Genomic DNA, 56303 nt, shown 5'->3' with positions numbered 1-56303 from the left:
CGGCAAGGCCGAGGCCCTCGGCCGCCTCGCGGCCGCGGCGGCCGGTCACTGCCGGCTCCCCTCGGCGCGGCAGCCCGTGTAGCGCCCGGACATGGGAGTGGGGCCGGACAGAACCCCCCGGCCTGCCCGGCCCCACTCCGTTTTTCCCCCGTGGATCCCCGTGTCCCCCGTGGATCCTCTTTCCCGTGGATCCCCGTGTCCCCCGTGGATCCTTCCGCTGTCTCCCCCGAAACAGCGGTCTCTGCCGTCTCCCCCGAAACGGCAGCCCCCGTACTTCCCCCGTGTTTCCCCCGTTGCCTTCAGGCCACCAGCTCGCCGAAGGACTCTTCTTCGTCACGGCCGAAGCTGAGGACCTCGTCCTCACGCAGCCGGCGGAGCGACCGCCAGATGCTCGACTTCACCGTGCCGACGCTGATGTCCAGGATCTCCGCGATCTCCGGGTCGGTGCGGCCCTCGTAGTAGCGAAGGACCAGCATCGTCCGCTGGAGTTCGGGAAGCCTGGCGAGCGCCTGCCACAGGACGGCGCGCAGCTCGGTGCCCCGCATCGCGTCGGTGTCGCCCGCCGTCTCCGGCAGCTCCTCCGTGGGGTACTCGTTGAGCTTGCGCCGACGCCAGGCGCTGATGTGCAGATTCGTCATCGTGCGGCGCAGATAGCCGCCGACCGCGGCCTTGTCACTGATCCGCTCCCAGGCCCGGTAGGTCGAGAACAGCGCGCTCTGGAGCAGGTCCTCCGCCTCGTACCGGTCACCGGTCAGGTGGTAGGCGGTCGCGTACAGGGAGGCCCGGCGCTCCTGGACGTAGGCCGTGAACTCGGCCTCCGAGCAGGACGCCCGCTCCCCCGTCGGCTTCGGCTCCCCGTACGCGGCGCCGCTTCCCCCCGTGGGTGCGTCAACCACCGCCATGTACGGCGGCCTTTGCTGACGCCCGGCGCCGCGAACGCACCCCCGCCCGTTCACGGCGCCGGACTTCTCGGTGCTCCGCGCGACGTCGTGGAGACGCGTCACAACTGCGCTTGAGGTGGTGCTGTGCAGTGCGTTCATCTCGCGCCCCCCGTCGAGTGGAGTCTGGTTTCGTTCGTGTGAGAAGAAGCTTGCCCGGGCTCTTTCATCGCGGTGTCCGCCGACTGTCACAGGCGCGTCACAAGGGAAGAAGTGGTGTGAGTACGGGCCTGGGGGGTACGGGGAGTCGAACTGGGGCTCCCCATGGGCCAGAATGACCCCCGTGCCTTTCCTGTTGCTGATCGAGGACGACGACGCCATCCGCACGGCCCTCGAACTCTCGCTGTCACGCCAGGGCCACCGAGTGGCCACCGCGGCGACGGGCGAGGACGGCCTGAAACTGCTGCGTGAGCAGCGGCCCGACCTGATCGTGCTGGACGTGATGCTGCCCGGGATCGACGGTTTCGAGGTCTGCCGCCGTATCCGGCGCACCGACCAGTTGCCGATCATCCTGCTGACCGCCCGCAGCGACGACATCGACGTCGTCGTCGGGCTCGAGTCCGGCGCCGACGACTATGTCGTCAAGCCGGTGCAGGGACGGGTCCTCGACGCCCGTATCCGCGCCGTACTGCGCCGTGGCGAGCGGGAGTCCACCGACTCGGCGACGTTCGGCTCGCTGGTGATCGACCGTTCCGCGATGACGGTCACCAAGAACGGAGAGGATCTGCAGCTCACGCCGACCGAGTTGCGTCTCCTCCTGGAGTTGAGCCGGCGCCCTGGGCAGGCCCTGTCCCGCCAGCAGCTGCTGCGGCTGGTGTGGGAGCACGACTACCTCGGCGACTCACGCCTGGTGGACGCCTGTGTGCAGCGGCTGAGGGCGAAGGTGGAGGACGTGCCGTCCTCACCGACCCTGATCCGTACGGTGCGTGGTGTCGGCTACCGGCTGGACGTCCCGCAGTGACCGGAACGCACATCGCGGGCGGGACCGTTCGGTGAGCGACGGCACGAACGGCGGCGGCGCTCCACGGCGCGGCATACTCACCGGAATCCGCCTGACCAGCCTGCGGCTGCGCCTCGTGGTGGTGTTCGCGCTCGTCGCGCTCACGGCCGCCGTGTCCGCCTCCGGCATCGCGTACTGGCTCAACCGCGAGGCGGTGCTGACGCGTACGCAGGACGCTGCCCTCGACGACTTCCGGCAGGACATGCAGAACCGTGCCGCGTCGCTGCCGCTGCGGCCCACGCAGGACGAGCTGCAGCGCGTCGCCGAGCAGATGGGGAACGGCGGCAGCGGCTACAGCGTGCTCCTCATCGGTGAGCGTGCGGAGGGCAAGCCGATCGTCGGCGTGTCCGACCCCGACATGTTCACCAAGGAGGATGTCCCGCAGTCGCTCCAGGACGCGGTGAACGAACGGCAGGAGATCGGCGCCGGCAACACCGTGCCCTACCACCTCTACTGGCAGCGGACCGAGCGCGGCGGCAAGCCGTATCTGGTCGGTGGCACCCGGATCGTGGGCGGCGGGCCGACCGGCTACATGTTCAAGTCCCTCGACCAGGAGCGGCAGGACCTCAACTCGCTCGCGTGGTCGCTCGGCATCGCGACACTGCTCGCCCTGGTCGGCTCCGCGCTGCTCGCGCAGGCGGCCGCGACGACCGTGCTGCGGCCGGTGCACCGGCTGGGCGAGGCGGCCCGGCGGCTCGGCGAGGGCAAGCTCGACACCCGGCTGCGTGTCTCCGGCACGGACGAACTGGCCGAGCTGGCACGGACCTTCAACAAGACCGCGGCGTCGCTGGAGAAGAAGGTCGCCGACATGAGCGCCCGCGACGAGTCGAGCCGCCGCTTCGTCGCCGACATGTCGCACGAACTGCGCACGCCGCTGACCGCGCTCACCGCGGTCACCGAGGTGCTCGAGGACGAGGCGGACAGCCTCGACCCCATGATCGCGCCCGCCGTGAACCTCGTGGTCAGCGAGACCCGGCGGCTGTACGACCTGGTGGAGAACCTGATGGAGGTCACCCGCTTCGACGCGGGCACCGCGAGGCTCGTGCTGGACACGGTGGATGTCGCCGACCAGGTCACCGCCTGCATCGACGCCCGTGCCTGGCTGGACGCGGTGGAGCTGGACGCGGAACGGGGCATCATGGCGCGCCTCGACCCGCGCCGGCTCGACGTGATCCTGGCCAACCTGATCGGCAACGCGCTCAAGCACGGCGGCTCGCCGGTGCGGGTCTGTGTCCGGCCCGTCGACGGCGAGCTGGTCATCGAGGTGCGGGACCATGGACCCGGTATCCCCGAGGAGGTCCTGCCACACGTGTTCGACCGTTTCTACAAGGCGAGCGCCTCACGGCCGCGTTCCGAGGGCAGCGGACTCGGCCTGTCCATCGCCATGGAGAACGCCCATATCCACGGCGGCGACATCACCGCGTCCAACTCGCCCGAGGGCGGCGCCGTCTTCGTGCTGACGCTGCCGCGCGACGGGTCCTCGATCGAGGACTGCGAGGCGGTCGGGACGGGCGACGCGGACGCCCCCGGGGCAGCGGGCGCCGAAGGCCGCGCGGCGGCGGACGACAGCCGCCCGCAGGGAGAGGAAGACACGCTGTGACAGCGGTCGGCGGTGAAGCGGTACGCGTCACGGCACGCACGGGAAGCCCACAAGCGCGTCCGGTGAGGGGTACGGGCGGCGGCCGCAGGGCCCTCGGGGCGCTCGTCGTGCTCGCCGGCTCCCTGGCTCTCGCGGGCTGCGGCATCAGGACCACCCAGGTGCCCGTCGACGCCGGGGCCGCGCCCTCACGGGTGCCGTGCGAGGTGTCCGGCGGCAGCATCGCCCCGCAGGCGCAGGAGCAGGGCGTACCCGTCCGCGTCTACATGGTGTGCGCCTCGCAGCTGGAGTCCGTGGACCGTACGGCGAGGATCTCCGAGAGCAAGGCTGCCGACAGCGCGCCCGAGTTCGCCCAGGCGCTCCTGGACGAGCTGCTGAGGGAGCCGTCCACGCCGGAGCAGGAGGCGGGCTTCACCACGTATGTGCGGGGGCCGCTGCTGGTGAACGGCGCCAGGGAGGGCGATCCCAAGGGCACCCTGCGGCTGAGCCGTCAGCCGGAGGACCTGCCGACACCGGCTCTCGCCCAGATCGTGTGCACCCTGGCGGAGAGCAGGGCCATGGACGCCGGCGGGGCCGTGGTGCTCGGCGGTCCCGGGGACTACGCGCCGCACGCCTATGTGTGCTCGGCGCGGACCAAGGAGCGGCCGGAGGGCGCGGTTCCGACGCTCGATGCGCTGCCCTCACCGGGGCCGGGCGCCTCGTAGGAAGTCCGCCGAAAGAACCCCGCCGGCGGCACGGGCCAGACCCTCCGAGAGGGTCCGGCCACCCTCTCGGAACAACGGCGGAACCGATTCCCGGCGGGCTTGCGTCTTGGGGTGCGTGCAGCGTCAAGGTTCGGGCGGCAGTGCCGCCATTCGCTTCCGCGTGGCGGGCGTCGTCCTCGTCCTCGCCCATCTGCTGCTCGTCTCTTGGCTGACGCTGCGACCACTCGACGTGATGTGGGTGACGGCGGCGAACCTGGAACCCCTGGCCGGGATCAAGGCCGCCCTGGAGCTCGGACCCGTCGAAGCCGCACGGCACATCGGCGGCGGACTGCTCCTGCTGGCGCCGCTCGGGGTCCTTCTGCCGATGGCGAGCGGCCGTCTCGCCGTGTCCCCGTGGGCATCCCTCGCCCGTACGGTCGCGGCCGGCGCCCTGCTGTCGCTCGGCATCGAGCTGTTGCAGACCGGGGTGCCCGGTCAGGTCGTCGACATCGACTCGCTCCTGCTGAACACCACCGGCGTGGCGCTCGCCCACCTCGCGGTCGTGCCCGCGGGCCGTGCCCGGCTGCGCCGCAGACTGCTGCGTGCACGCGGCGGGACCGCGCTGCGCGGCCACGGACGCGGGGTACGACGCGGGGCCGTGCTCAGGGACGAGGGTTCTCAGGGGGCGACCCCGACGATTCCCAGGGTCGGGATCGCCCCGTAGAGCGACGCTTCGTCCCCCTTCGCGAAGCCACCATGGAGTCATCGGGAGCACACCGAGAGGCTCCCGGCGACAGCTCTCGTGAAGGAGCCCACCATGGCCGCAATTGCCCGCCCCCGTGACGGACGCATGATCGGCGGAGTGTGCGCAGCGCTGGCCCGGCGCTTCGGTACGTCCGCCACCACGATGCGCGTGATCTTCGTGGCCTCCTGCCTGCTGCCGGGCCCGCAGTTCCTGCTCTACCTGGCGCTGTGGATACTGCTGCCCGCCGAGAAGCCGGCCGCCGGCGCCTGGTGACCCGTTTCCTGGGCTGTCAGCCGGCGAGCACCTGCGCGACCTTCGCCAGCTGCTTGTCCGCGACAGCCCCGGGGACCCTTGGCGGCTTGCGGCCCGCGAGGTCGAACGCCATGAAGCGGGCCACCGTCGCGCCCTTGCGGACGACGACCAGATGGACGGGCGACGCGCCGTGCTCGCCGGTGGCGACCGTGGTCCAGCCGACCGTCTCGTCGCCGCCCCGGACGGTGAGCGGCGCGGCCTTCACCTCGCGGTAGGAGGCGCCGCGGCCGTCGAGCGTCGCCTCGAAGCCGCCGCCGCAGGCGGCGATCGCCGCTTCGAGGCCGTCCATCAGCTTCTTCGCGTCGGTCTCGCTGTACGAGCTGAGCGACGCCGAGATCGCGAGGCCGAGCTCGTCGAGCGACCCGAGGCCACGGTTGACGGTGTGCCGGGCGCGCCCGTCCGGCGCGTCGCCCATGGCGTCGGCCAGTGGCCGGCACCGGGCCTTGTCGGCCGTCGGCTGCCCGGAGGCGGCGAGCGCGCTCTTCCCGGTGGAGACCTGGAAACCGGTCAGGTCCTTGGTGGTGAGCGCCGCACGCTCCAGCTCCGGCGCGGTGAGCGGTACGGAGGCGTCACCGCCGGGGCCGCCGCCCTTGCCGCTGTCGGTCGCGGCGCTCGTTCCCGAGGGCGGTGCGCCCTGGGACCTGCCGGGCCCTTCGTCGTCACCGCTCGTACAGGCGGCCGTGGTCAGGAGCAGCGCGCAGACGGCGCCGAGCGCGGGGATCCGGCCGGTCTTGGCTCGCATGGCGGCGATCCTGGCACAAACACCGTGGGGCGCACACCCGGTTCGGGAGTGCGCCCCACCGGCGTGAGCAGGTCCGTGGGCCGGCTGCGGGGTCAGGCGCCGATCGACAGGCCACCGGGGAGGCTGCCGAGGGGGCCGCCACCGGTCACCGGGAGCCCGCCGAGCAGACCGCTGACCGGGTCGGTCGCGGTCGAGGGAACGGCCCTCTCGACAGCATCCTGGACGGTGGCGGGCGCCGCGGCCGCAGCATCCTGGACGGTGGCGGGTGCCGCGGCCGCGCCCGCCGGCAGCTTTTCGGTGACCTCGTCGAGCGGCAGCGTCGTGGAGAGGTTGCCGGGTGCAGCCGTCAGGTCGGGTACGGCGGGGGCCGCGGAGGCGGTACCCGCGGCGGCAGCGGCGAAAGCGGCACCGAGAGCGGCGACACCGAGGGTCTTTGCAGCAGACTGCTTCATCAGGAACGAATCCTTGGGGACGGGAACATGAGCGGCTCTGCAAGCTAGTCAGGCTTGCACATGCCCCGCAAACACCGCGAAGCGGCCGGAGATTGACGGCTCCGGCCGCTTCGGTGTAGGTGCCGTCGGGTGACGACGAGGTGTCAGTTCCCGCCTGTGGCGGTCTGCCGGAACAGCCATTCGGACTTGAGTTCGGCATAGCCCGGCTTGATGACGTCGTTGATCATCGCCAGTCGTTCATCGAAAGGGATGAACGCGGACTTCATCGCATTGACGGTGAACCACTGCATGTCGTCGAGCGTGTATCCGAACGCCTCGGTCAGCAGCTCGAACTCGCGGCTCATGCTGGTGCCGCTCATCAGCCGGTTGTCGGTGTTGACCGTGGTCCTGAAGTGCAGTTTCCGCAGCAGCCCGATGGGATGGGCCGCGATGGAGTCGGCGGCGCCCGTCTGCAGGTTGGAGGTGGGGCACATCTCCAGGGGGATGCGCTTGTCCCGTACGTACGCCGCGAGCCGGCCCAGCTTCACCGAGCCGTCGTCCGCCACCTCGATGTCGTCGATGATCCGCACGCCGTGCCCGAGCCGGTCGGCGCCGCACCACTGGAGCGCCTGCCAGATCGACGGCAGCCCGAACGCCTCGCCCGCGTGGATGGTGAAGTGGTTGTTCTCGCGCTTCAGGTACTCGAAGGCGTCGAGGTGCCGGGTGGGCGGGAAACCCGCCTCGGCGCCGGCGATGTCGAACCCGACGACGCCGTTGTCGCGGTAGCGGTTGGCGAGCTCGGCGATCTCCAGCGCACGGGCGGCGTGCCGCATCGCGGTGAGCAGCGCGCCGACCCGGATCCGGTGCCCGCTCTCGCGGGCCAGCCGCTCACCTTCGCGGAAGCCCTCGTTGACCGCCTCGACGACCTCCTCGAGGCTCAGGCCGCCTTCGAGGTGCTGCTCGGGGGCGTAGCGGACCTCGGCGTAGACGACCCCGTCCTCCGCCAGGTCCTGTGCGCACTCCGCGGCCACGCGGAACAGCGCGTCACGGGACTGCATCACGGCACAGGTGTGCGCGAAGGTCTCCAGGTAGCGCTCCAGCGAGCCCGAGTCCGCGGCCTCCCGGAACCAGATGCCGAGCTTGTCGGGTTCGGTCTCCGGAAGGGCCTCGTACCCGGCGTCGCGGGCGAGTTCGATGATCGTGCCCGGCCGCAGACCGCCGTCCAGGTGGTCGTGGAGCAGCACCTTCGGGGCGCGGCGGATCTGGTCCGCGGTGGGCGAATTGAGGGTCTGGCTCGTCATCTGCGCACTCTAGCCCCTACGCGCGTAGAGCGCGCCCCCTCGGATCGCCTGTCGATACGTAACAGTGACCGTGCGTACGGGTGGAGTACACCTCGGCTTCTGAGACTGTTCTGCCATGGCACACCACGCACTGCCCCGGTGGTGGGGGCGTCCGGCCGCTGAGGCCGCAGCGGCGAACGACCTCGGTGGGACGACCGTCGCACGGGCGGAACAAGGGGGCCGGACACCGCGGGCGAAGCTCGGCAGCCTGCCGGGGCGTTCCGGCGTCCGGAACGACGGGAGGGACCCGGCGGTGGCGGGGGCGGTGCTGCTGCTGCCGGACGGCGAGCCGGAGTCGGCACGCCGGGCGTCCGCGTGGTCGTACGCCGCCGTGCTGCCGCTCGGCCGGACGCTCGCGAAGGCGGGGCGCGACGACGGGTTGGTCGTGCACAGCGTCCGCTACCGCGGCCGGGGCTGGAACGGGGCGGACGCCCGGCTCGCCGCGGACGCGACCTGGGCGGTGGAGGAGGTCGTACGCCGCTACGGAGATGTGCCCGTGTGCCTGGTGGGCCATGGCATGGGCGGGCGGGCGGCGCTGCACGCGGCCGGGCACCCGGCCGTCAACTCCGTGCTGGCGCTGGCACCTTGGCTGCCGGACGAGGACATGGCGGCGGACCCCGAGCCGGTACGGCAGCTCGCCGGCCGCCAGGTGCTGATCGTGCACGGCACCAATGACGCGCGCACGGACCCGGAGCTCTCCTACCGGCTCGCCGAGCGCGCCAAGAAGTCCAACCGCGACATCTGCCGCTTCGAGGTCCACTCCGACGGGCACGCCCTGCGCCAGTACCAGGAGGAAGTGCAGGCGCTGGCCGTGGACTTCGTCCGCGGCTCCCTCTTCACGAGGTCCTACGCCCGCCCGGTCGCCGACGCCCTCGCGGCGCCGCCGCCGCTCGGGCTGCGGATGCCGCTGGCGGCGGGATTCGGGCGGTCGCTGCGGGCCTGACGGGCTTGACTTGAAGTGCGCTCCAAAATCCAGACTCCCTTGCGAGCCCGTGGACTTCGGGCCTGAAGGGGAGGCGACCCATCATGAAGTACCGCACCATCGGCACCGACCGGAGCACCGGGCGCAAGGTCAGCGTGCTGGCGCTGGGCGCCATGCTGTTCGGCACCTTGACCGACGAGAAGACCTCGTTCGCCGTCCTGGACCGCTATGTCGAGGCCGGTGGGAATTTCATCGACACTTCCGACAACTACGCGTTCTGGGTCGGCGGTGACATCGGCGGGCAGAGCGAGGCGCTGCTCGGCCGCTGGCGCCGGAGCCGCGGCATCGGGGACGAGGTGGTCATCGCCACCAAGCTGGGCGCCGCGCCGCTCGCGCCCGGCACCGGTTACGTGGACAACGCCGAGGGCCTGTCCGCCAAGGCGGTCCGCGAGGCCGCGGAGCGCAGCCGGGAGCGGCTCGGTGTCGACCGGCTCGACCTGCTCTACGCGCACATCGAGGACCGGACCGTCCCGCTCGCGGAGACCGTGGAGGCCTTCGGCGAGCTGGTGGCAAAGGGCACGGTCGGCCTGCTCGGGGCGAGCAACCACGCGATCTGGCGCGTCGAGCGGGCACGCGCGCTCGCCGCTGCCGCCGGTGTGCCCGGATACGAGGTTCTGCAGTACCAGCACAGCCATCTGCGGCCGCGTCTCGACGTGCCGTTCGAGCTCTTCGAGGACGGCAGTCTCGGCCACGCCGGTGCGGAGCTGCTGAGCTATCTGCGGGCCGAGCCCGCTCTGACCCTGGTCGCGTACTCGCCGCTGCTCGGCGGGGCGTACTCCCGCGAGGACAAGCCGTTGCCGCCGGACTACGACCACCCGGGCACGCCCGCCCGGCTCGCGGTGCTGCGCGAGGTCGCGAAGGAGAGCGGCGCGAGCGTGAACCAGGTGGTCCTCGCCTGGCAGATCGGCGGCACGATGCCGGTGATCCCGCTGGCGGGGGCGTCCTCCGTGGCGCAACTGGAGGAGAACCTGGCGGCGGTGGACCTGGAACTGACCGAGGACCAGCGCGCCAGGCTGGACGCGGCTCACTGACGCCCGGCGGTCCCGGCGGAGTTCTTTCGCCGCACGGTCCCGGCCGGCCGGTCGCCGCGACGGGCTTCGGTGGCCACGGCCACCGGGTTACTGCGCCAGCAGCCGGCCGCGCCGGGACAGCAGGAATCGCTTGAACTCCGCCACCGGCGGTGTTTCCGGATGGCCGTCGAGCCAGGCGACGCCGATCTCGCGGGCCGCCCTGGGCGCCGTCACCGTCAGCTCCACGACGCCCGGACGGGCGACGGCCGGCGGCGGCAGGAGCGCCACGCCCAGACCGGCCGCCACCAGCCCGCGCAGTGTCTCCGCCTCCTCGCCCTCGAAGGCGACGCGCGGCGTGAACCCGGCCTCGGCGCACAGGTCGTCGGTGATACGCCGCAGCCCGTAACCGGGTTCCAGGGTCACGAAGCTCTCGTCGGCCGCCTCCGCGAGCCGGACGCGTTTACGGCCGGCGAGCCGGTGGTCGTCGGGGACCACGAGCCGCAGCCGCTGTTCGTCGAGGCGGCGGGCGACGAGGTCGGGGGCGTCGGGCACGGGCGAGGTGAGACACAGGTCCAACTCGCCCGCCCGGAGCCGTTCGATCATCGCCTCGCCGTAGTTCTGGACGAGGGTGAAGCGGATCCGCGGGTGGTCCGCGCGGAATGCCCGGATCAGTCCGGGCACCGTCTCGGACCCCATGGTGTGCAGAAAGCCGAAGGCGACCTTGCCCGACCGCGGGTCCGTGTCGGCCCGGACGGACTCCGCGGCCCGTTCCACCTCGGCCAGCGCCCGCTCGACGGAGACGAGGAACGTCCGGCCGGCCGGGGTGAGCGAGACCGTGCGGCCTTTGCGGGCGAACAGGGTGACGCCGAGGTTCGCTTCGAGGCGGACCATCGCCCGCGACAGCGTCGACTGGGGGACGCCCATGTCCTGGGCGGCGCGCGTCACATGCTCGTGCCGGGCGACGCCCGCGAAGTACGCGAGGCGGGGAGCAAGCTCCAGCGTGATGTCTTCTTCGTAACTACTGGGTGACAGGCGTGGCCCTGAGCTGCGTTCATGCACCATGGGAACGATTATCGCCGTTTCATGCATTGGACGCATGAAAAACCGGAGCCTACCTTCGACATATGCCTCCTGCCAGTACCAAGGCGCCCACCTCCGTGGGCGCCGCCCCGTCGTCCCCCGACCTTCTCTCCCCCGGCGTGGCCGGCTACCGCCGTATGAGCTTCGCGCTCTTCGCTGCCGGGATGGCGACCTTCGCCCTCCTCTACTCCACGCAGGCGCTGCTGCCCGCCGTCTCCGCCGACTTCGGCGTCACGGCGTCGGCCGCCAGCTGGACCGTGTCCGCCGCGACCGGCGCGCTCGCTCTGTGCGTCCTGCCGATGAGCGCGCTGTCGGAGCGCTTCGGGCGGACCGCCGTGATGAACGCGTCCCTCGCGGTCGCGGTCGTGGTGGGGCTGCTGGTGCCGTTCGCGCCGAACGTCGAGTGGCTGGTGGCGCTGCGCGCCGTGCAGGGCGCGGCGCTCGCCGGTCTGCCCGCGTCGGCGATGGCGTTCCTCGCCGAGGAGGTCAGGCCGAAGGCGCTGGTCGGCGCGATCGGGCTGTTCGTGGCGGGAAACAGCATCGGCGGCATGAGCGGCCGGATCCTCACGGGCTGGGTGGCACAGGCCTTCGGCTGGCGCGTCGCGCTCGCCGCGGTCGGCGTGATGGCACTGGCCTGCGCACTGGTCTTCCGCGCGCTGCTGCCGAAGGCCCGGCACTTCACGCCCGGAACGCTCGACCCACGCACCCTCGCGAGGACCGTCCGCGGTCACCTCGCCGATCCGCTGCTGCTGCGCCTGTACGCGATCGGCGCGCTGTTCATGACCGTCTTCGGCGCCGTCTACACGGTGATCGGCTACCGGCTGGTCGCGGAGCCCTTCGGCCTTCCGCAGGGCGTCATCGGCTCGATCTTCCTGGTCTACCTGGTGGGTACGGTCTCCTCGGCCGCGGCCGGACAGCTCGTCGCCCGGCTCGGGCGCCGGGGCGCGCTGTACCTCGCGGTCACCACGACCGCCGCCGGTCTGCTTCTGTCCCTCTCGGACACGCTGGTGTCGGTGCTCCTCGGGCTCGTCCTGATCACCGCCGGATTCTTCGCCGGCCACGCGGTGGCCTCGTCCTCCGTGAGCCGTACGGCGAAGACGGGCCGCGCCCAGGCGTCCGCGCTCTACCAGTCGGCGTACTACCTGGGCAGCAGCGCCGGCGGCACGCTCGGCGCGGTCGCCTTCCACACCGGCGGCTGGGGCGGCACGGTACTGCTCGGGCTGCTCGCGGTCCTCGGCGTCGTGTCGATCACCCTCTACGGGTCGCACGCGGCACGGTCCCAGGAACGGCTCGTGCCGGCGGGCGCGCGCCACTGAACACTCCTCGTTCCACCCCTGATTCTCCCGTCCGGCGGTGAGTGTCAGTGGCCTGCGGTAGCTTTCGAAGCGGTGGTACCGATGGGTGACAGGGGTGGACCCGATGAGTGACCTGGCAGCGACGCAGGACCTGGATTCGCGGCTGGAGCAGCACCGCAGAGAGCTGACCGGCTACTGCTACCGGATGCTCGGCTCGTCCTTCGAGGCGGAGGACGCCGTCCAGGACACGATGGTCCGGGCGTGGCGCAGTTTCGAGAAGTTCGAAGGCCGGTCCTCCCTGCGCTCATGGCTGTACCGCATCGCGACGAATGTGTGCCTGGACATGCTGAACGCCGGTAATCGCCGTGCCCGCCCGATGGACCTGTCCGGTCCCACACCGGTCGCACAGGCCCAGCTCAACGCCCGCCCCGAGATCACCTGGCTCGAGCCGGTACCCGACGGGCGGGTGCTGCCCTCGGTGGCGGACCCGGCGGAGACGGCCGTGGAGCGGGAGACGATCCGGCTGGCGTTCGTCGCGGCACTCCAGCATCTGCCGCCCAAGCAGCGGGCGGTGCTGATCCTACGGGAGGTGCTGGCCTGGAAGGCGAGCGAGGTCGCCGAGCTCCTCGGCACGACGGTCGCGTCGGTCAACAGCGCGCTCCAGCGGGCCCGCGCCACGCTCAGCGAGCAGGGCCCGGCCGCGTCGGACGCGGCGGACCCGCTCGACGAGGAGCAGCAGCAGCTGCTGGAGCGCTATGTCGCCGCCTTCGAGGGGTACGACATGAAGGCGTTGACGGCGCTGCTCCATGAGGACGCGACGATGTCCATGCCCCCTTACGACCTGTGGCTGCGCGGCCACGACGACATCGTGGGCTGGATGCTCGGCGTCGGCGAGGTCTGCCGTGGCTCTCGCCTGGTGCCGACCGTGGCCAACGGCGTCCCGGCTTTCGCCCACTACCACCCGTCGGCGGACGGCGAGGGGTACGAGCCGTGGGCGCTCATCGTCCTCGAGCTGTCGGACGGCAAGATCGGCGGGATGGACTTCTTCCTGGACACCAAGCGCTGGTTCCCGCTGTTCGACCTGCCGGCGCGGCTGGACAAGGCGGGCGCGCCGGTCGAGGTCGAGGAAGCGGAACCCGCCTAGGCGGCGTCGGCCAGTCCCGGCAGGCCCACCAGGTTCAGCAGGGCGAGCAGTTCGGGTCCGGGGTCCATGAGCCTGAGCCGGCTGCCGTGCCGCCGCGCCGTGAGATGCAGTCGCGCGAGGGCGTCCACGGTGGCGAGGTTCACCTGGGCCAGCCCTCCGACGTCGCAATACACGTCACAAGGAGGTCCGTCGCCCGGTCCGTCGTCACGGAGCAGGCGCCGGAGTTCCTCGCAGAGGCGCGGCACATCGGCCGGGGTGATCCTCCCCGCGATGTGCATGACAGCAGGCTTCATGGCGTCCACACCGGTAGAGACCGGCGCCGCGACGGGAACTCATCGCGGCGCCTGGGACGGGACCGGTGACTGTCACCGGCCCCGTTCCTTCCCCTGCGGTCGCGGGCCGCCGTCGCTCGAGGTCAGGCACCTTTCTGGACGGGTCAGGCGATGCGGTCCAGCACGATCGGGTTCGCCGTGAAGGCCGTGCCCGGCTCCGCGATGTCGTAGGCGGCGCCGAGGGACTCGAGCGCGTAGTCGAACTTCTCCGGGGTGTCCGTGTGGAGGGTCAGCAGCGGCTGACCCGCCGTCACCGTGTCGCCCGGCTTGGCGTGGAGCTCGACGCCCGCGCCCGCCTGGACCGGGTCCTCCTTGCGGGCGCGGCCGGCGCCGAGGCGCCAGGCGGCGATGCCGATGTCGTAGGCGTCGAGGCGGGTCAGCACGCCGGAGGCGGACGCGGTGACGACGTGCTGTTCGCGGGCGACGGGCAGCGCGGCGTCCGGGTCGCCGCCCTGGGCGGCGATCATTCGGCGCCAGACGTCCATCGCGGAGCCGTCGGCCAGGGCCTTCGCCGGGTCGGCGTCCTTGATCCCGGCGGCGTCGAGCATCTCGCGGGCGAGCGCGAGGGTCAGCTCCACGACGTCGGCGGGACCGCCGCCTGCGAGGACCTCGACGGACTCACGGACCTCGAGGGCGTTGCCGGCCGTCAGACCGAGCGGGGTGGACATGTCGGTGAGCAGGGCGACGGTCCTCACGCCGCTGTCGGTGCCCAGCGCGACCATGGTGGAAGCCAGTTCGCGGGCGTCGTCGATGTTCTTCATGAACGCGCCGGTGCCGACCTTCACATCGAGGACCAGCGAGCCGGTGCCCTCCGCGATCTTCTTCGACATGATCGAGGACGCGATCAGCGGGATCGCCTCGACGGTGCCGGTGACGTCGCGCAGCGCGTAGAGCTTCTTGTCGGCGGGGGCCAGGCCGTCGCCGGCGGCGCAGATGACCGCGCCGGTGGTGTCGAGGACGTTCAGCATCTCCTCGTTGGAGAGCAGCGCGCGCCAGCCGGGGATCGACTCCAGCTTGTCGAGCGTGCCGCCGGTGTGGCCGAGGCCGCGGCCGCTCAGCTGCGGGACGGCCGCGCCGCACGCGGCGACCAGCGGGGCGAGCGGCAGCGTGATCTTGTCGCCGACACCGCCGGTGGAGTGCTTGTCGGCGGTCGGGCGGGAGAGCGTGTCGAAGTTCATCCGCTCGCCGGAAGCGATCATCGCGGCGGTCCAGCGGGCGATCTCGGTGCGGTTCATGCCGTTGAGGAAGATGGCCATGGCCAGGGCCGACATCTGCTCGTCCGCGACCTCGCCGCGGGTGTAGGCGTCGATGACCCAGTCGATCTGCTGGGGGCTCAGCTCGCCGCGGTCCCGCTTGGTGCGGATGACGGAGATGACGTCCATGGCATTCCTCCAGGTTGGTCTGCCGCGCTCTACGCGCATAGAGAGAGGGTAAGGGAGCGGCCCCTCCACCGAAGCGGAAGGGCCGCGGGGCGCCGGGCCTGAGCCCGGCACAGGCTCCTAGTCGAGGTGACCGGGGCCGAAGGCCTGCGGGAGCATCTCGGAGAGCGGCAGGATCCCGCCCGGGGTGTCCAGCAGCAGCTCCGGGCCGCCGAACTCGTACAGCAGCTGACGGCACCGGCCGCACGGCACCAGCAGCTCACCCCGGCCGTCCACACAGGTGAAGTGGGTCAGCCGGCCGCCGCCGGTCGCCTGGAGCTGCGAGACGAGGCCGCACTCGGCGCACAGCCCGAGCCCGTACGAGGCGTTCTCGACGTTGCAGCCGGTCACCGTGCGGCCGTCGTCGACGAGGGCGGCGACACCGACCGGGAAGCCCGAGTAGGGGGCGTACGCGTGCGACATCGCCTCACGCGCCAGCGCCCGCAGGACCTCCCAGTCGAAGCCGGCCTCCGTGCTCACTTGCCCTGGCCCCTGAAGTACGGCTGGCCGTTGGCCTTGGGCATGCGCAGCCGCTGTGCGGACACGGCGAGCACGAGCAGGGTGGCCACGTACGGTGCCGCGTCGACGAACTGGCTCGGAAGCTCGTCCGTGAGCGCGTACCAGGTGAACAGCAGCGCGGAGAAGGCCGCCGAGATCACGGCACCGAGGTACTTCTTCTTGTACAGCTGCCACACCACAGCGATCAGCAGCAGGATGGCGAGCAGCAGCAGCATCGCGTGGACGTTCACGGCACCGCCGCGCAGCTTGAGGCTGTCGGTGAAGCCGAACAGGCCGGCTCCCAGCGCCATACCGCCGGGCATCCAGTTTCCGAAGATCATGGCGGCGAGACCGATGTAGCCGCGGCCGCCGGTCTGGCCCTCCTGGTAGATGCCGGTGATGATCGCGAGGAACGCGCCGCCGAGGCCGGCCAGTCCGCCGGAGACGATGACGGCGATGTACTTGTACTTGTAGACGTTGACACCGAGCGACTCGGCGGCGATCGGGTTCTCGCCGCAGGAACGCAGACGCAGACCGAACGACGTCCGCCACAGCAGCCACCAGGTGCCGGGCACCAGCAGCAGCGCGACGACGGTGAGCAGCGACAGGTTGGTCACCAAGCCGCCGAGGACGCCGGCCAGGTCGGAGACGAAGAACCAGTGCTTGGCCTGGAGGTCCCCCAGCCAGTCGGAGAGCCCGGGGATCGTGATCCGCTCGATGGCGTCGATACGCGGCGACTGCTTGGAGGAGCCGCCCTCGGTCTCGGCGAAGGTGAAGTTCGACATGTACCGGGTGAGGCCGGTGGCCAGGATGGTGATGGCCACACCGGAGACGATGTGGTTGACCTTGAACGTCACCGTCATCACCGCGTGCAGCAGACCGCCGAGCGCGCCGCCGGCGATACCGAGCAGCACACCGGTCCACGGGCCCCACTGGTAGCCCGCCCAGGCACCGAACCAGGTGCCGAGGATCATCATGCCCTCGAGGCCGATGTTGATCACACCGGCCCGCTCGGCCCACAGACCGCCGAGGCCGGCGAGGCCGATCGGCACGGCCAGCTGGAGCGCGCCGGAGACCTGGCCGACGGAGGTGAGGTCGTCGGCGCCGCTGATCACCCGTACGAGGGAGAACAGCGCCAGACCGCCCGCGACGATCAGCAGGATCACGGGCAGGGACAGCTTGCGGCGGCCGCCGCCCTTCTTGGGCGCGGTGCTCGCCATGGAGACAGTGCTCGTGGACTCGCTCATGCCGCCGCCACCTCCTTGTTCTTGCGGGCCTGGGCGGCAAGCTCCTCGCCGACCTTCTGCTGCTGGCGGCGGAGCCCGTACTGACGGACCAGCTCGTAGGACACGACGACCGCGATCACGATCAGGCCCTGCATGATCAGCGCCAGTTCCTTCGGGTAACCCTCGAGCCCGATGCCTTCGGCCGTCTTGTCGAGGAAGGCGAAGAGCAGCGAGGCGAAGAGGATGCCGATCGGGTTGTTGCGGCCGAGGAGGGCGATGCCGATGGCCGTGAAGCCGACACCGACCGGGAAGCTCAGGCTGTAGGTGTGGGTCTGTCCGAGCAGCATCGGCATACCGGCGAGGCCGGCCATGGCGCCGGAGATCAGCATGGCCGTGAGGACCATCTTCTTGGCGTCGACGCCGCTCGCCTGGGCGGCGGACTCGCTGGCGCCGGTGGCGCGCAGGTCGAAGCCGAAGCGGGTGCGTCCGAGCACGAACCAGTAGACGATGCCCAGCGCGAAGGCCACGAAGGTGAAGCCGTAGATGGTGCCGCCGTCCAGCGCCAGACCCGGGAACCAGCCGGACTCGGCGATCTCACCGGTGGTCAGGTCGTTGGACCCCTCAGGCCGCACGCCGAGGTTCGCCGGCAGGATCATCCAGGCGATGAGGCTGGTCGCGATGGCGTTCAGCATGATCGTGGAGACGACCTCGCTGACACCGCGGGTGGTCTTGAGGACACCCGCGATACCGGCCCAGAAGGCTCCGACTGCCATGGCGACGAACACGATGAGCAGGATGTGCAGCGGGCCGGGCAGCTCCACCGCGGCACCGACGACGGCGGCGAGCATGACCGCGAGGCGGTACTGGCCGTCGACGCCGATGTTGAACAGGTTCATCCGGAAGCCGATGGCGACGGCCAGAGCTGCCAGGTAGTAGATGCCGGTCTGGTTGATCACCAGCACCTGGACATCGGTGAACTCGATCTGCTCCACCATCAGCCGGTACGGCTCGATCGGGCTGAGGTCCGAGAGCAGCAGCACCACCGAGCTGAGCAGGAAGGCCACGACCAGGGCGAGCGCCGGGCCCGCCAGGCCGAGGATCAGCCGGTCCTTGTCGAACTTCTTCATCGGCTCTCACCGTTCTCGTCGTGCTCGAGGTGGCCGGATGCGGCACCGGTCATCGCCGAGCCCAACTCCTCCGGAGTGATCGTCGCGGGGTCGGCGTCCGCGACGAGGCGGCCGCGGTACATGACCCGCAGGGTGTCGGAGAGCCCGATGAGCTCGTCCAGGTCGGCCGAGATCAGCAGGACCGCAAGGCCCTCGCGGCGCGCCGCACGGATCTGGTCCCAGATCTGCGCCTGCGCGCCGACGTCCACACCACGGGTGGGGTGGGCGGCGATCAGCAGCTTGGGGGTGTGGCTCATCTCGCGGCCGACGATCAGCTTCTGCTGGTTGCCGCCGGACAGGGAGGCCGCGGTGACCTCGATCCCGGGGGTGCGCACGTCGTACTCGCGGACGATCCGCTCGGTGTCCTGACGGGCGGCCTTGAGGTCGAGCAGGCCCTTCTTGCTGTTGGGCGACTCGGTGACATGACCGAGGATGCGGTTCTCCCACAGCGACGACTCGAGCAGCAGCCCGTGCCGGTGCCGGTCCTCGGGGATGTAGCCGATGCCGCTCTCACGCCGCTTGCGGGTGGGCGCGTGGGAAATGTCGGCGCCGTCGAGGGTGACGACACCCCCGTCGGGGTCGCGCAGGCCGATCAGGGCCTCGATGAGCTCGGTCTGGCCGTTGCCCTCGACGCCGGCGATGCCCATGACCTCGCCCTTGTGGATGGTGAAGCCGATCCCGGCGAGGACCTCGCGGACCACACCGTCGGGGTCCGTCACCGTGAGCTGGAGGTCGTCGACCTTCAGCATCGGGACATCGGTCACCGTCGACTCACGGGTCTCGGGCGACGGCAGCTCGCTGCCCACCATCAGCTCGGCGAGCTGCTTGGTCGTGGTGTTCTTCGGGTCGGCCGTGCCGACCGTCGTACCGCGGCGGATGACGGTGATCTCGTCGGCGACCGACAGCACCTCCCCCAGCTTGTGGGAGATGAAGATGACGGTCAGTCCCTCGGCCTTGAGCTCGCGGAGGTTGGCGAAGAGAGCGTCGACCTCCTGCGGGACGAGGACGGCGGTCGGCTCGTCGAGGATCAGGGTGCGGGCGCCGCGGTAGAGGACCTTGAGGATCTCCACCCGCTGGCGGTCGGCGACGCCGAGCTGCTCGACCAGGACGTCCGGGCGGACCCCCAGACCGTACGCGTCGGAGATCTCCTGGATCTTCTTCCGGGCCTTGGCGCCGATGCCGTACAGCTTCTCGCCGCCGAGAACGACGTTCTCCAGGACGGTGAGGTTGTCGGCCAGCATGAAGTGCTGGTGCACCATGCCGATGCCGCGTGCGATGGCGTCGGCGGGGCTCGAGAAGGTGACCTGTTCGCCGTCGACCGTGATGGTGCCCTCGTCCGGCTTCTGCATGCCGTAGAGGATCTTCATCAGGGTCGACTTACCGGCACCGTTCTCACCGACGAGGGCATGCACGGTGCCCTGACGGATCGTGATGTCGATGTCGTGGTTGGCGACGACGCCGGGGAAGCGCTTGGTGATGCCGCGCAGTTCTACGGCGGCAGGAGGGCTGGACGCGTTGATGACGCACTCTCCTTGGCGGGAGGAGCAGGGAGGGCAGGCGGAAGGGGCGGGCTGTGAGTGGCAGGGGGCGGGGCGAAGTTATCGCGCCTGGGCGTCTTCTACGCGCGTAGCGCTCCCGAATACCAAAAACCCGGGGCCGGAAACGGTCCGCGGGCCTTGGGGCTTGCGCCCCGGGGCCCGCGGACTGCGGTTCCGGCCGCTCGGTTACGGAGCGGTCTTGACCTTGACCGTGCCGGCGGCGATGTCGGCCTTGGCCTTGTCCACCGCGGCGATGACGTCCGTCATCTTGGTGTAGGCCGGGTTGGAGTCGGACAGGCCGACGCCGTTGTCCTGGAGGCCGTAGCGGACCTCACCGGTCTGCGGCTTGCCGTCCTGGACCGACTTGATCAGGTTGAACACGGCACCGGAGACGTTCTTGGTGACCGAGGTCAGGATCTGGGCCTTGTAGGCGGCCAGACCCTTCTGGTTGTACTGGTCGGAGTCGACGCCGATGGCCCACTTGCCGGCCTTGGCGGTCGCCTCGATCGAGCCGGAGCCCGCGAGACCGGCGGCCGCGTAGATCACGTCGGCGCCCGCGTCGAGCTGGCCCTGCGCGGCGGCCTTGCCGAGGTCCGGCTTCGAGAAGCCACCGAAGTCCGGCGGCTGCGTCAGGTACTGGACCTTGACGTTGACGCCCTGCTTGGTGTCCTTGACGCCCTGGACGAAGCCCGCCTCGAACTTCTTGATCAGCGGGGTCTCCACACCGCCGATGAAGCCGACGGTGTTGGTCTTCGTCACCTTGGCGGCGGCGACGCCGGCGAGGTACGAGCCCTGCTCCTCGTTGAAGACCAGGTTGGCGATGTTCTTGCCGGTCTTGGAAGTGTCGTCGATGAGGCCGAAGGTGGTGTCCGGGAACTTCGGGGCGACCTCGGCGATGGCGGGCGCGTAGGCGAAACCGACACCGATCACCGGGTTGTTGCCGGCGCGGGCCAGCGCGGTGAGGCGCTGGATCTTGTCCGGGTCGCCCTCGCCCTCGCTGGGCTCAGCGTCGTTGCCCGTGATGTCGAGTTCCTTCTCGGCCCTCTCCAGGCCCGCGAAGGCGGCGTCGTTGAACGACTGGTCGCCGCGGCCACCGATGTCGTACGCGATGGCGGCCTTGCCGCCGTTGTCGTCCGAGCCGCCCGACTCGGAAGACTTGTTGCCGCCACACGCGGTGGCAGACAGTGCGAGAGCCGCGGACGCGATGCCCACGGTGGCGATCCTGGTGATCCGGCGCACTGGGGGGCTCCTTTAAACCTGACCGAAAGCGCCACTTCCGGCGCTGGGTTCGCGGCGATCGTAACGCGCGTAGATGTCAGTTAAAGACCCGTTCATCAGTCGTTATCGGATCGTCGCGAACAGGCCACACACCACGGTAGGCCGGGACGGCTGACGCCGCTCCCCGTACGGGCCCGGCGTGTCGCGCCATTTCCCGTCCCGGGTCCCGCCCGCCCGCGAAACCGGGGCAGGCCCGGCCCGTGGGCCCCGCCCGCTCCCCTGAACCGGGGCAAGCCCCGGACCCTTGGAGGTCACCCCCTCCCAGGGAGGGGGATGGTGGGGCTGACGCCCCACGCCCCCGAAGCGGCAGCTGCGCGCCGCGCCCCGGACGGACACCCACATGCGACCCCACCGAGCTGCTCCCCACCCAGAGGCCGGACCGCCGCCCCATGGAGCGACCGGCCGGGAACGGCCCGTCCGGCGTGAGAGGTGACGGACACCGGCCAGCACCACCTTGCGGCCCCACCGAGCTACCCCGCCCAGAAAACCGGACCGCCGCCCCACATGGAGCGACCACCGGCCGGAACAAGCCCCTCCGGCGTGAGAGGTGACGGACACCGGCCAGCACCACCTTGCGGCCCCACCGAGCTACCCCGCCCAGAAAACCGGACCGCCGGCCGGAAGGGGCCCCACGGCGGGAGGGGGCGGGGTCGGAGGAGGGGGGTGTCCGGAAGTAAAGCGTCGCAACTCGCGCGAAGCGCGGTGAGGACAGCCATTCCGGACACCCCCCTCCGCAGGCCCCGCCCCCCGCACCCACAACCGGCGCAGCCACGCCCCGCGGAGGCGCACGCACCAGGACCAGGCCCGCCCCGCCAGGGGCGACACGCACGGACCGGGCCCGCCCCGCCAGGGGCGACACGCACGGACCGGGCCCGCCCCGCCAGGGGCGACACGCACGGACCGGGCCCGCCCCGCAGGGGCACAACGTCACCGGGCCGGGCCGGCCGGATACCGCCACACCCACGAGCCCGGCCGGCGGCCACGCCCGGAGGACGCCGCACACGCGGACCGGGCTGGGCCGGCCCGGAGACCGCCGCGACCACAGCCCGGGCGGCCAGGCCCCAGCTCACGCCCCCGAAGGGTCAGAGCGCGATGCGCGCATCCAGCAGCGCCGCCGCCGTGAACAGCTCCACGCCCACCGCGATCGCCGACTCGTCCACGTCGAAGTCCCCCCGGTGCAGGTCGCGCCTGACCGTGTCGCCCGGTACCCGCACGCCCAGGCGTGCCATCGCGCCCGGAACGTGCTCCAGGTACCAGGAGAAGTCCTCGCCACCGAGACTCTGTTCGGTGTCCTCGATCGCATACGATCCGCGCCGCGCCGTCTGCGCGTCGCGCAGCAGCTCGGTGACGACCGGGTCGTTGACGACGGGCGGCACACCGCGCACGTAGTCGATCTGGGACTTGGCCCGGTGCAGCGTCGCGATCTCGTCGATCGCCGCGTGCACCAGGTCGGGGGCCTCGCGCCAGCCTTCGAGGTCGAGGCAGCGCACGGTCCCGGAGAGTTCGGCGTGCTGCGGGATGACGTTGCAGGCGTGGCCGGACTCGATGCGTCCCCATGTCACGGCGAGCCCGGACCGCGCGTCGACGCGGCGGGCGAGCAGCGCGGGGACCTCGGTGACGATCTTCGCCGCTGCCGTCACCAGGTCGGTGGTCAGGTGCGGGCGGGCGGTGTGGCCGCCGGGGCCGTCGAGGGTCACCTCGAGGCGGTCGCAGGCGGAGGTGATGGGTCCGGGCCGGAGCCCGATGACGCCCGCGTCGACCTTGGGGTCGCAGTGAACCGCGATGATCTTGTTGACGCCTTCGAGCACGCCGGATTCGATCGCGTCGGCCGCTCCCCCGGGCAGCACTTCTTCCGCGGGCTGGAAGATCAGCCGGACGGGCTGCGGCAGCAGTCCCTGCCGGTCGAGCTCGGCGAGCACGAGCCCTGCTCCGAGCGCGACGGTGGTGTGCACGTCGTGGCCGCAGGCGTGGGCGCGGTCGGGGACGGTGGAGCGGTAGGGGACGCCGGTCTTGGTGTCGGGGATGGGCAGTGCGTCGATGTCGGCGCGGATGGCGAAGAAGGGCCGTACGCTGCCTGGAGCCGGCGTACCGATGTCGCAGATCAGGCCGGTGCCGGCGGCGAGGACCCGGGGCTCGAGCCCGGCCTGCTCGAGGCGCTCCTTGATCATGGCGGTGGTACGGAACTCCTGGTTGCCGAGCTCCGGATGCATGTGCAAGTCGCGCCGGAACGCGATCAGTTCGGCACGCAGCGACTCGGACAGCGTGCCGTGCAGTGCGACTGCGCCGGGCCGTTCGACTTCTTCGGACTCGCGGGACATCAACTGGTTCACCCAGTGAAGGGTATGCCCCTTCATGCCTCAACTGCCGTGCGATCAACAAAACATCAGCCACACAGGGGACAGAATTCTGGGCTCACCGAGGTTCACTGCTCGCGGCAGTGGGTAAACTCACGCGGCTCGCTCTTGAGTCGATCTTTCCTTTCCGGACGGTGCTCGTCCGCTCACTGCCGCCCCTCCTCGGCTCTTCAAGCCGGCGCCGGCAGCCGCTGCACATCGCGGGCCGTGCCGGTGACGCCCGCCAGGAAGCCCTGCGCGCGCGGTGAGGCGTTCTCCCTGAGCCATTCGGGTGCGATGTCGCAGACCGCCACCTTGATTCCCGTGCCCGCCAGGGCCAGGGGCAGGGTGTGGACCACGGTGGAGGGAAAACTGAGCACTGTTGCTCCGATCGGGCCGCGCCGGGCGATCAGCTCCAGGGGGAGTTCCGGGCGGACCACCTCCAGGCCGGTCTCGACCGCGAGCCGGTGCAGCTTGTCCGCGCTCTCCCTGCGGTGCGCGAAGTAGCGGGTCGCGCCGTGGGTGCGGGCGAGGGCGGAGACCGCCTCCAGGTACTGCCCGAGGTCGACGACGCCGGTCTCCACCAGGGAGGTGCCGACCATGTCCGCGCCACGGGTGATCGTCGGAGGGCCGAATCGCGCGCGGGTCCAGGCGAAGTCGTTGCGGGTGACGGTGATCCCCGGCGGCGGCTCCACGGGCATCGAGGTGAACACCTCGACCGAGCGGGTCCTCGACGGGGCGAGTCTGCGCCGGGCCAGGAAGGTGACCGGTGCGAGCACCAGCTCGCGCGGCCCGCGGCGGCTGCCGCGCCGGTGCCAGCGCACCAGCTGCTCCCCGCGGGAGACCTGGGCGACGAACTCCATGGTCGCCGTGCCGTCGTCCACGACGGTGACGTCCTTCCTGCCGACCAGGGTCAGCAGGAGCTGTACGTAGCGGGAGAACGGGTCGCCTATGACGATCCGCTCAGCGCGGCGCAGTACCGGGCCGAGCTCGCGGACGGTACGCAGCGGGGCGCCCATGCCGCCGCGCGCCTCCTGCCAGCGGACGGCGAAGCCCGCGTCACGGGCCAGTTCCGCCATCCGGCGGAGCTGGCCGCGGGACATGGGGTCCGTGGGCGAGAGCACGACCACGGTGAGATCGCCGGGGCCGGGCACGGCCGGCGTGGCGTGGGCCCACTCCAGGACGTTCAGGAGCTGGACCGGACTCTCGACGAAGGCGAGATTCACTGGTTGTCACCTCGTGATGCCGGGCCGGCCTTCAGCCGGGTCCGTGGCTGACCACCCCGCAGGGCGCTGGTGGATTGCTGCCCGCGGCCGGTGGCCACGGCGGCGGTGTCGACGGCCGGGACGGATCCGGCCTGGGCCCGTCCTGCCGAACGGGAACCCGCCGAGACGGATCCGGCCCGACGCGGTCCTGCCAAGACAGACCCGGCCCTGACCGACCCTGCCGTCACGGAACCGGCCGTCACGGAACCCGCCGTCACGGAACCGGTCGAAGCAGAACCTGCTGAGACGGATCCGGCCGGCACCGGCACCGCCGGGGCCCGTCCGCCCGGAACGGTTCCGGCCGAGGGCACCGGCCGGCAGGCCACCGGGGCGGCCGCACGGCGGCGCTCGAAGCCGCCCGTGCCGCGCCCGGCGGCCATGTGTCCGGTGGCGCCCGGTGCGGCGGGCAGGCGGTGTCCGCCCGCCGCGGACGCGCGGGCGCTTCCGCGCGTCACCGCCCGGTCGTCAGACCGCGGCCGGCTCACGGTCGCCCGCCTCGGCGACGACACCGGTGACCCGGCGCAGCTTCTTCATGGGGGCGAGCTCGGAGTCGTAGACCTTCTTGACGCCGTCGCCGAGCGCGGTCTCGATGGTGCGGATGTCGCGGACCAGGCGGGTGAGGCCCTGCGGCTCGACGGAGGCGGCCTGGTCGGAGCCCCACATGGCGCGGTCGAGGGTGATGTGGCGTTCGACGAACGCGGCGCCGAGGGCGACGGCCGCGAGGGTGGTCTGCAGGCCGGTCTCGTGGCCGGAGTAGCCGATCGGCACGTTCGGGTACTCGTCCCTCAGGGTGTTGATGACCCGCAGGTTGAGCTCCTCCGCCTTGGCCGGGTAGGTGGAGGTGGCGTGGCAGAGCAGGATGTTGTCGCTGCCGAGGACCTCGACGGCGTGGCGGATCTGCTTCGGCGTCGACATGCCGGTGGAGAGGATCACCGTCTTGCCGGTGGCGCGCAGGGAGCGCAGCAGCTCGTCGTCGGTGAGCGACGCGGAGGCCACCTTGTGGGCGGGGACGTCGAACTTCTCGAGGAAGGCGACGGCCTCGGTGTCCCACGGGGAGGCGAACCAGTCGATGCCGCGCTCCTTGCAGTGCTCGTCGATCCGGCGGTACTCGTCCTCGCCGAACTCGACGCGGTGGCGGTAGTCGATGTACGTCATCCGGCCCCAAGGGGTGTCGCGCTCGATGTCCCACTGGTCACGCGGGGTGCAGATCTCAGGGGTGCGCTTCTGGAACTTGACCGCGTCGCAGCCGGCTTCGGCGGCGGCGTCGATCAGGGCGAAGGCGTTGTCCAGGTCGCCGTTGTGGTTGATGCCGATCTCGCCGGTGACGTAGACGGGGTGGCCGGGGCCCGCGATCTTGTTGCCGAGGGCGCGCAGACGGGACGTGCTCATGGGGGTGGTTCCTTACTTCTTGGGGGACATGGGGGCGGGTTCAGGGGTGTTGAGCGTCGGGCCGAGCAGCCAGGCGGCGATCTCGCGGATCGCCCCCTCGCCGCCGGGTGTGGCAGTGACGGCACGGGCGGCGGCGCGTACGGAGTCGTGCGCACTCGCGACGGCCACGGGCCAGCCGACGAGGTGGAAGCACGGAAGGTCGTTGACGTCGTTGCCGACGTAGAGCACCCGCTCGGGCGCGAGGCCCCGCTCGTCGCACCACTGCTTGAGTGCGATGTCCTTGCGGTCGATGCCGTGCAGGACGGGGACCTTGAGCTTGCGGGCGCGGGCGGCGACGACCGGGTTCTGTTCGGTGGAGAGGATCAGCAGCTCCACGCCGGCCTTGCGCAGATGGGCGACGCCGAGGCCGTCCCCGCGGTGGACGGAGACGATCTCACGGCCCTCCGCGTCGATGAGGACCCGGTCGTCGGTCTGGGTGCCGTCGAAGTCGAGGACGACGGCGTCGATGTCGTCGCGGCCGGGTACCGCGGCGGTGTCGAGCAGGGGCGCCAGCGCGCGGGCGCGGGCGAGGTCGTGCGGGTCGTCGACCTCGAGGACCCGCGCCGGATCGGTGCGCACCAGTGCGGTGCGGCCGAAGAACCGGTGGCCCGCCTCGCGGAAGCCGGCGGCGGACATGGCGTACGCGGCTCCCGTCTCCAGGAAGTCCTGCGGGCGGTCCTGGCGGCGCGGCCGGAACGAGGAGTCGTGGTTGACGCCGTATCCGGAGCCGGTGGCCGTGGCGGTGTCGACCAGGACGGCCGCACCGCCGGCCTGTTCGGCGCTCTTCCCGGACGGGCTCGCCGGCTCGTCGGCCTCGCGCCACACGAAGCCGTGGAAGGGCGCGACGGTCACCGCGCTGTCGGCGCCGTCCAGGGCGACGGCGCGGGCGACGCCCTCGATGTCCTCCCGGGCGATGAAGGGGCTGGTGCACTGCACGAGCAGCACCACGTCGACGGGTGCGCCGTGCACGGCCTCGTGCGCGTCCATGGCGTGCAGGACCGCCGACTCGCTGGTGGCGGTGTCCCCCGCGATGGCCGCGGGGCGCAGCACGACCTCTGCGCCGGCGCCGCGTGCGACCGCAGCGATCTCGGGGTCGTCGGTGGAGACAGCGACATGCGTGACCAACGGGGCGTCGAGGCAGGCGCGGACGGCCCGCGCGACGAGCGGCACGCCGCCGACCGCGGCCAGGTTCTTGGCCGGGACGCCCTTCGATCCGCCACGGGCGGGGATCACGGCGAGAACGGTCATCGGTGGCTCCTGACGCATCGGGACTGGAAGCGGGAAAGGCGGGGGGTCACAGCTCGCCCATCCGGCGGATCACGGGCGCGACGCGCTGCACGCCGTGGCGGTACGCGCCGCGCGCGGCCTGGCGTACGGCGTCGCGCACCACCCGCCGTACGCCGGTGGCCTCCGCCTTGGGGGCTGCGCCGGCGAGCGGTGTGCCGTCCGGGGCGAGGTGGTGGCGGGCGAGCAGGCCCGGCAGGTATCCGGGCGCGGTGGCCGGCGTGTAGTACGGGGCGATCGCGGGGAGCCGCGGTACGAGGAGCAGTTCGGCGACCCGCTTGCGGGCCTCGTCGAAGGCGCTCTCGTACGAGCCTTCGGCGGCGACGCCCTGCCGCGACAGCCAGTCGGCGTCGGGGGTGGGGCGGTGACCGCCGTCGAGCCGGTCCCAGGAGGCGAGCAGCCCCGAGCCGAGGAAGTGGTGGTTGCCGAGCGCCTCGCGCACGCCGAGGTCGGTGAGCACGGCGGTGGGGATACGGCGGTGGAGCGCCTCGAGCGCGGCGGTGGACGACACGGTGACCAGCAGGTCGGTGCGGTCCAGCACCTCGCCCATGTTGCCGTACACGGGGCGGAAGTTGGGCGGAAGTCCACCGGGCAGCTTCTCCGCGAGCTTCTGGTACGGGATCTCTTCGAGGTGGGTGGTGTGCTCGCCCGGCTTGGAGCGGAGCTTGAGCAGCACCTCGCGGTCCGGGTGCAGCCGGGCGTGCTCGACGAGCCTGCGCAGCAGGTACGCACGGTCCGCGCGGGACTCGGGCACGGACGGCTGGACGGCGAAGACGACCGTGTCGCGGCCTTCCTGCGGCCGGTACGGCGCCCCGCCGAGGAAGGGCAGCGCGGCCTCGGTCACGGAGCCGGCGTCGGCGCCCACTCCCTCGTAGACGGCGCGGAAACGCGTCGCGTCGTGGCGGGAGTTGGCCAGCACGACATCGGCGCCGTGGCGCAGCAGCAGTCCGTCGGACAGCTTCTCGTAGACGACACCGACGTAGCCGGTGACGACGACGGGCCGGCGGTCCTGGCCGAGTGCGGCAAGGCCGTGCAGCATGGCCTGGACGCCGCCGCCGACGAGCGCGAGGACGACGATGTCGTAGGACCCGTCCCTCATCGCCCGCAGGAACTCGTTGCCCGTCACCTCGCGCAACTCGTCGGCGCTCACGCCCACTTCCGCGAGCTGGCGGGCGGTGGGTGTGGCCCGGCCGCGCAGCAGGAAGCCGCTCAGCTCGACGGAGGTGCTCGGCGCGATGCGGCGCGCGGTGAGCGCACCCCATTTCCACCGGGTGTCGGAGTCGGCGAGTACGGCGACCCGTACGGCCTCGCTGGTACTTGTTGGCACGTCGAGGACGTTAGAAAGGCATGTGGTTTCACGGCCCAACTCGGCAGCAACAAACGGTTAACAGAGCACCTACGGACGGCGAAGCAGGCCGGGGAACGGGTCGGTTAACAAGCTCGTCGCCCTACGTTCACCTGACATCCTTTTATGCGTCGATGCGAATGCCGAGCGCCCCCCTAGCGTCACGCGGGTGGTTAAGCTCTCCGTCATCGTGCCGTTCTACAACGTGCAGACATATGCCCCCGACACACTGCGAAGCCTTCGCGCGAACGCCCGCGCCGACTTCGAGTTCGTGCTCGTCGACGACTGTTCGACGGACGGGACTCCGGAGATCCTCCAGCGCGCGGAACGTGAGCTTCCGGGCGCGGTTCTGGTCAGACACGAACAAAACGGTGGGCTGGCCACCGCCCGCAACACCGGTCTGGACGCGGCCGGCGGCGAATACCTCACCTTCCTCGACGGCGACGACTGGCTGGCGCCCGGCCACTTCGAGCACCTGCTGAACGCCATGGAGGACCTGAGGTGCGACTTCGTCCGCACCGACCATGTGCAGTGCACGGGACGGTCCCGCTCGATCCACCGGGTGCCGGTCGGCCGGCGCGGCGAGGTGCTGCGCCCGCGGGACGCGATCCTGCCGGCCTCCCGCTCGACCGCCGTCGACTACCCGTACGCCTGGGCCGGTATGTACCACCGGCGGCTCGTGGACCGCGGACTGCTGCACTTCACGCACGGGCTACGTACCGCGGAGGACCGACCCTGGATATGGCGGCTGCACCGGGAGGCGAATTCGTTCGCCGTGATAAGCCACCTGGGCATTTTCTACCGGCGCGGGATCGCTTCTTCGCTCACCCAGATCGGCGACAGCAGGCAGCTCGATTTCATCAAGGCATTCGACCAGGTGATCGAGGAAACGGCGAAGGACGCCGACGCGGAAAGACTGCTGCCCAAGGCGGTACGCACATATTGCGCGGTCATTTCCCATCACCTGGGATCCATTGAAAGGTACGAACCGGCCGTGGCACGGAAATTGCGCACGATGAGCGCGGCCGCGCTGAAGCGTATGCCGCAGGACGTGCTGAACGAGGCCATCGACTCCATGGACGCCGACCGCGCCTCGCGACTGCGCAAGGTCCGCCGGCGGCCCGCTCCCCTCTCCGTGGAGGCGGCAGCCTGATGGCCACGACCCAGATCTTCTTCGCCTCCTCCCTCTACGGCGCGGCGACGCTCGCCGCCGCGATCGACAGCGGCGGCTTCACCACCGCCGACCGCCGGCTGCTGCTGGTCTCCAACAACGCGGCCACACCGGAGACGACACCGGCCCTCGACGAGATGGCCGGCTTCGAGCGACTGCGCGACCGCTTCGACGACGTGCTCTCCTGGAACGGGACCATCTCGCCCTTCCACCCCAGCGGTTGGGCGCCCCGCGGCGACGACGTGCCCCTGTGGGAGCGGTATCTGCGGCAGCTGTGGGACCTGGGCGACGACCGGATCGAGCTCGCCGTCGAATCCATCCAGGTCAACCCGGCGCTGGCGGTCGCGCAGCTCTTCCCCGACGCCGCGCTGGACGTGTACGCGGACGGGCTGATGAGCTACGGCCCCACCCGCAACAAGATCGACCCGCTGGTCGGCGAGCGGGTACGGCGGCTCCTCCACCTCGACCTGGTGCCGGGCCTGAAACCGCTGCTGCTCGCGGAGTTCGGCGTGGAGCCGCAGCTCGTGCCGACCGAGGCCTTCGTCAAGGTCGTCGGCGAGCTCTCCGACGCCGTGCCGGACGCCTGCGACGGCGCCCCGGAGGGCCCGGCACTGCTGCTGGGCCAGTACCTCGCGGCCCTGGGCATCCTCACGCCGGTGGAGGAGGAGGGCCTGCACGTGCGGATGCTGGCGGGCGTGGCCGCGCTCGGTCACCGCCGGGTCGTCTTCAAGCCGCACCCGACGGCTCCGGCCGCGTGGACGCGGACACTGGAGCGCCAGGCCGCGTCCCTCGGGGTCGAACTGACCGTGGTGGAGCGGCCGGTGCTCGCCGAGGTGCTGTTCAAACAGATGCGTCCGGCGCTGGTGGCGGGATGCTTCTCCACCGCCCTGTTCACCGCGGGCACCTTCTACGGCATCCCGGTCGCCCGGATCGGCACGGAGCCGCTCCTCGACCGGCTCAGCCCGTACCAGAACAGCAACCGGGTGCCGCTGACGATCGCCGACGCGCTGCTGCCGGACCTGGCGTCGGGCGAGGCCGGGCCGCCCGCGGCGGCGGACGGGCAGCTCACCGGGCTGCTCTCCGCGGTGGGCTTCGCGATGCAGCCGAAGCTACGGGCGGACCTGCGGCCGGCGGCCGAACGCTATCTGCGCGGCAGCCTGCACGCGGGCACGGCCCGCTACTTCAAGCGCCGCCGTCTGACGGTGCTCGGGCTGCCGGGGGGTGTCCCGCTGCCCCGCCACAGGGCGGTACGGCGGGTGGTGAGGGGGCGCCGGATGCGACGGGTCCTGAAGCGGGTGGCGGCGCTGGGCTGACGCGCGTGTGCGTGCCGCTGCCCCTGGCCGTCACCGCTCCGCGCGTGCGTGCGTGCCGCTGCGCGGGGCTGTCCCCCACCCGCCCCTTCCCGAAACCGGGCTCCGCCCGGACCCGTACCGCGCTCCGCGCGGTGTTTCGGGGGCTCCTCCCCCTACGCCTGGCGGCGTGGGGAGACCCCCACGGGGGCCCGGTGGGGGGACCCCCACCGGGCCCCCGCGCCTCGAACGCCGGCGAGACTGGAAATGCCTCCGCACGACGAGGCTGATCTCGCTCAGCGAAAATCCAGCCCGCCTGGGGGCACCTCCCACGGCCGCCAGGCCGTAGGGGGAGCTCGAGGGCACCGCGCGGAGCCCGGTACGGGTCCGGGCGGGAGCCCGGTACGGGAAGGGGCGGGGCGGGGTGGGGAACGGTCAGGTGCCGCTCAGGGAGAGCTTGACCGCGAAGCCCAGGAACAACGCTCCCGCCGCCGACGTCGCCCCCGCCGACAGCCGCCGCCTGCGGCGGAACGCGGCCGCGAGGTGGGTGCCGGTGAAGATCAACACGCTCAGGTACAGGACGCTCGCCAGCTGCGCGAGCGCGCCGAGCACCGTGAAGGAGAGCGCGGGGTACGCGTAGGCCGGGTCGACGAACTGCACGAAGAAGGCGATGAAGAACAGGATCGCCTTCGGGTTGAGCAGACTGATCACGAACGCCTTGCGGAAGGGCCGCTCAGCGGCCGGGCCCTCGGCGGACACCTCCGCCGAGACCCCGTCGGGGGTCCGCTCGCCGCGGGTGCGCCACATCGACCAGGCCGCGCGGAGCATCCCGATCGCCAGCCACGTCAGATAGCCGGCGCCGGCGTATTTCACGATCCCGAACAGCACCGCGTTGGCCTGGAGCAGCGAGGCCACGCCCGCGGCGGACAGCACCATCAGGACGGTGTCGCCGCACCACACACCGGCGGCGGCCTGGTAGCCCGTACGCACACCGCGGCGCGCGGCGACGGAGAGCACGTACAGCGAGTTCGGTCCTGGCAGCAGGACGATCAGGACAAGTCCTGCGAGATAGGTCGGAAGGTCGGTGACACCCAGCATGCGGCGGAGTGTCGCACATCGGTACGACACTCCGCCTTTCTGTTCCGTATGTCAGAAGGCGTCGGTGGGGACGTACGTGCCCCACACCTCGCGCAGCGCGTTGCAGACCTCGCCGACCGTGGCGCGCGCCTTCAGCGCGTCCTTCATCGGGTAGAGGACGTTGTCCGTGCCTTCCGCGGCCTTCTTCAGCTCGGCGAGCGCCGTGTCGACCGCCGCCTGGTCCCGCTCCGCGCGCAGCTTCGCCAGCCGCTGCGCCTGCTGGGCCTCGATCGCGGGGTCGACCCGGAGCGGCTCGTACGGGTCCTCGGTGTCCAGCGTGTAGCGGTTGACGCCGACGACGACGCGTTCGCCGGAGTCGGTCTCCTGGGCGATGCGGTAGGCGCTGCGTTCGATCTCGTTCTTCTGGAAGCCCTGTTCGATGGCGTTGACCGCGCCGCCGAGGTCCTCGACGCGCTCCATGAGGGCGAGCGCCGCGGCTTCGACGTCGTCCGTCATCTTCTCCACGACGTACGACCCGGCGAAGGGGTCGACGGTGGCGGTCACGTCGGTCTCGTACGCCAGGACCTGCTGGGTGCGCAGCGCGAGGCGGGCGGACTTGTCCGTCGGCAGGGCGATGGCCTCGTCGAAGGAGTTGGTGTGCAGCGACTGGGTGCCGCCGAGGACCGCGGCGAGGCCCTGGACGGCGACGCGCACCAGGTTCACCTCGGGCTGCTGTGCGGTGAGCTGCACGCCCGCGGTCTGGGTGTGGAAGCGCAGCATCAGCGACTTCGGGTTCTTGGCGCCGAACTCCTCCTTCATCACCCGGGCCCAGATGCGGCGGGCCGCACGGAACTTGGCGACCTCTTCAAGGATGGTCGTGCGGGCGACGAAGAAGAAGGACAGGCGGGGCGCGAAGTCGTCGACGTCCATCCCGGCGGCGACGGCGGTGCGGACGTACTCGATGCCGTCGGCGAGCGTGAACGCGATCTCCTGCGCGGGCGAGGCGCCGGCCTCCGCCATGTGGTAGCCGGAGATCGAGATCGTGTTCCACTTCGGGATCTCGGCCTTGCAGTACTTGAAGATGTCCGCGATGAGCCGCAGGGACGGCTTGGGCGGGAAGATGTACGTGCCGCGGGCGATGTACTCCTTGAGCACGTCGTTCTGGATGGTGCCGGTGAGCTTGTCCGCGGGGACGCCCTGCTCCTCGCCGACGAGTTGGTAGAGGAGGAGCAGCAGGGCGGCAGGCGCGTTGATCGTCATGGACGTGGAGACCTTGTCCAGCGGGATCCCGCCGAACAGCACCCGCATGTCGTCGATCGAGTCGACGGCGACGCCGACCTTGCCGACCTCGCCGTGTGCGATGGGCGCGTCGGAGTCGTGGCCCATCTGTGTCGGCAGGTCGAAGGCGACCGACAGACCCATCGTGCCGTTGGCGATCAGCTGCTTGTAGCGGGCGTTGGACTCGACGGCCGTGCCGAAGCCGGCGTACTGGCGCATCGTCCAGGGCCGGCCGGTGTACATCGACGGGTACACGCCGCGGGTGAAGGGGTACTCACCGGGCTCGCCCACCTTCTCTGCCGGGTCCCAGCCCTCCAGGTCCGCCGGTCCGTACACCGGCTCGATGGGCAGTCCCGACTCGGACTCGCGCGCCATGTGACTGTGCCTCCCGCTGGGCCTACTGACAGGTAACAACCTCTGCGACGGACTGTAGCGGCGGGCGTGGGAGGGGTGGAGAGCCACGCCCTGGGACCTTGCTCACAGCCCGTACCGGCGAAGCGCTCGTGGCCCGCCCGTCCCCGAACCGTTACCCCCATGATGCGCGGGATTGCGCAACCGGGCAGGACGGGAATTTGTCTCATCAGGCACAGACACACGTGGGGGACGAGACAAGTGGGGGGCGACATGCTCAGGAACGCCAGGATGAGAACGCTGGCCGCAGCGGCCGCGATCGTCGTGGCCGCGGTGACGGCCGGCTGCAAGGCGGAGGCCGCGACCGACACACCGACCGCCGGCAGCACGCCGAGCGCGGCACCGACACCGTCCGCCTCCACGCCGCCGGCATCGCCGTCACCGTCGGCATCGGCTTCGGAGTCGGCCGAGCCGTCGAAGAAGCCGTCGCCGTCGCCCTCCACCGAGCAGCCCGCGCCCAAGGTCCTGATGGCGCCGGGCGCCAAGGGCGAGCAGGTGCGCGAGCTCCAGGCGCGGCTGGCGCAGATCGGCTGGTTCGACGACAAGCCGACGGGCACGTACGGGCCGGTCACCACCACGGCCGTGAAGGGCTTCCAGGGCAAGCGCGGCCTTCCCGCGACGGGCAGCACGGACACCGTGACCTGGCAGCGGCTGCTCGGCATGACGACGAAGCCGACGCGCGCCGAGCTGGACGGCAAGGACGTCAAGAAGCCGCAGGCGAAGCTCGATCCGCGCTGTATGACGGGCCGGGTGATGTGCATCAGCAAGACCACCCGCACGCTGTCGTGGATGATCGACGGCAAGGTGCTGTCCACCATGGACGTCCGCTTCGGGTCGCAGTACACGCCGACCCGTGAAGGCGTGTTCAACGTGGGCTGGAAGTCCCGCGACCACGTCTCGACCCTCTACGACACGCCCATGCCGTACGCCATGTTCTTCAGCGGCGGCCAGGCGGTGCACTACTCCTCCGACTTCGCCGCCCGCGGCTACAACGGCGCGTCGCACGGCTGCGTGAACGTCAGGGACAAGGGTGCCATCGCGGCGCTGTTCGACCAGGTGCGGACCGGCGACAAGGTCGTCGTCTACTGGTGACGCGCGGGGAGCGGAAGCGGTCGAGGAAGAAGGGCGCGGGCGGGACCGGGGGAACGTGTCCCGCCCGCGCCATTGCGCTGAGCCGTAGGTACGGGGGGAACCCCGGCTCGTTGCGCCGCCGATGACCAGTCGGCTCACTATCTACTGCGCCATGGACCAAGAAAACGTCACACCCCGCGCCTGGCGCCGCGAAAGCGCAGGTCAGAGCGCTCGTGTGGTGGCGCCCGCAAAGGAGTCGGAGCCGGTCGACCACGGCGTCACGGCCGTGTCGGGAACGACCGAGTAGGACACCTGCGGGGTGTCGGGGACGAGTTGCGGGGCGCCCTCGGAGCCGTCGGAGCTGCCAGAGTCGGGATCCCCGCCGGAGCCGCCGGAGTTCTTCCCGCCGTCCTTGCCGGTCCCGTCGCCGTCGCCCTCGTCGCGATCGTCGCCTTCGTTGCCGTTCTCGCCGCCCGGGCTGCCGCCGTCGCCCGCGCCGCCACCGAGCAGTTCGTCGCAGAACCGCTCCACCCGCTCGGCGCCTTTGGCGGCCGCCTCCAGCCGGCGCTGGCGGTCCGGGTCGATCCGGCCGCTGCGGTAGTCACGGCATGCCTCGGCGGACCTGCGGTACAGGTCGGCCTTCGACGGGTCCTCGCCGCCCGGCGTGGCCGCGCCGTCCCCGGTCGGCAGACCGGGCGTGCTGCCGCCCGCATCGCCGGGGCGCGGCGTCGCGCTGCCCGGGACGGGCGGCAGTCCCGGCGTCGTGCCGGTGGCGCCCGGAGGACGGGATGCCGCCCCGGCCTCACCGCCGCTCGGCGACGGGGACGTGAGCGGTCCCGGTGTCGCCGCCGCCGACACGGAGGACGCGGGCGTGGGACGGTCGTCACCGAAGGTGGGCAGCACACCGCTGCCGGCCGCGACGGCGACACCGCCGATGGCACAGCCCGCGAACGCCGCCGCGATCCCGAACCGGACGGGCCGGGCGAATCCCACGCCGCGGGCCGGCCGGGCGCCGCGGCGGGAACGGGTGACCCGGACGGTGCCGAGCGAAGTCCCCGCTGCTGCCGTCGACTCGGCCCTGGCCTTGCGGAACGCGGCCATCGCAGCCGCCTCACCGGGCAGTTCGCCGTCGTCGTAGCCGTAGCCGGGGTTCCGCGCCGCGCTGTCGAGGGTGGCGGCGAGCCGTGCGGCCTCGGTACGGGCGTGTTCGTCCGCGACCTCGACAGGCTCGCCACGCAGCAGCTTCTCCGCCGCGTCCCTGTCAAGCCACTCGTACCGCTCGTCGGCCATCACATGTCCTTCTGCGTCCGCAGGCGTGAATGCGTCACACCGGCGGGTGCCGTCGCACCGGGGCGGGAGCCGCGCTGGGTGGGCAGCCCGCCCAGTTCCGAAGCGCTCTCCGCGGGGTCCTCCCCGCCCCGGCGAGTCACGTCCGCGGGGAGCCGGTCCCCGCCTTCGAAGGCGGCACCGTCGGCTCCCAGCAGTTCCGCCAGCCGCTTCAGGCCGCGGTGCGCGGCCGTCCGGACGGCACCGGGCCGCTTGCCGAGGGTCTTGGCCGCGCTCTTGGCGTCGAGGCCGACCACGACCCGCAGGACGACCGCCTCGGCCTGATCCTGCGGCAGTTGGGCGATGAGCGCCATGGTGCTGCTGGTGGAGATGGACTCCAGTGCCTCGTCGACCGTGTCGGAGTCGGCGGCCCTGCCGGTCAGTTCGGTCTCGTCACCGCCGACGGCCGGCCGACGGCCCCGCATCCGGATGTGATCCAGCGCACGATTGCGGGCGATCCGCGCGGCCCAGCCGCGGAACCTGTCGGCGTCCCCGCTGAACCTGTCGAGGTCCCGGGAGATCTGAAGCCACGCCTCGGAGGCTACGTCCTCCGCGTCGGCGTCGCCCACGAGCGTGCGCACATAGCCGATCAACCGCGGATGCACGGCGCGGTACACAGTCCGGAAGGCGTCCTCGCCCCCGTCCTGAGCCGCGAGCACGGCGGCGGTCAGCTCCGCGTCGTCCCCCAGCACTACCTCAACCCGTCGTTCCGTACCGCAGCTGGTCACCACTGCCGCGCTGTCCTGCGCGAATCAGCACGCTACGTCCTTTTAAGGTCCCGCGTCCACGCCTCGTACAACTTGCAACAAGTTTGCGACTCGGCGCGGTGTGACAGAAACAGCACTCTCGGCGCTGAGGTTAGTACGGGGTGCCCTTGGGTCCCCGGCACGAACGACGACCGGGGCCTCTCCTGTGGGGGGTGGCGGCCCCGGTCGTCCTTTTTGAAGGCCGAACCCGTGGCGCGCCGGCTCGTCCCGGCCGACAGCACCCGTGGCGCAACGGCCACCAGGACGGGACACATCACCACAGAAGACCCGTCCCCGCATTGCCCGCTCCGGCCTCCCCGCCGCCGCCCTGCCGGGCCGCCAGCACCACGGCCGTGGTGGGCACGTCCACCGCGTCACGTGCGCTCAGCACACTGAACCCGGCATCGGGGAAGAACAGCTCAGCCTCCCGGTCGACGACCCGCATCCGCTGCGCCAGGGCGTGCGCCCGTACGTCATGTATCGGCCGGCCGAGGAGCGGCACGCCGCCGTGGCCGACCGACGCCGGCCGCATGAACGCGATGCGGACGACGGTCCCGTCGGCGTCGTACGTGAGCACGACCCCGGCCGCGAAGAAGTTGTCCTGACGGGCGCCGCCGAACTCGGGGACGGAACCGATTCCGCCGCCGAGCAGCCGTCGCATGTCCGCGCGCGCCGCTCCGAGGCGTACGGGGCCGATGCCGCGGTGCGCGACGACCTCGGCGGGGCCGGCGGCCGCCGGGCCGGCGCCGCCCGACGGCTCGAAGAACTCGAACGCGTCGTCGCGGACGGCGGTTGCCCGCAGCCGCACGCTCTCGAAGCCGTCCACGTCCTGCGCCGTGCCGCCGAGCACCACACCGAGGGCGGGCAGCGCCCATCCGTCCGCCTCCTGGGCCACCACCTCGTGGCCGGCGCGACGGAGTTCCGCGACCACCTCGGCCGCGGGCCGCCCGAGCAGCCGGATCCCGTCCAAGGTGACGGGCGCGGGTGAGGCCACCTCGACGGCATGCAGGACGTCGGCGTCGTCGTACTCGAGGAACTCGAGGAAGTCGTCGCCGTCCTCGTGCCCGTCCGCGTCCGTCACGTACATGTCCGTCAGGGTCGCCTCGGCACCCCGCCGGAACGCGGTGTCCGGTGCGCCGCGCGCTGCCCGCACCGAGGCGCGTTTCTGCCCGAAGCGGGCACCGGACATGCCGGATCGAGGAGTTATCTCCATGTACGACCTGAATCTCCGAGATGTCACATGTGTCCTGCCGGCCGTTCTCCAGCCTCTGCCGTTCTGCCGTTCTGCCGTCCTGTCAGCCGATCGCGATGCGCGGGTTCGCGGACGGCTTGACCCAGCCCATGAACTGCTCCATCGTCGCGCGCGGCACCGACACACAACCGGCGGTGGCGCCGCTGCCGTTGACGTGCAGGAAGATCCCGGCGCCCCGGCCCGGGGTGGCCGGCCAGCGGTTGAAGTTGATGACCAGGGCCTTGGCGTACTGCGTCGGGTAGTTGATCAGGTGCTCGCTGCCGCGGTCGCCGGACTCGGTCAGCGGGAAGTCGGCGCCCGCCTCGGTGTGCATCGAGTTGTAGAACTTCGACTCCGGGTCCTGGACCCACCAGTGGCTGTCGTTGACCTTCGTGTACGGCATGGCGGTGCCGCTCGACTCGACGCCGAAGCCCTCGGTGATCGTGTAGGTGCCGGTGGGGGTGGTGTACGTGTTCTGCCTGCGGGTGGCGCCGTCGGTCACCCCGTTCGACCCGACGCGTCCGGCGCTCGTCGAGAACTGCGCCTTCCAGCCGGCGGAGCCCTTCTGCCAGGCGGTGACCGTGGCGTACGAGCCGCTGGCCTTGACCGTGATGACCTGAGTGGCGTTGCCCACGTTCACGGGCACCGGGAAGTTCGGCGTGGAGGGCGCGGCGGGCTCGTCCCCGGAACCGCTGCCCGGGCCCGCGTTGCCGCCGCTCGTGGCCGTGGCCTTCGGGGCCGTGCTGCCGGACGCCTTGGCCGACGCGGAAGCGGAAGCGGAGGCCGAGCCCGATGGTGACGCGGAGGCGGACGGGGAGGCCGAAGCGGACGCGGACGTACTCGGCGACGCCGAACCGCCCGTCACCTCCTTGTCCCCCTGTGCCGCCGCACCGGTCGAGGCGGGGGCGGCAGAGCCGGCCGGCTCCTCTCCCCCACCACAGGCCGACACCAACGACATCACGCCGACCAGGGCGAGCGCGGACGAGAACTTGACGGAGGAGCGCAGCACGGGGTGATCCTTGGCTCGTCGGAACGGCGCGGCAGCACGTGCCGCGCCTCAAGGCTGGCCGGTTATACATCGCCGGCCCGGCCGAAAACCAGGCCACAGACATTCCGGACACAAGCAACTCGGGGGGCGCGGACCGTTGTCGGTGGCCCGCGCTACGTTCCCTTCCGATCCGTTCCTTCTCCGCGGCCCGGACAACGGGTCGCCCCGGCCCCGGGGAGACCCGTGTCGTTCTCCATGCATCTGCGCGCCGTACCGGAGTCCGAGGTCAGGGGCGATCACGTCGGCCTGACGGAGTTCATGCCGGCCGCCTGGGAGATACACGCGGAGGAGTACGAGGCCGGGCTCGCGGAGTCCGTCAACAAGGACTTCGCCATGGTCCACGAGTTCTACGGGACGGCCGCCGGCCGGCCGGAGGGCGTGGACGGACTCTGGGAGCTGCCTGTGTTCGGAGGCCGGATCGTGCACCATCCGTCGGAGGAGCAACCGCCGTTCGCGCTCCTGTGCCCGTTGGGGGTGGCGCGGGCGGCCGCGTTCCTCGACGGGCTGAGGTTCGACGCGTTCTGGGACCGCGCCGGCACGGCCTTCCGGGCGCCGTTCTCCGCCTGGGACGAGGCGGACGTCAAGAACGTCTTCTTCGAGCACCACTCGGGCCTGCTCGCCTTCTACACGCGGGCGGCGGCGAGGGGCGACGCCGTGATCAAGGCGTTCTGGTACTGAGCCTGTCGCGGGGGCCGCCGCCGAGCCGTCACACGGGCGGCGCGGCCCCCGCTGCCACGACCGGCTCAGCGGCGCAGGTCCGCGGGGAGCTCGATCCTGCCGTCGTACACGCCCTGGTTCTCCGTGGTCACCTGCTGCTCGAAGGCCATGTCCTGCCCGTTGTACGGAATCAGGAAGTCGAAGTCGAGGCGGTGACTCTTGATCCGGTACGTCTTCGCGTCCAGGACCAGCACCTCCTCCAGGCCAGAGAGGGTCAGCCGCGCGTCGTCCACCGGGATGCCGGCCTTGCGCAGTTGTTCGGCCGTGGGCTCGAACTCGCGCTTCGCCTTCTTGGCCCAGGCGTGCTGCTGGACGGCGCTCAGCTTCTGCTCGTCGCTCGTGACGCGGAGTTCGACGGTGCCGCCGCCGTCCTTCTCGGTCACCTTCACGGCGCCACCGGCGGCCTGCGCGTACATCCGGAACTCGTGGATGACCGCGATCGGGTCGTCGGCCTTGTTCCGCATCTCCGGATCGGCGGGGGACACGGCCTTCCAGCCGGCCGTGCCTTCCTTCAGATGGCCCGCCTCGCCGATGACGTACAGCTCCTCGGTCTTCTTCTTGCCCTTGCTGCTGGTGCTGACGCCCTGCGAATGCAGCGCCGCCCGCCCGACGGCACGCTGGACCGTGCCCTCGTAGGTCGCGGCGCTCTTCTGCCCCTGGGACGTCAGCCCCTCCTCCCCCTTCACGGAGAAGGACCAGGCGGACTCCTCGGCCATCGCCTTCTCGGCGAGGTCCAGGAAGTCCTCCGCCGTCTCGGGCGCCTCGGCCTGCTCGGAAGAGGCGGTCGACGGGGACGACGCTGCCGCCGCCTCCCGGCTCCCGGCCGGCTCCGCCTCCGTGCCGCACGCTGCCAGCGTGATCGCGAGCGGGAGGACGAGCACGGCGGCACTCCGGATGGGGCGGGTTCGCATGGGCGGATTCCTTACGTCACGACGGGGCGCGGACTGTACAACAGCTCCCGCCGCTTGATCACCCCGACGGACATTCCCGGCACGCCACCTCCGAGGACGTCACGCTTCGAGGGCGTCACGTCAGTGCGGGGACGTCACGTCAGGTGGATCTTCAACTGCTCGTTGTGATCCGAGTGCCCGACCACGACTCCGGTGACCGGGTCGCCCTCGCCGGGCCGGATCACCACCGAAGCGTCGGCTGCCTCCTTGCGCATTCCGGCGACATCCGCGACCACACCGTAGGGCCGCACACCTTCGACGGAGACGAAGATGCCGAAGGGAGCGACCTACTCGACGGTGCCCCGGATCTCGGCTCCGATCGGGAACTTCCGTCTCGTAGCGGACCACAGGGGTGTCACGGCGGCGACTCGCTTTCGTAGCTCTCGAACCAGTGGGTGTCGAAGTAGCGGGCCGTCGAGAAGGGGTGCTCCCGTTCGGTGAGCATCCGGTGGACGAACTCGGCGGTCGTGCCGTCGAATCGGACCCACGAGTCGGGAATGTCCTCGGCCACGAGGACGGGCCACCTGTCGGGGTCGGGATCCTCGGTGAGCCAGTAGAACCCGTGCGCCTGCTCCGTACTCCCCCACTGCAGCAGCCCGCCCGGCACCGGATACACCTCGTACGGCCTCCACAGCTCACTGCCGCGCGTCCTGGCCCACTCGCCCAGCCACTCGGTGTGCCGGACGATGTCCGCGCTCGCACAGGACGCATCCGGCGTCTGGAGTGCGAGGAAGCCGTCGAACGCGCCGGTGCCGAAGATCTCGGCCAGTTGCTTGTAGTCGCTCGGCAGCGCCGTCCCGAGCCGGTTCTCGACCGCCGCCCAGTCGAACGTCCGCAACCGGCTCGTGTCCCACCCCGTGACGGCGACGACCCCGTCCACCCATGACGTCCGCTCCGCCGTCCGGGCCGCAGGGTCCTCCCGTTCGGCCACCAGCGCCACGAGCCGGACGCCGTCCCCTGCCCGCGCGCTGCCGCACCCGATCCACCGGTCCGCGAACGCCCATCCGCGCATCTCCACGATCCGCTCGCCGAACGGGGCCAGCAGCGGCAGCCCGGTCCGCGCGGTCACCGTCGGATCGACGAACCCGCCCATGGCGAGGTTCCGCGGCCGGCCGTACCGCCCGCCGAGCGCCTCTTGGAGAGCGGGAAGGCCGATCGCCTCCGAGGGCGCCAGGCATATGTGCCCCGAAGGATGCCCCGGCGTACCGCAGTTGAGGTCGCCCGTTCCCGGGGCGGCCACCCGGTGCACTACTGACAGGAGTTCGTCCAGATGGAGCGCAGGCTCTTCCCGTTCGTCCATGGCGGACATTGAAACGGACGCCGCTGACGTCGGCCCGGGCGGCCGCTCCAGGATGTCGCCCGTGACGAACAGCGCGGACCTCGTCCCCACCCGTGTACGTAGGCGAGCCGTCCGCCAACCGGCCCGCCCGTGGCCTGGTTTGGCCGTATCACGGATTATTCCAAGGCCGGCGGTCGTGGTAGGACTGTTCGGCTTGATGATCTTCAGCTGATACGGGGGAACGGGGTCATGGCTGTCACGGTGCCGGACTGGGCGGACACGCTGCTGGATCTGGTGGGGGTGAACTGGCCCAACGTGGACGAGGACGCCTATCGGGACATGGCGGACGCGTTGCGAGAGTTCGCGGACGACCTCGCCGACGACGGTCAGCTCGCCAACAACCACATGGAGCGTTTGCTGTCGTCGGGTCACGGCGAGGCGATGGACGCGCTGAACGAGCACTGGGGCAAGGTCAAGGGCAAGCACCTGAAGGACATGATCTCCGCGGCCCGGACGATCGCGGGCGCACTCGACATGGCGGCGGGCGCGATCGAGGCCATGAAGTGGAAGGCGGTCGCGGAGCTCGGCATCCTGGCCGGCCAGACCGGTCTCGCCCTGGCGCTGATCCCGGTGACCGGTGGCCTGTCGGCGCTGCTCGGCGCCGGAGCGATCGCGTTCACGAAGAAGCAACTGCTGAAGCTCATCACGGGAGCGATGGAGGAGGCGGTCGGTCACATCGTGGCGGTGATGACCGAGCCGGCCGTGGCGGCGCTGGAGAACATGGCCGCGGACCTCGTGGTCCAACTGGGGGCGAACGCACTGGGCGTGCAGAACGGTGTGAACCTCGACCAGACGAAGCAGGCCGGCAAGGACGGCTTCGACCAGGGTGTCCAGGGTGCCAAGGAGGGCATGAACCTCGCCTCCGCCGGAGGCGGTGGTGGCGGAGGCCCCAAGGGCCCGGGCTTCCACATCGAGCACGCCGAGCACGATCACGCCGGCACCAGGCTGAACCTGGTGAGCGTCGGCATCCACGGCAAGACCGCCGGCAAACTGACGAAGGCGAAGACGGCCCAGGGCCGCAACAAGGGCCGGGACGACATCGCCGACGCACTGGACCCGGTCATCGAGAAGGCCATGGGCGCTCTGGTGAAGTCGGCCAAGACCATGGGCGATCATGTCGGCGAGACCCTGCCCAAGGCCGTGAAGCAGATATCCAAGGACCACAAGAACAACGACGACGACATCCGCGAACGCCTCGCCCGCCGGCGCAAGGACGACGACGGCCGGAACGGTGCCGGCGGCGCGGGCGACCACCGTCGTCGCCGCGGTGACGACGACAGCGCCCGAACGAGGCCGAACGGGCTGCGCGAGGTCCGTGACGACGCGCGTCGCCACTCCATCCCGCTGGACCGCAAGACGTGCAAGTCCGACCCGGTCGACATCGCGACCGGGGAGATGACCCTGCCGCAGGTCGACCTCTCGCTGCCTGGGGTGCTCCCCCTCGTCGTGGACCGTACGCACCTGTCGAAGTACCGCTACGGTCACTGGTTCGGCCGCAGTTGGTCCTCGCTGTTCGACGAGCGCCTGGAGGCCGACCCCGTAGGACCGGGTGTCGTCTGGGCGCGCAGCGACGGATCGTGCCTCGTCTACCCCCGGCTCCCGCAGCCCGGCGACGATCGGGTCCTGCCCACCGAGGGACCGCGGATCGCCCTCGCCCACGGCGGCGTGCACGAGGACGAAACCACCTACACCCTGTCAGAACCCGCGGGGCTCACCCGCTCGTTCACCGGGAGTCCGTACCGCACCTCCCCGGCCTACTGGCTCACCGAGATCAGGGACCGCCACGACAACACCGTCGTCCTCGCCCGCCGCCCGGACGGCGCGCCCTCCACGGTTTCCCACAGCGGCGGCTACACGGTCAAGGTGGACGTGGCCGACAAGCGGATCACCGCCCTGAGTCTGCACACCCCGCAGGGGCCGGTCACCGTCATGTCGTACGGATACGACGCGGACGGAAACCTCGATGCCGTCACCAACTCCTCCGGCACGGCGACGCGTTTCACCTACGACCCCACCGGCCGCATCACCGCATGGACCGACCGCAACGGGTCCACCTACCTGTACGTCTACGACGCCGCCGGCCGGGTGGTCCAGACCGTGGGACCCGACGGCTTCCTGTCGTCGCGCTTCTCCTACGACAGCGAGGGCGGCATCACCCGTTACACGGACTCCACCGGCGCCACAAGCGTCTTCCGTTTCAACCGCCTCCTCCAGGTCGTCGCCGAGACCGACCCCCTGGGCAACACGGTCAGCCAGGTCTGGGACCGCTACGACCGGCTCCAGAGCCGCACCGACAGCCAGGGCCGCAGCGTCACCTACACCTGGGACGAGGACGGCAACCCCACGTCCGTACGCGAGCCGGACGGCTCCCTCGCCACCACGCAGTACGACGAGCGGGGCCTGCCCACCGTCGTGACCGCCGCCGACGGAAGCGTGTGGCGTCGTACCTACGACGACCGCGGCAACAACGTCTCCCTGACCACACCGGACGGGGTCACCACCCGCTACGCGTACGACCCGAACGGCGCCCTCGCCGCGGTCACCGACCCGCTGGGCAACAGCCGGACCTACCGCAACGACGATGCCGGTATGGTCCTCGCCCACACCGATGCCCAGGGCAGGACGACCACCCTGGTCCGCGACGCGTTCGGCCGGCCCGTCTCCGTCACCGATCCCGACGGCGCCACCACCACCAGCACGTGGACCGTCGAAGGACACCTCACCTCACACACCCGCCCCGACGGCGCCACCCAGCGGTGGACCTACGACGGTGAGGGCAACTGCCTCACCGAGACCGACGCCAACGGCGGCGTCACGACCTACGAGTACACCCACTTCGACCAGCCGGCCTCCCGCACCACTCCCGACGGCGCCCGCTACGACTTCCGTTACGACACCGAACTGCGCCTCACCGAAGTGCGCAACGCCGCCGGACTGACCTGGACCTACACATACGACACCGTGGGACGCCTGGTCTGCGAGACCGACTTCGACGGCCGCACCCTGCACTACCGCTACGACCCCTCGGGCCGCGGACACAGCCGCACCAACCCGCTGGGGCAGACCGTCACCACCCACCTGGACGACGCCGGCCGCGTCATCGCCCGCGACGTCGATGGCGCCGTCACCACGTACACCTACGACCGGTCCGGCCGCCTCACCGAGGCGCGCTCCGCCGACTCCGTCCTGGCCCTCGAGTGGGACGCCATGGGCCGCACCGTCGCCGAGACCGTCGACGGACACACCAGCCGCTACGGCTACGACGCTCTCTCGCGCCGGACCCTGCGGGTCACCCCCAGCGGGTCCACCACGCGCCTCACCCACGACGAGGCGGGCAACCGCACGCACGTAGCCCTCGACGGCCACGGCATCGCGTTCGACCACGACGCCACCGGCCGGGAGGTGGCCCGGTCCTTCGGCGGCCCCGAGCAGCCCGTGGTCCTCGGCACCGCCTATGACGCCGCGGGCCGGATCCGGGAGCAACGCCTCACCGCCCAGGACCGGACCCTCAGCCGTCGCCTCTACGCCTACCGCGCCGACGACCGGCTGGAGACCGTCACCGACGGGTTGACCGGCAACCGCAGGCATTACGAACTCGACCCGGCCGGACGGCCTCTGCGCGTCGAGTCCCACGGCTGGACCGAGACCTACGCCTACGACAGCGAGGGCAACCAGACCTCCGCCCACTGGCCCGACAAGGCCCCGCACGCCGAGTCCCGGGGCCCGCGTGCGTACAGCGGCAACCGGCTGCGATCCGCCGGCGCGCTGCACTACACCTACGACGCGGCCGGCCGCATCGTCGAACGGCGCAAGAAGCGGATATCCCGCAAGCCGGACATCTGGCGCTACGAATGGGACGCTGCCGACCGGCTGACCGCATGCACCACACCCGACGGCACCCGATGGACCTACCGGTACGACCCGCTGGGCCGCCGCACAGCCAAGCGCCGGCACGCCTCCGACGGGACCGTCGTTGCCGAGACCCTCTTCAGCTGGGACGGCAGCCGTCTGGCGGAACAGACCGACTCCTCCACCGGCACCACCTTGACCTGGGAGTACGACGGCCACCGCCCGATCGCCCAGGCCGAGCGCCGCACGAAGCAGGACCCCGGCGGCGACCAGGATTCCGTCGACGCCCGCTTCTTCGCGATCGTCACCGACCTCGTCGGCACACCCACCGAACTCGTCGACCACACCGGCGCCACCGCCTGGCACAGCCGCGCCACCCAGTGGGGCGCCACCGCCTGGAACCGGGACGCCACGGCACACACCCCGCTGCGCTTCCCCGGCCAGTACGCCGACCCCGAGACCGGTCTGCACTACAACTTCTTCCGCCACTACGACCCCGAGGCCGGCCGCTACGTCAGCCCCGACCCCCTCGGCCTGGACCCCGCCCCCAACCCCGCCGGCTACGTCACCAACCCCGCCACCGAGGCCGATCCCCTCGGGCTGGCGCCCTGCATGCAGAGCCTGGAGAACATGGCGCACAAGATCTCCCAGGTCCTGCCCAAGCGCGGACAAGAGGGCCAGACCGTCGCCATCATCGCCACGCGTCACAAGGGGAAGGACGTGCTGATCGTCGCCGGGACCAGCAAGAGCAAGCTGACCCCCGCCCAGCGGAAACTGGCCGAGGAGATGGGCCTCTACCCGCTCCCGAACGACCAGTACCTCCCCCCGACACCGCCCAAGGTCCCGGGCGGGCACGCAGAGCAGAACATCCTCCACTACCTCAGCCGCCTGCACAGCAAAGGCTCGGACGACTGGCTGCCCACCCACGGCGCGGCCATGCGCAGCGTCTGCCCCGATTTCTGCGCCCCCATCATCCGCATCGAGGGCATGCTCGCGGGGCCGACGTACGGTGACGACAAACCCACCCACCGGCGGCAGTTCTACTGGCCCAGCCGCTACACCCCGGACACGGACTAGGAAAAGCACATGAACTACCCCCATGTACCCGTACGACTGCTCGCGCATGAGTCCCTGCCCGGCATCACCGAGGCACTGGGGAACCTGGACGGCTGGCTCCTGCGCGACGGCGCACACTGGCTCGTGACCCGGCACGAGGGCACGATCACCACGCACAGGCTGAGCACCGATCGCTCTCAGGTGGTCGCTGCACGCGCCACGTGGAGCGACCCGGCTCCCGACGACCCCAGCCTGTACTGCTCGCCGCTGCCCGACGGCGCCTTGGCCACGAGCACCCGGGAGGCCGTCACCGTCCAGGAGCCCGACGGAACCGTCCGCTGGGAGCACCGCCACCGGGACTGGCAGCAGTCGCCCGGGGCCACCGGCGCGTGCACGCCCGACCCGGCCGGCCGTGTCCTTCTGGCGACCATGGCCGGACCCCTCGGAGCCGACGGGCTCTCCAAGGGCGACATCTGCCGCGCCCTCGACCTGGCCACCGGCGAGGTGCTCGCCGAGCACGTCCTGCCGTCCTTCTCAGCGGCGTACGCCTTCCAGCAGTTCCCGGACGCACGCCCTGAGGTTCTCCTCACCGCTTCTATGGGCCAGGACGGTACTCACTGCCTCCTGATCGCCTGCACGGCTGCCGGGCTCGACGTCCGGGCAGCGGGCACCGCCGAGGAACCCTACGTCGGTCTCGGGGCGGACGGGGCGCTGGTCAGCCAGGACGTCGGCGGCGGATACCTCTGCCGGACGCAGGACGGCGCCGACGACGTGATCGTCGAGGCCGGCGATGTCCTCCCGGCCGAAAGGGTCTTCGTCGGCTACACCCCGGGCTTCGTCGACGACGAGCGGATTCTGGTCGTGACGGCCGAGGAACAGTGGGCCGAGGAGGGCACCCACCTCCTCCTCGACGCCCGCACACTCAGGCCCCTCGCCGAACTCGACTACCCGCAGACGCCGGGGGTCACTGCCGTGCCGCTCGGCGACGGCACGTGGCTCGTCCGCGACGACGAGTCGGTGCAGCGCTGGACGACCGCCTGATCCGGATCGCCTCGATCAAGGGTTCGTGCGAATTCTGCGCCGCAGCTCCTCGCCGTGGACGACGGGCACTTCATGGCTCCCGCCCTGTCCTGGCCGGAGCCGGTCGCGCCCCCTGACCGCCGCTCCGTCAGCTCGCACCACACGGTCTTGCCGCCGGGTCCCTGCCCCACGCCCCACCGCAGGGTCAGCGCGTCGAGCAGAGCGAGGCCCCGGCCCGACTCGTCGTCGGCGGTGGCCGTCACGCACAGGACGGGCAGGGCACGCGGGTCGGGGTCCGTGACCTCCAGTCGCGTACGGCCGCCGCCGCACGACACCCGGACCGTCACGGGCGTGCCCTCACCGACGTGGCGGATCACATTGGTGAGGAGCTCGCTCGCGCAGAGCTGGAGGTCGGCGCCGTAGTCGCACAGTGCGCGCCGTACGCCGGACACGGCGGCCGGGGTCGCGAACAGGTCCAGCGTGAGGGGTGGCCGGCTCATCACGCGGCTCCCTTACGGAGGGCGGCGACCAGCGTCCGGGCGGTCAGCAGGTTGCAGTTGCCGAGCGAGATCAGCGGCCGGGTCGGGTAGCGGGCGGCGAAGGTCGGCAGGTCGACGCGGAGGGACGGGAGCGTGATGCCGTGCTCGGCGAGGGCGGCACGCAGCTCCTCGGCGCAGTCGTCGGCTTCGGAGTGGTCGTACATGGGCGGGTTCACACCTTCCAGTGCGCTGTGTGACGAACTGCTCACAGCGTGATGCCGGGCCGCGTAGCGTGAAAGTGGTTCGGGATCCCCGCCCTGAACTGCACCTACACGCGGTGCAGTTGGTACGGGCGCGGGAACCCCGGGGAACGGGCGGTACACGGCACCAGGGACGGTGGGCGATGGGGCAGCGCAAGGACATCGACGGCTCGGCGGGCGTCCCGACCTTCTACGGCAGCGAGTTGCGCTGGAAACGGGAAGAGGCGGGACTCACTCTCCAGCAACTGGTCGAGGGCAGCTTCTACGGCCCCAGCCACCTCAGCGAGATCGAACGCGGCACGCGCCGGATGCCGGCGGAACTGGCCGAGCACGTGGACCAGGTGCTCGGCACGGACGGCTTCTTCCGGCGGCGCTGCGAGGACGTGCGGCGGGCGAAACGGCGGGGCCACGCGAGCTACTTCGAGCGGGTCCTGGAGGCGGAACAGCACGCGGAGACCATTGAGGAATGGTGCCCGACGCTGATCCCGGGGCTGTTGCAGACGGACGCGTACGCGCGGGCGGTGGTGCGCGCGACACATCCTCTTGCCCCGGACGAGGAGGTGGAGGAGAAGGCCAGCGCCCGGATGGCACGCGCACGCCTCTTCGAGGACAACCACAAGACCCCGATGTACTGGGTGATCCTTTCCGAGTCGCTCCTGCGCCAGCCGATCCTTCCGCCGGACCAGACGGCTGAACAACTGGAACACATCGCGGCGCTGGCACGCCGCCGCCGGATCCTTCCCCAGATCCTGCCGTGGAACTGCGGGGCGCACCCGTTCATGCTCGGCACGGCCATGATCATGACGTTCTCCGACGCTCCTCCCCTGGTCTACACGGAGGCACTGCACAGCGGGGACACCATCGACGATCCGGCCCTCGTGAAGGAGTACCGCCGGTCGTACGATTGGCTCAGGGCCGCCGCACTACCACCGGAGGCGTCCCTCGCCATGATCGAGGAAGCGGCTGACGATGACCGAAGTGGCAAGCAACGGGGTTGACTTGAGCACCGCCGTCTGGCGCAAGAGCACGTACAGCAACGGCAGCGGCGGCAACTGCGTCGAGGTCGCGGAAGCGTTCCCCGGCGCGGCCGCCTGGCGCAAGAGCACCTACAGCAACGGCACCGGCGGCGACTGCGTCGAGGTGTGCGACGCCCACACCGGCGTCGTCCCCGTCCGCGACTCCAAGGTCCCGAGCGGCCCGGTCCTCACCGTCACGACCCCGGCCTGGACGTCGTTCGTCACGTCCCTCAAGTCCGAGCCCCGGCAGAGGATTTCGTAGCCCGGTCACCGGATCCAGGCTCTCCTACAGACGCCGTCAGTCCCATCCTTCCCCATCGCACGCCTGATCGTGTCGACGACGGTGAAGCAGGCAGGGCGAGGACGCACGGGATGGCGACCGCCAGGAATGGGTCAGCCGACGCGCTGGAAGAACGGACCATCAGGAGCGAAGTCGCGTGAGCAGACGCCCACGTCCTCGCCCCTCACATACGCCAGCATCCAGTCGCCGAACGACATGGCGTACTCCAGGAACTCCCCTTCGTCGCTCTCGTGGACGAAGACCGACCACGCCTCGGAGGCGTCCATGGGGACCCGGAAGAACATGGTCTCCCCCGATGCGGCCGACCCCCAGGGGAACAGCTCCCCCGGGCCCGTGCCCACCGGTCGGGTCACCATGTCCTCCGGCGCGTGCGCCCAGGCGTCGAGGTCCGACCTGATCAGCCGCCCGAGGTTTCCGTTCGCCACGCCCGGATGAGCGGTGTACACCTGATTGTTGATCCGCACCGGCCCGTACGCGTCGCAGAACTCACGGAAGTCGTCCGGGAACACGATCCCGAGATCTCCCTCGAGCCGGTGCCAGGGAGCCGGGTCGGACCACCCGAACCGCGGCTCGCCCAGCAGCGCCCTGATGTGGTCGAGACTGGCCATGGATCCTTCCCGTGGACGGTGTACCGGCGGTCGGGCGGGCCGGGCCCACCCGACCGGGACTACCTGCCGGCATCGGTGGGTCTCTGTCCGCCCGATGACCAGTCGGCTCACTCGCTACTGCGCCGGGCCACCGAGAACCGTCACGCACGGGGTGGTTACCCTCTGCTGGCCGCCCGGCCGTCGGGTGGCGAGGAAGGGGCGTTCATGCGGCAGCGGAGAGCGGGAAGTGGCCTGAGAGTCGCGGCCTGGGTGCTGGTACCACTCGGGCTGGTCCTGATGCTGGGTGGCATCGGGTACACCTGGACGAACTACGAAGGCGCCACCGTCATGAGCGAGGCGATGACGCCCACGTACCGTCCGGGCGAGCGGCTGCTCATCGAACGGACGGAGGCGGGCGAGATACGCAGGGGCGACGTCGTACTCGTCGATGTGCCCGACCGGTATCAGGGCAGGCCGGTCCTCCAGCGGGTCATCGGCGTCGGCGGCGATCACGTGGTGTGCTGCGACGGGGGCCGGATCACGGTGAACGGGAAACCGGTCGACGAACCGTATGTGATGCGCGGCGAAGTGAACCCCGGGGCCGGGGAATACGACGTGACCGTGCCGGACGGGCGGCTGTTCCTGCTGGGCGACTACCGGGCGAACTCGCACGACTCGCGTTTCTTCCTCGGCGAGCAGTCGGGCAGCGTCGCGGCGTCCGGAGTGCACGGGCGCGTGCAGAACAATTCCACCGTGCCGGTGGTGTCAGCAGCGCTGGGCATCCTCGGCATGGTGATGACCCTGGTCGGGACGGGCCTGGGGATCGGGGCGTACGTGGCCGGGCGACGTACCCGGCGGCCGACCGAGGCTGTGTCACCGTGGCCTGCGGCCTGAGCCCCGCCCCTTCGGCCCGTCCGCGTGCCGCTGTTCACGGAACGCGCGGCGCGATGAACGGGCTCGGCACCTGCGTCCACACGACCAGGCGACCATGATGAGCCCCAGGTGCACGAGACACAGCACCCGGGCGCTGCGCCACCTTCGGGCCACGGCGGCCATGGCGGCAAGGGACACCACAGACCCGACCGAGCAGACAAAGGCGCCGGCGGCCGTGTCGGGGTCGCTGGTAGCGGTCGTCCGGGCGCCCACGGCGGGCAGGGCCAGCACCAGCAGGAACAGCGCGACGGCGTAGAGACCTCCCGCAGCCACTGCGCGCAGCCACAGGCCGGCTCTCGCGCCCGGCGCTTTCGCCCCGGTCGCGGCTTCTTCCCCGTTTCCCCGCAGCGGGACCGCCCCCTCCCCCTGACCACCACAACGCTTACATCCACGAGCGGCTTGGGGTCCACCGTGTCAGACACCACGAACACACCCACGCACACAACGGAGCCCCACCAGTGGATGGTGGGGCTCCGCCGGTCGGTGGTACCCCCGGTCACCAGGACAGGAGATACCACCGCGTTCACTGTCAGGGGAGGAACTCCCAGAACGGGCCGTCAGGCGCGCGGTCGCGAGAACACAACGTCACGTCCCTACCCTTGAGATAAGCCAGCAACCATTCGCCGAACGTCATCTCGTAGAGAGTCCAGGCCGGACTGTCGAACTCCTGGACAACAACGCGCCAGGGCGACGACGGATCATCGGGAACACGAAGGAATATGGCTTCCCCCGTCGTGGCCGTCGCCACCGGCATCAGTTCCCCGGGCTTCGCTCCTACCGGACTGGGCAGGAACTCCGCCATGTCCTCCTCGCGCCAGAGCTCGAGATCTCCCCTGATCATCGTTCCGAGATCGTGCAGAAGATGGACGGCGGGATGCTTCAGATACAACTGTCCGTTGATCTCGATCGAACCGTATGCGTTCACGATCTCATGGAAGTCCGCGGGGAATTCGATACCGAGCTCCCGCTCCAGTTCGATCCATGGCGCCGGGTCCGACCAGTTGAACCGGGGTTCGCCCAACAGGGCTTGGATCTCTGAAAGCGTTGCCACGCTCATATCCCTTCCAGCGCTTCGAGCCGATGCCGGTCCTGGTGTTCACCGCCGTGGACGAGAAGGCTTCCGCCTCCCCACCCCGCCAGTCGCCGGCCCTCGGGCCACGGTCAGCGAGAAGCCCCGCCGGAGACCGGCGGGGCTTCCCGTTTCATCGCCTTGACGCCGGCGATTCCGAGGCGTCCTGCCAGCAGGACGCCCACATCTTTCCCACCTCAGCCACGGACTTCAGGAACGGAACCCTGACGTCTCATCCCAAGGGATTCCGTGCCATTCCGTCAAGGCGTAAGCCATGAGGCGGTCATTGAACACAGGATCCGTCACCCCACTGAGAATAGTGGTCAACATCAGATCCTTGCCGCGGGTGGCATCTTCTCCCAATGCGGAACGTGCTTCCTCGAGGAAGATTTCGAGAATCTCACCCCCGACGCTCACTTGGACGTACTGCTCGAGGACCGGTTCGGCAGGGCGGGAAATACGTACCGTGCTGCTCGCCCAGCCCTCTCCCTCGTTCACCTCACCGCTGGAGACGTCCACATCCTCGTCGCGCAGGTGAGTCAGAAGAACGTTCAGCGCCTCCCGTGGAGATCGCCCTCCCGACTCGCCGAGGGCGCCGCACTCGAAAGCCATTCTTCACTCCTCCGCACATCAGTCGTCACAAACATAGTTGACGACGATCCCGAGCCTTTTCTCGAGGTACCTGTCCTTCAGCGCCGGGACGGGCTTCGGCGTGCCGAACAAGTAACGCACCGCCAGGGCGGCACGAAGAACATCTGGGAAAGGCTTTTTCACGGAGAGGACCAACTGCTTCCATTCAGCCACTTCAACGAAGGCATCCCATCCAAGTAGGCAAGATCCTCCGAGGACACTCCGGAAACGCTCACACCTGAGAAGCCTTCCCTGTTACACCAAGGTCTCCTGAATTCCATCGCTGGACCGATGTCCGCAATAAGCGTTTCACTCATGAAGATTCGATGGCCCGGGCGAGGCCACCTCTATCCCCCGAAGTCAACCTCGCCCATTGGCGCCAATATTTCCGACACAAGCTCATCAGGCACTTGGGAACATAGGCGACTAAAACTAGCTGAAGCCGCTGCGGCCGAAATTGTTTGGCTGCCGTCGCCGCCGCGCCGATGCCCGGGATCGCTGCCGCCATCGACAGGGCCGCGTCCGCGTAGTTGCCCTCGGCCGCGTACCAGATGCCGTTGGCGACGTCCGCGACCTCGCCGATCACCCCATGTCATAGGTGCCGGAGCCGTCGTCGCGACGTGCCGCGTTGTAGCGGTAGTCGTTGTACTGCTCCTTGTCCGGATTCGCAGCGTCCGGCTTGTCCGCGCCGGTGAACTGCTTCTCGTCGTCGGAGCCGTACACCGAATAACCGTACGTGGCGCGGGCGTTGCCGTCCTCCTTGCGAAGACGCTGCCAGCGGAGCGGCCCGCACTATGGGCCGCTGGGTGACGGAGCAAACCAGCCCACATCGTGGCGCCTGTCGCCTCTCTTCGATCCGCCAGAGGTGCCACCATCGGGGGGCTTGGACTTGGCGAGCCTACTCGGGGAAGAACGACCTGATGGGGTTCTGTCTGGCCTCGATCCACCATGCCTCGAAGTCCTGTCGGCTGATCTCCTCGACTGAGAGACCGTCCTGGGCGCAGAACTCCACGAAGGGAGGCATCGGATCCTTGTCGAGCACGAGCCTCCCGTTGCCGCCGCTCGCGTCTGCCCACTCCACGCGCTCGTCGTCGTAGTAGGCCAACTTGCGCACCTCGAATCCTTCGGAGCTGATCTCGCTGATGGTCTCGAAAGGTTCATCGCTTCCGCGAGCCGACGAGTACGACACCTGCACGAACCAGGCCTTCGGTTCCGCCCCTTGCCTTCGGCGCAACTCAGCGGCGAGTGTCTGCTGGAACCGGCGATGACGCACGCATTCGGGCGTTTCACCGCCACACGAAGGCCAGTCGCAGGAGTCACCACACGGCCCGCTCGGCGTCTTCCATCCGAACTCCGCGACAAGCTCGGCCAGCACCCTCCGTGCCTCCGGGAACTTGCTCCTCAACAGCTCCAGATGGTGGGAGAGCGCCGAAGGGTCCGTTTCGCTGCGCTCGATGGCCTGGGCATCGGCCGCCTGCCAGGAACGCTCCTCCTGGGCAAAGGCAGAGCCGGACAGCGTGAGAGCGGAGACTCCCCTCGCCCGCGCCAGGCACGCGTCGAACGACTGCCACAACGACTCCGCGCTCAGGTCCGCGCGGGTGGTCGCCAGGTAGTACCTCGGCCATTGGGCCTCGCTGGCATTGATCGCAGCGGTTGCCATTTCTGACTGCAGATACACCGGGCTCTCGACATCGCGTACATCAACGGATGCCTCACGGTAGTCGTCGAGAGTTATCAACACCTCATCAGGAACCGGGGCTCCCGACAAGGACGCTTCCACAACGTTCCTCACTGCGGCCTCAATAGGCGATTGCAACGCATCCAGCAGTGGCAGCATGCGAATCAGGCTGTACACTCCGTGATCCGCGGCCAATTTCTGCATCTACCGTGTCACCTTACACTCTGGTTGGACTCTATACCGGCTGCGCAAATCGCTGAAGTTTATCACCACATGCGATTTCCTGCCCCATGTGCTGGTGTGGGCCGGACCGGCGACCGCCGATCCGACCCACACCTGATGGCGTCAGCCCAGGAGAGAGGCTGAGTCAACGCCCTAGAGGTCCTGCTGTCCTACGACCCGGACCAGAAGTTGCGATTCACTGCGGTCCGCCATCCCGTATAGGTAGGAAGAGCCGCTCGGCCCTGACCGACGGTGGTCTGAACCATGCCGGGCACCCCCCTCACCGCATCGAAGCATCCGGGGCACATGCGGGTACTGGAGGCAATTCCGAGAAGGTCGTAATTGTCCCCGAGTGCCCCAACAATCGTTGCCTCCGCATGCCCTTCCCCGAATTTGTACTCCTCGCCAGGCCGGAGATTATTCTTCACCGTCGCCGGCAGGTCGGGGTTGTGGGTCGCCACCCAGTCCTCATACTTCTTCGCGTTCTTGTTCCAGACCCGCGCGACGGCAACCGTGGCGTTGCCACCACCGCTGGCGTTATAGACAGATTTCGCCCTCTCGTAGAGGTGCTCTACGTCCTTCCGATCGATGGACGGGCAATTGTGTACGAGAGCCGACGCCTCACCAGCGGCCACGAAATACGTGTGGACGCCCTCGACTGTGAGGTTGTGGACACGCTCACTTCGATGAGCGTCATCGATCGCGGTGATCTGGACCCAGGTGCCGGCGGAGGTCTGGAGCCACATGCCGGGCTCGAGGTCCTCCGCGTTTACCCACTTACCGAAGTCCGGCAACCAGAACGGGTGCTCGTCCGTGGCCGTGATGGTCTCCGGCTTCGCATCACCGTCCTTGCCGTCGGGGTCGACGGTGAGGGTGATCAGGTGCTTGACACCGCTGTGGTTACGGGTGTCGGTGATCTCGCGGATCTGCAGGTCGCCGGTCTCCGGGTCGGAGGCCAGGACGTACTCGCCCTCCTTCAGGTCCTCGATGTTCTTCGTGGACCCGTCGGCCATCAACACCTGCGTGCCGGGGACGAAGCTGTTCGTCTTGCAGCTCGTCTTTTCCTTCTTGCCGGAGGCCTTCCGGTGCGTGCCCTTCTCCGACTTGGGCTTGGGCTTGGACGCATTGGGCTTCGCCGC

At 70.5% G+C, this 56303-nt stretch carries 55 protein-coding genes (2 of these 55 only partly in view); 20 read left to right on the top strand and 35 right to left on the bottom strand.

Translation table 11 applies throughout. The features are described 5' to 3' along the window. On the top strand, positions 1–82 hold the 3' end of the coding sequence (locus ACIPJI_RS08055) for a uridine kinase (RefSeq protein WP_307707947.1). Its footprint begins 557 nt before the window's first position; 82 of the gene's 639 nt are visible here — the last part of the coding sequence; its start codon lies beyond the left edge, outside the window; its stop codon occupies positions 80–82. A 217-nt stretch (positions 83–299) separates the two neighbouring features. Here the strand turns inward: ACIPJI_RS08055 and ACIPJI_RS08050 are convergent, their stop codons facing one another. Further along, entirely contained in the window at positions 300–1040 is a 741-nt protein-coding gene (locus tag ACIPJI_RS08050; RefSeq protein WP_356623568.1) for a SigE family RNA polymerase sigma factor, read from the bottom strand. A gap of 181 nt (positions 1041–1221) precedes the next feature. Between ACIPJI_RS08050 and afsQ1 the strand changes: the two genes are divergently transcribed. The 5 genes from afsQ1 to ACIPJI_RS08025 all read left to right on the top strand — a co-directional run bounded on the left by afsQ1 (position 1222) and on the right by ACIPJI_RS08025 (position 5236). Further along, positions 1222–1899 (top strand): two-component system response regulator AfsQ1, encoded by a 678-nt coding sequence (afsQ1, locus tag ACIPJI_RS08045; RefSeq protein ID WP_175257369.1) that lies wholly within the window; start codon positions 1222–1224, stop codon positions 1897–1899. Positions 1900–1930: 31 nt separating this feature from the next. Next, complete coding sequence (locus tag ACIPJI_RS08040) at positions 1931–3538, top strand: ATP-binding protein (RefSeq protein WP_402245101.1); 1608 nt, start codon at positions 1931–1933, stop codon at positions 3536–3538. Between the two features lie 62 nt (positions 3539–3600). Further along, the gene (locus tag ACIPJI_RS08035; protein ID WP_356623569.1) at positions 3601–4239 is read left to right on the top strand and encodes a hypothetical protein; all 639 of its coding nucleotides are present in this window, start codon (positions 3601–3603) and stop codon (positions 4237–4239) included. 115 nt (positions 4240–4354) lie between these two features. After that, positions 4355–4942, top strand: coding sequence for a VanZ family protein (locus ACIPJI_RS08030; RefSeq protein WP_402245099.1), 588 nt, complete (start codon positions 4355–4357; stop codon positions 4940–4942). A 93-nt stretch (positions 4943–5035) separates the two neighbouring features. Then, positions 5036–5236 (top strand): PspC domain-containing protein, encoded by a 201-nt coding sequence (locus ACIPJI_RS08025; protein ID WP_307707943.1) that lies wholly within the window; start codon positions 5036–5038, stop codon positions 5234–5236. A 16-nt stretch (positions 5237–5252) separates the two neighbouring features. On the opposite strand, the gene ACIPJI_RS08020 is transcribed toward ACIPJI_RS08025, so the two are convergent. From ACIPJI_RS08020 to ACIPJI_RS08010, 3 genes are all read right to left on the bottom strand, one after another. Further along, positions 5253–6017 (bottom strand): hypothetical protein, encoded by a 765-nt coding sequence (locus ACIPJI_RS08020; protein ID WP_402245097.1) that lies wholly within the window; start codon positions 6015–6017, stop codon positions 5253–5255. A gap of 92 nt (positions 6018–6109) precedes the next feature. Next, positions 6110–6469, bottom strand: a complete 360-nt coding sequence (locus ACIPJI_RS08015) for an ATP-binding protein (protein WP_356623572.1) — start codon at positions 6467–6469, stop codon at positions 6110–6112. Between the two features lie 143 nt (positions 6470–6612). After that, positions 6613–7749 (bottom strand): adenosine deaminase, encoded by a 1137-nt coding sequence (locus ACIPJI_RS08010; protein WP_307707940.1) that lies wholly within the window; start codon positions 7747–7749, stop codon positions 6613–6615. Between the two features lie 115 nt (positions 7750–7864). On the opposite strand from ACIPJI_RS08010, the gene ACIPJI_RS08005 reads away from it, so the two are divergent. Further along, a complete protein-coding gene (locus tag ACIPJI_RS08005; protein WP_402245094.1) occupies positions 7865–8731 on the top strand; it encodes an alpha/beta hydrolase in 867 nt (288 codons plus the stop codon). 83 nt (positions 8732–8814) lie between these two features. After that, a complete protein-coding gene (locus ACIPJI_RS08000; protein WP_402245092.1) occupies positions 8815–9801 on the top strand; it encodes an aldo/keto reductase in 987 nt (328 codons plus the stop codon). A gap of 87 nt (positions 9802–9888) precedes the next feature. On the opposite strand, the gene ACIPJI_RS07995 is transcribed toward ACIPJI_RS08000, so the two are convergent. After that, positions 9889–10842, bottom strand: coding sequence for a LysR family transcriptional regulator (locus ACIPJI_RS07995; protein ID WP_402245090.1), 954 nt, complete (start codon positions 10840–10842; stop codon positions 9889–9891). Positions 10843–10904: 62 nt separating this feature from the next. On the opposite strand from ACIPJI_RS07995, the gene ACIPJI_RS07990 reads away from it, so the two are divergent. Together ACIPJI_RS07990 and ACIPJI_RS07985 are read left to right on the top strand one after the other, a co-directional pair. Further along, complete coding sequence (locus tag ACIPJI_RS07990; protein ID WP_402245089.1) at positions 10905–12176, top strand: MFS transporter; 1272 nt, start codon at positions 10905–10907, stop codon at positions 12174–12176. A 103-nt stretch (positions 12177–12279) separates the two neighbouring features. After that, complete coding sequence (locus tag ACIPJI_RS07985; protein WP_356623575.1) at positions 12280–13299, top strand: sigma-70 family RNA polymerase sigma factor; 1020 nt, start codon at positions 12280–12282, stop codon at positions 13297–13299. On the opposite strand, the gene ACIPJI_RS07980 is transcribed toward ACIPJI_RS07985, so the two are convergent. The 12 genes from ACIPJI_RS07980 to ACIPJI_RS07925 form a co-directional block, all read right to left on the bottom strand. Further along, positions 13296–13592 carry an STAS domain-containing protein gene (locus tag ACIPJI_RS07980; protein ID WP_402245087.1) on the bottom strand — a complete coding sequence of 99 codons (297 nt, stop codon included), beginning with the start codon at positions 13590–13592 and terminating at the stop codon, positions 13296–13298. The two genes, ACIPJI_RS07985 and ACIPJI_RS07980, sit on opposite strands and share 4 nt — an antisense overlap. 143 nt (positions 13593–13735) lie before the next feature. After that, a complete protein-coding gene (locus tag ACIPJI_RS07975; RefSeq protein WP_402245085.1) occupies positions 13736–15013 on the bottom strand; it encodes a thymidine phosphorylase in 1278 nt (425 codons plus the stop codon). A gap of 117 nt (positions 15014–15130) precedes the next feature. After that, positions 15131–15529 (bottom strand): cytidine deaminase, encoded by a 399-nt coding sequence (locus ACIPJI_RS07970; protein WP_307707933.1) that lies wholly within the window; start codon positions 15527–15529, stop codon positions 15131–15133. Continuing rightward, on the bottom strand, positions 15526–16794 hold the full coding sequence (locus ACIPJI_RS07965; protein WP_356623578.1) for an ABC transporter permease: 1269 nt from the start codon (positions 16792–16794) through the stop codon (positions 15526–15528). The genes ACIPJI_RS07970 and ACIPJI_RS07965 overlap by 4 nt, the downstream gene beginning before the upstream one ends. Beyond that, positions 16791–17900 carry an ABC transporter permease gene (locus ACIPJI_RS07960; RefSeq protein WP_307707931.1) on the bottom strand — a complete coding sequence of 370 codons (1110 nt, stop codon included), beginning with the start codon at positions 17898–17900 and terminating at the stop codon, positions 16791–16793. The genes ACIPJI_RS07965 and ACIPJI_RS07960 overlap by 4 nt, the downstream gene beginning before the upstream one ends. After that, complete coding sequence (locus tag ACIPJI_RS07955; RefSeq protein WP_307710460.1) at positions 17897–19426, bottom strand: ABC transporter ATP-binding protein; 1530 nt, start codon at positions 19424–19426, stop codon at positions 17897–17899. The genes ACIPJI_RS07960 and ACIPJI_RS07955 overlap by 4 nt, the downstream gene beginning before the upstream one ends. Positions 19427–19663: 237 nt before the next feature. Continuing rightward, positions 19664–20716, bottom strand: a complete 1053-nt coding sequence (locus ACIPJI_RS07950; protein WP_402245083.1) for a BMP family protein — start codon at positions 20714–20716, stop codon at positions 19664–19666. A gap of 1121 nt (positions 20717–21837) precedes the next feature. After that, entirely contained in the window at positions 21838–23073 is a 1236-nt protein-coding gene (locus ACIPJI_RS07945; protein ID WP_307710459.1) for an amidohydrolase, read from the bottom strand. 206 nt (positions 23074–23279) lie between these two features. After that, the gene (locus ACIPJI_RS07940; RefSeq protein WP_402245081.1) at positions 23280–24314 is read right to left on the bottom strand and encodes a hypothetical protein; all 1035 of its coding nucleotides are present in this window, start codon (positions 24312–24314) and stop codon (positions 23280–23282) included. 504 nt (positions 24315–24818) lie between these two features. Next, positions 24819–25742, bottom strand: a complete 924-nt coding sequence (locus ACIPJI_RS07935) for an N-acetylneuraminate synthase family protein (RefSeq protein WP_189466592.1) — start codon at positions 25740–25742, stop codon at positions 24819–24821. Between the two features lie 12 nt (positions 25743–25754). Continuing rightward, positions 25755–27029, bottom strand: coding sequence for an acylneuraminate cytidylyltransferase (locus ACIPJI_RS07930; protein WP_356620665.1), 1275 nt, complete (start codon positions 27027–27029; stop codon positions 25755–25757). Positions 27030–27075: 46 nt separating this feature from the next. After that, positions 27076–28392 carry a DUF6716 putative glycosyltransferase gene (locus ACIPJI_RS07925; protein WP_356620664.1) on the bottom strand — a complete coding sequence of 439 codons (1317 nt, stop codon included), beginning with the start codon at positions 28390–28392 and terminating at the stop codon, positions 27076–27078. Positions 28393–28579: 187 nt separating this feature from the next. Between ACIPJI_RS07925 and ACIPJI_RS07920 the strand changes: the two genes are divergently transcribed. Together ACIPJI_RS07920 and ACIPJI_RS07915 are read left to right on the top strand one after the other, a co-directional pair. Continuing rightward, positions 28580–29563 carry a glycosyltransferase family 2 protein gene (locus tag ACIPJI_RS07920; RefSeq protein ID WP_402245078.1) on the top strand — a complete coding sequence of 328 codons (984 nt, stop codon included), beginning with the start codon at positions 28580–28582 and terminating at the stop codon, positions 29561–29563. Beyond that, complete coding sequence (locus ACIPJI_RS07915; RefSeq protein WP_402245076.1) at positions 29563–30894, top strand: polysialyltransferase family glycosyltransferase; 1332 nt, start codon at positions 29563–29565, stop codon at positions 30892–30894. Before ACIPJI_RS07920 ends, ACIPJI_RS07915 begins: the two co-directional genes overlap by 1 nt. 411 nt (positions 30895–31305) lie before the next feature. Here ACIPJI_RS07915 and leuE read toward each other — a convergent pair whose 3' ends face one another. Further along, complete coding sequence (leuE, locus tag ACIPJI_RS07910) at positions 31306–31968, bottom strand: leucine efflux protein LeuE (protein ID WP_402245075.1); 663 nt, start codon at positions 31966–31968, stop codon at positions 31306–31308. A 51-nt stretch (positions 31969–32019) separates the two neighbouring features. After that, positions 32020–33600, bottom strand: a complete 1581-nt coding sequence (locus tag ACIPJI_RS07905) for a methylmalonyl-CoA mutase (RefSeq protein WP_402245073.1) — start codon at positions 33598–33600, stop codon at positions 32020–32022. Between the two features lie 267 nt (positions 33601–33867). On the opposite strand from ACIPJI_RS07905, the gene ACIPJI_RS07900 reads away from it, so the two are divergent. After that, positions 33868–34728, top strand: a complete 861-nt coding sequence (locus ACIPJI_RS07900) for a L,D-transpeptidase family protein (RefSeq protein WP_307707922.1) — start codon at positions 33868–33870, stop codon at positions 34726–34728. Between the two features lie 201 nt (positions 34729–34929). On the opposite strand, the gene ACIPJI_RS07895 is transcribed toward ACIPJI_RS07900, so the two are convergent. From ACIPJI_RS07895 to ACIPJI_RS07880, 4 genes are all read right to left on the bottom strand, one after another. Beyond that, complete coding sequence (locus ACIPJI_RS07895) at positions 34930–35997, bottom strand: hypothetical protein (protein ID WP_402245072.1); 1068 nt, start codon at positions 35995–35997, stop codon at positions 34930–34932. Beyond that, the gene (locus tag ACIPJI_RS07890; RefSeq protein ID WP_402245070.1) at positions 35997–36725 is read right to left on the bottom strand and encodes an RNA polymerase sigma factor; all 729 of its coding nucleotides are present in this window, start codon (positions 36723–36725) and stop codon (positions 35997–35999) included. Before ACIPJI_RS07890 ends, ACIPJI_RS07895 begins: the two co-directional genes overlap by 1 nt. A gap of 328 nt (positions 36726–37053) precedes the next feature. After that, the gene (locus ACIPJI_RS07885; RefSeq protein ID WP_402245068.1) at positions 37054–37992 is read right to left on the bottom strand and encodes a hypothetical protein; all 939 of its coding nucleotides are present in this window, start codon (positions 37990–37992) and stop codon (positions 37054–37056) included. Between the two features lie 82 nt (positions 37993–38074). Further along, a complete protein-coding gene (locus tag ACIPJI_RS07880; RefSeq protein WP_307707918.1) occupies positions 38075–38644 on the bottom strand; it encodes a L,D-transpeptidase family protein in 570 nt (189 codons plus the stop codon). Between ACIPJI_RS07880 and ACIPJI_RS07875 the strand changes: the two genes are divergently transcribed. Continuing rightward, positions 38637–39026 carry a hypothetical protein gene (locus ACIPJI_RS07875; RefSeq protein ID WP_402245065.1) on the top strand — a complete coding sequence of 130 codons (390 nt, stop codon included), beginning with the start codon at positions 38637–38639 and terminating at the stop codon, positions 39024–39026. The two genes, ACIPJI_RS07880 and ACIPJI_RS07875, sit on opposite strands and share 8 nt — an antisense overlap. Before the next feature lie 215 nt (positions 39027–39241). After that, complete coding sequence (locus tag ACIPJI_RS07870) at positions 39242–39736, top strand: DUF1877 family protein (protein WP_356620656.1); 495 nt, start codon at positions 39242–39244, stop codon at positions 39734–39736. 65 nt (positions 39737–39801) lie between these two features. On the opposite strand, the gene ACIPJI_RS07865 is transcribed toward ACIPJI_RS07870, so the two are convergent. Beyond that, positions 39802–40686: a hypothetical protein gene (locus tag ACIPJI_RS07865; RefSeq protein WP_402245063.1), complete on the bottom strand. Its 885-nt coding sequence runs from the start codon at positions 40684–40686 to the stop codon at positions 39802–39804. A gap of 394 nt (positions 40687–41080) precedes the next feature. Continuing rightward, on the bottom strand, positions 41081–42025 hold the full coding sequence (locus ACIPJI_RS07860; RefSeq protein ID WP_402245062.1) for a hypothetical protein: 945 nt from the start codon (positions 42023–42025) through the stop codon (positions 41081–41083). A gap of 228 nt (positions 42026–42253) precedes the next feature. Between ACIPJI_RS07860 and ACIPJI_RS07855 the strand changes: the two genes are divergently transcribed. Together ACIPJI_RS07855 and ACIPJI_RS07850 are read left to right on the top strand one after the other, a co-directional pair. Next, positions 42254–46990: a DUF6531 domain-containing protein gene (locus ACIPJI_RS07855; protein ID WP_402245060.1), complete on the top strand. Its 4737-nt coding sequence runs from the start codon at positions 42254–42256 to the stop codon at positions 46988–46990. A 9-nt stretch (positions 46991–46999) separates the two neighbouring features. Continuing rightward, entirely contained in the window at positions 47000–48010 is a 1011-nt protein-coding gene (locus ACIPJI_RS07850) for a hypothetical protein (protein WP_402245058.1), read from the top strand. Here ACIPJI_RS07850 and ACIPJI_RS07845 read toward each other — a convergent pair. Then, the gene (locus tag ACIPJI_RS07845) at positions 47914–48489 is read right to left on the bottom strand and encodes an ATP-binding protein (RefSeq protein ID WP_402245057.1); all 576 of its coding nucleotides are present in this window, start codon (positions 48487–48489) and stop codon (positions 47914–47916) included. The two genes, ACIPJI_RS07850 and ACIPJI_RS07845, sit on opposite strands and share 97 nt — an antisense overlap. Beyond that, positions 48489–48692 (bottom strand): hypothetical protein, encoded by a 204-nt coding sequence (locus ACIPJI_RS07840; protein ID WP_402245055.1) that lies wholly within the window; start codon positions 48690–48692, stop codon positions 48489–48491. The genes ACIPJI_RS07845 and ACIPJI_RS07840 overlap by 1 nt, the downstream gene beginning before the upstream one ends. A gap of 179 nt (positions 48693–48871) precedes the next feature. On the opposite strand from ACIPJI_RS07840, the gene ACIPJI_RS07835 reads away from it, so the two are divergent. Both ACIPJI_RS07835 and ACIPJI_RS07830 read left to right on the top strand, forming a co-directional pair. Further along, on the top strand, positions 48872–49726 hold the full coding sequence (locus ACIPJI_RS07835) for a helix-turn-helix domain-containing protein (RefSeq protein WP_402245053.1): 855 nt from the start codon (positions 48872–48874) through the stop codon (positions 49724–49726). A 1-nt stretch (position 49727) separates the two neighbouring features. Then, positions 49728–50006 carry a DUF397 domain-containing protein gene (locus tag ACIPJI_RS07830; RefSeq protein WP_402245052.1) on the top strand — a complete coding sequence of 93 codons (279 nt, stop codon included), beginning with the start codon at positions 49728–49730 and terminating at the stop codon, positions 50004–50006. Positions 50007–50137: 131 nt separating this feature from the next. On the opposite strand, the gene ACIPJI_RS07825 is transcribed toward ACIPJI_RS07830, so the two are convergent. Further along, positions 50138–50653 (bottom strand): SMI1/KNR4 family protein, encoded by a 516-nt coding sequence (locus ACIPJI_RS07825; protein ID WP_402245050.1) that lies wholly within the window; start codon positions 50651–50653, stop codon positions 50138–50140. A 204-nt stretch (positions 50654–50857) separates the two neighbouring features. Here ACIPJI_RS07825 and lepB point away from each other — a divergent pair, with 204 nt between their 5' ends. Beyond that, positions 50858–51526 (top strand): signal peptidase I, encoded by a 669-nt coding sequence (lepB, locus tag ACIPJI_RS07820; RefSeq protein ID WP_402245048.1) that lies wholly within the window; start codon positions 50858–50860, stop codon positions 51524–51526. A gap of 568 nt (positions 51527–52094) precedes the next feature. Here the strand turns inward: lepB and ACIPJI_RS07815 are convergent. From ACIPJI_RS07815 to ACIPJI_RS07785, 7 genes are all read right to left on the bottom strand, one after another. Beyond that, positions 52095–52622, bottom strand: coding sequence for an SMI1/KNR4 family protein (locus tag ACIPJI_RS07815; RefSeq protein ID WP_402245046.1), 528 nt, complete (start codon positions 52620–52622; stop codon positions 52095–52097). Between the two features lie 222 nt (positions 52623–52844). After that, positions 52845–53246 carry a hypothetical protein gene (locus tag ACIPJI_RS07810; protein WP_402245045.1) on the bottom strand — a complete coding sequence of 134 codons (402 nt, stop codon included), beginning with the start codon at positions 53244–53246 and terminating at the stop codon, positions 52845–52847. Positions 53247–53264: 18 nt separating this feature from the next. Beyond that, positions 53265–53438, bottom strand: a complete 174-nt coding sequence (locus ACIPJI_RS07805; protein ID WP_402245043.1) for a hypothetical protein — start codon at positions 53436–53438, stop codon at positions 53265–53267. A gap of 139 nt (positions 53439–53577) precedes the next feature. Then, positions 53578–53850: a hypothetical protein gene (locus ACIPJI_RS07800; protein ID WP_402245041.1), complete on the bottom strand. Its 273-nt coding sequence runs from the start codon at positions 53848–53850 to the stop codon at positions 53578–53580. Beyond that, the gene (locus ACIPJI_RS07795; RefSeq protein WP_402245039.1) at positions 53847–53987 is read right to left on the bottom strand and encodes a hypothetical protein; all 141 of its coding nucleotides are present in this window, start codon (positions 53985–53987) and stop codon (positions 53847–53849) included. Before ACIPJI_RS07795 ends, ACIPJI_RS07800 begins: the two co-directional genes overlap by 4 nt. A 175-nt stretch (positions 53988–54162) precedes the next feature. Further along, positions 54163–55101: a DUF6881 domain-containing protein gene (locus ACIPJI_RS07790; RefSeq protein WP_402245037.1), complete on the bottom strand. Its 939-nt coding sequence runs from the start codon at positions 55099–55101 to the stop codon at positions 54163–54165. 233 nt (positions 55102–55334) lie between these two features. Continuing rightward, positions 55335–56303, bottom strand: the end of a protein-coding gene (locus ACIPJI_RS07785; RefSeq protein WP_402245777.1) for a DNRLRE domain-containing protein. It continues 7191 nt past the right edge of the window; the window shows 969 of its 8160 coding nt (coding positions 7192–8160); the start codon falls outside the window, past its right edge; the stop codon is at positions 55335–55337.

It is taken from the genome of Streptomyces sp. NPDC086835, assembly GCF_044745705.1.
GTDB lineage: Bacteria > Actinomycetota > Actinomycetes > Streptomycetales > Streptomycetaceae > Streptomyces.
The sequence above is the reverse complement of the archived record's forward strand: the minus strand, read 5'-3'. Positions and strand labels throughout refer to the sequence as shown.

What these genes read in the sequence shown, in the direction of transcription:
- ACIPJI_RS08050 (WP_356623568.1), bottom strand. Translation starts at nt 1,040, where the DNA reads ATGAACGCACTGCACAGCACCACCTCAAGCGCAGTTGTGACGCGTCTC.
- ACIPJI_RS08025 (WP_307707943.1), top strand. Translation starts at nt 5,036, where the DNA reads ATGGCCGCAATTGCCCGCCCCCGTGACGGACGCATGATCGGCGGAGTG.
- ACIPJI_RS08020 (WP_402245097.1), bottom strand. Translation starts at nt 6,017, where the DNA reads ATGCGAGCCAAGACCGGCCGGATCCCCGCGCTCGGCGCCGTCTGCGCG.
- ACIPJI_RS08015 (WP_356623572.1), bottom strand. Translation starts at nt 6,469, where the DNA reads ATGAAGCAGTCTGCTGCAAAGACCCTCGGTGTCGCCGCTCTCGGTGCC.
- ACIPJI_RS08010 (WP_307707940.1), bottom strand. Translation starts at nt 7,749, where the DNA reads ATGACGAGCCAGACCCTCAATTCGCCCACCGCGGACCAGATCCGCCGC.
- ACIPJI_RS08005 (WP_402245094.1), top strand. Translation starts at nt 7,865, where the DNA reads ATGGCACACCACGCACTGCCCCGGTGGTGGGGGCGTCCGGCCGCTGAG.
- ACIPJI_RS08000 (WP_402245092.1), top strand. Translation starts at nt 8,815, where the DNA reads ATGAAGTACCGCACCATCGGCACCGACCGGAGCACCGGGCGCAAGGTC.
- ACIPJI_RS07995 (WP_402245090.1), bottom strand. Translation starts at nt 10,842, where the DNA reads ATGGTGCATGAACGCAGCTCAGGGCCACGCCTGTCACCCAGTAGTTAC.
- ACIPJI_RS07990 (WP_402245089.1), top strand. Translation starts at nt 10,905, where the DNA reads ATGCCTCCTGCCAGTACCAAGGCGCCCACCTCCGTGGGCGCCGCCCCG.
- ACIPJI_RS07985 (WP_356623575.1), top strand. Translation starts at nt 12,280, where the DNA reads ATGAGTGACCTGGCAGCGACGCAGGACCTGGATTCGCGGCTGGAGCAG.
- ACIPJI_RS07980 (WP_402245087.1), bottom strand. Translation starts at nt 13,592, where the DNA reads ATGAAGCCTGCTGTCATGCACATCGCGGGGAGGATCACCCCGGCCGAT.
- ACIPJI_RS07975 (WP_402245085.1), bottom strand. Translation starts at nt 15,013, where the DNA reads ATGGACGTCATCTCCGTCATCCGCACCAAGCGGGACCGCGGCGAGCTG.
- ACIPJI_RS07965 (WP_356623578.1), bottom strand. Translation starts at nt 16,794, where the DNA reads ATGAGCGAGTCCACGAGCACTGTCTCCATGGCGAGCACCGCGCCCAAG.
- ACIPJI_RS07960 (WP_307707931.1), bottom strand. Translation starts at nt 17,900, where the DNA reads ATGAAGAAGTTCGACAAGGACCGGCTGATCCTCGGCCTGGCGGGCCCG.
- ACIPJI_RS07945 (WP_307710459.1), bottom strand. Translation starts at nt 23,073, where the DNA reads ATGTCCCGCGAGTCCGAAGAAGTCGAACGGCCCGGCGCAGTCGCACTG.
- ACIPJI_RS07935 (WP_189466592.1), bottom strand. Translation starts at nt 25,742, where the DNA reads ATGAGCACGTCCCGTCTGCGCGCCCTCGGCAACAAGATCGCGGGCCCC.
- ACIPJI_RS07930 (WP_356620665.1), bottom strand. Translation starts at nt 27,029, where the DNA reads ATGACCGTTCTCGCCGTGATCCCCGCCCGTGGCGGATCGAAGGGCGTC.
- ACIPJI_RS07915 (WP_402245076.1), top strand. Translation starts at nt 29,563, where the DNA reads ATGGCCACGACCCAGATCTTCTTCGCCTCCTCCCTCTACGGCGCGGCG.
- leuE (WP_402245075.1), bottom strand. Translation starts at nt 31,968, where the DNA reads ATGCTGGGTGTCACCGACCTTCCGACCTATCTCGCAGGACTTGTCCTG.
- ACIPJI_RS07905 (WP_402245073.1), bottom strand. Translation starts at nt 33,600, where the DNA reads ATGGCGCGCGAGTCCGAGTCGGGACTGCCCATCGAGCCGGTGTACGGA.
- ACIPJI_RS07900 (WP_307707922.1), top strand. Translation starts at nt 33,868, where the DNA reads ATGAGAACGCTGGCCGCAGCGGCCGCGATCGTCGTGGCCGCGGTGACG.
- ACIPJI_RS07895 (WP_402245072.1), bottom strand. Translation starts at nt 35,997, where the DNA reads ATGGCCGACGAGCGGTACGAGTGGCTTGACAGGGACGCGGCGGAGAAG.
- ACIPJI_RS07885 (WP_402245068.1), bottom strand. Translation starts at nt 37,992, where the DNA reads ATGGAGATAACTCCTCGATCCGGCATGTCCGGTGCCCGCTTCGGGCAG.
- ACIPJI_RS07865 (WP_402245063.1), bottom strand. Translation starts at nt 40,686, where the DNA reads ATGCGAACCCGCCCCATCCGGAGTGCCGCCGTGCTCGTCCTCCCGCTC.
- ACIPJI_RS07860 (WP_402245062.1), bottom strand. Translation starts at nt 42,025, where the DNA reads ATGGACGAACGGGAAGAGCCTGCGCTCCATCTGGACGAACTCCTGTCA.
- ACIPJI_RS07855 (WP_402245060.1), top strand. Translation starts at nt 42,254, where the DNA reads ATGGCTGTCACGGTGCCGGACTGGGCGGACACGCTGCTGGATCTGGTG.
- ACIPJI_RS07850 (WP_402245058.1), top strand. Translation starts at nt 47,000, where the DNA reads ATGAACTACCCCCATGTACCCGTACGACTGCTCGCGCATGAGTCCCTG.
- ACIPJI_RS07845 (WP_402245057.1), bottom strand. Translation starts at nt 48,489, where the DNA reads ATGAGCCGGCCACCCCTCACGCTGGACCTGTTCGCGACCCCGGCCGCC.
- ACIPJI_RS07840 (WP_402245055.1), bottom strand. Translation starts at nt 48,692, where the DNA reads ATGTACGACCACTCCGAAGCCGACGACTGCGCCGAGGAGCTGCGTGCC.
- ACIPJI_RS07835 (WP_402245053.1), top strand. Translation starts at nt 48,872, where the DNA reads ATGGGGCAGCGCAAGGACATCGACGGCTCGGCGGGCGTCCCGACCTTC.
- ACIPJI_RS07825 (WP_402245050.1), bottom strand. Translation starts at nt 50,653, where the DNA reads ATGGCCAGTCTCGACCACATCAGGGCGCTGCTGGGCGAGCCGCGGTTC.
- lepB (WP_402245048.1), top strand. Translation starts at nt 50,858, where the DNA reads ATGCGGCAGCGGAGAGCGGGAAGTGGCCTGAGAGTCGCGGCCTGGGTG.
- ACIPJI_RS07815 (WP_402245046.1), bottom strand. Translation starts at nt 52,622, where the DNA reads ATGAGCGTGGCAACGCTTTCAGAGATCCAAGCCCTGTTGGGCGAACCC.
- ACIPJI_RS07810 (WP_402245045.1), bottom strand. Translation starts at nt 53,246, where the DNA reads ATGGCTTTCGAGTGCGGCGCCCTCGGCGAGTCGGGAGGGCGATCTCCA.
- ACIPJI_RS07790 (WP_402245037.1), bottom strand. Translation starts at nt 55,101, where the DNA reads ATGCTGCCACTGCTGGATGCGTTGCAATCGCCTATTGAGGCCGCAGTG.